Origin of the sequence: Enterobacter sp. Res13-Sevr-PEC09-46 (genome assembly GCF_015672585.1) — a bacterium.
Lineage (GTDB): Bacteria > Pseudomonadota > Gammaproteobacteria > Enterobacterales > Enterobacteriaceae > Enterobacter > Enterobacter hormaechei_C.
Window position 1 is genome coordinate 1 of record NZ_JADABR010000006.1, and the last position, 50,697, is coordinate 50,697.

Sequence of the window (50,697 nt, forward strand, 5' to 3'; positions counted from 1 at the left end):
ATGTCGTGACAGAGTAGCAAGGAGCATAACGTGAACGGAATGACCACCAGAGCCGTATGTTCCCCCTCACCCCAGCCCTCTCCCTCAAGGGAGAGGGGGCCGTCTGTGCAGGCATTATTTTGTGGGGAACTCTCAGCCTCAGGGGGAGAGGGCCGGGGTGAGGGGCATTCACCAGAACAATTCACCACACAAATACAAACCCGCCACATAAAACAACAAATCCGACCACATCCGCCGATTTGCACCAACACGGTGCTGGCGTTATGGTTACTGCCTTTCATATTAAGCCCGACAGATCACCTGCTATGACGTTTTCACTATTCGGCGACAAATTTACCCGCCATTCAGGCATTACCCGCCTGATGGAGGACCTCAACGACGGGCTGCGCACCCCAGGCGCTATCATGCTTGGCGGCGGAAACCCGGCTCAAATTCCGGAGATGAACACCTACTTCCAGACGCTGCTGGCAGAGATGCTGGAAAACGGTAAAGCAACCGATGCGCTATGTAATTACGACGGCCCTCAGGGTAAAACAGAACTACTGACGCTTCTGGCGGCAATGCTGCGGGAAGCGCTGGGTTGGGATATCGAACCACAGAATATTGCACTGACAAACGGCAGTCAGAGCGCGTTTTTCTACTTATTCAATCTGTTCGCCGGACGCCGCGCCGACGGCACCACGAAAAAAGTGCTGTTCCCGCTGGCACCGGAGTATATCGGCTATGCCGATGCCGGCCTCGAAGAAGACCTGTTTGTTTCCGCACGTCCGAATATCGAGTTGCTGCCAGAGGGCCAGTTCAAATATCACGTCGATTTTGAACATCTGCATATCGGTGAAGAGACGGGCATGATCTGCGTATCACGTCCCACCAACCCGACGGGCAACGTGATCACCGACGACGAGCTGATGAAGCTGGATGCGCTGGCGAATCAGTACGGCATCCCGCTGGTGATCGATAACGCCTATGGCGTACCGTTCCCGGGGATCATCTTCAGCGAAGCGCGTCCGCTATGGAACCCGAATATCATCCTCTGCATGAGCCTCTCCAAGCTGGGCCTGCCGGGCAGTCGCTGCGGCATTATCATTGCTAACGAGAAAATCATCACCGCCATTACCAACATGAACGGCATTATTAGCCTTTCTCCTGGCGGCATCGGCCCGGCGATGATGTGCGAGATGATCAGGCGTAACGACCTGCTGCGCCTGTCGAATGAGGTGATTAAGCCGTTTTACTCTCAGCGCGTTCAGGAAACTATTGCCATCCTTCGCCGCTACTTACCGGAAGAACGCTGCCTGATCCATAAACCGGAAGGGGCAATTTTCCTGTGGCTGTGGTTTAAGGATCTGCCCATTACGACAGAGCTGCTTTATCAGCGTCTGAAAAAACGTGGCGTACTGATGGTGCCAGGGGATTACTTCTTCCCGGGGCTGGATAAGCCGTGGCCGCACACGCACCAGTGCATGCGCATGAACTACGTCCCGGACCCGGAAAAAATCGAAGCGGGTGTGAAAATTCTCGCCGAAGAGATTGAGAACGCCTGGCGCGAGGCCGGTTAATAAAACCTCAGGCCAGATTACGCAGCCGTTCCGCGCGTAATCTGGCGGGGTCTATGCAGCGCAGCGCGTGGGTGGGACAGGCTTCGACGCAGGCGGGACCGCCCTCGCGATGCGCGCACAAATCACATTTCAGCGCCTGAACGCGATCTTCCACGACCCGAACCTGCATTGCCCCGAACGGGCACGCCACCATACAGCTTTTGCAGCCGATACAGCGAGCCTGCTCAACGAGCCAGGCTCCCGCAGCACGGTGAATGGCCCCCGTCGGGCAGACATTCGCGCAGGGCGCATCTTCACACTGGTGGCAGCCCACGGCCGTGGTGAAGGTACCCCCCTTAACCACGCGGATCCGTGACGTAAGCGCTTCTGGCGTGGCGCTGCTTTGATGCGACATCATGCACGCCACCTCACAGGTGCGGCACCCGATACATTTTTCTGGATCCGTCAGAATAAATCGGTTCATCAGTTACGCCTCGCGCACGTTAAACCCCAGTTCTTTCGAGATAGCTTCCGCCGTGTCACGCAGCGGTTTTAGCAAGTTTTTCTCACCCACCTGCTTCATGCGCGACGTCGACAGCGAAATGGAGATGGCATAGGGCACGCGCCCGTGAATATCAAAGACCGGCACGGCGATACATGACACCCCCAGCTCGTTCTCTTCTTTATCCATCGCCATACTGTGATCGCGAATTTCCGCCAGCTCATCATACATCGCGCTCAGTTCGGTGATGGTGTTGCGGGTCAAAGGTTGGATCTGTTCCTGGTGGCTTTCCCAGTAGCTCGCCACGTAATCCTGATGACCAAACGCCATATAGATTTTGCCCATCGCAGAACAATAGAGCGGCATATGCTGGCCGATATATGCGCGCGTGCGCAGCATACCGGTTGTCGGCTCAAGCTTATAAATCAGGATCGCGTGATCATCTTCACGGCTGGAGAAGTTGACCGTTTCGCCGGTGGCAATGTTCAGCGCCTCGAGGTGCGGCGCCGCCACGTGAATAATATTGAGCGATGAAAGCGCCTTTTGCCCGACGGCGATAAATTTAGTGGTCAGACGATAGCTCCCTGCCGCCGGTGCCGGCGTCACGTACCCGCACGACTGCAACCCCTGCAATAACCGGTGCACGGTGCTTTTATTCAGCCCCGCCAGTTCTGATAAATGCGCAAGCGGACACCCGTTCGGATAGTTACTGAGGATTTCAATCAGCATCAGGCCGCGAAACAAGCTCTGGCTACCTGCTGGCCTCTCTTTTTCTTGCGTCATTTCGCTCTCTTTTATGCTCATCAAATGGCTCCTGTTTATCGCGCCCTGATGGTAGCGCAAAGTGTGGTTTAGTTCACGATCTCAACAGAAAAAACACAACCATTTGATTTTAATCGATTTTGAAAAACGTGAATGTCGTTGATCTGACAAAATTTGATCGCTATATTTGAAATCAGATTTCGTATAGTGAAATTTAGCGATAAAAAAGCACTCGCACTTGCCCCTAAAAAAACAGGAGAACAGGGATGAAAGTGACCTTCGAAGAGTTGAAAGCGGCGTTCAATCGGGTTCTGCTCGATCGCGGTGTAAAAGCGGATACCGCAGACGCCTGCGCCGAGATGTTCGCCCGCACCACGGAGTCCGGCGTTTATTCACACGGCGTCAACCGCTTCCCGCGATTTATTCAGCAGCTTGACGCAGGCGACATCATCCCTGACGCCCAGCCGAAACGCGTAACGACATTAGGCGCCATCGAACAGTGGGATGCCCAGCGTTCCATCGGCAACCTGACGGCGAAGAAGATGATGGACCGTGCTACCGAGCTGGCGTCCGATCACGGGATCGGCCTGGTGGCGCTGCGTAACGCTAACCACTGGATGCGCGGCGGCAGCTACGGCTGGCAGGCGGCGGAGAAAGGCTATATCGGCATCTGCTGGACCAACTCTATTGCCGTGATGCCCGCGTGGGGATCAAAAGAATGCTGCATCGGCACAAACCCGCTGATCGTCGCTATCCCGTCGAATCCAATCACCATGGTCGATATGTCGATGTCGATGTTCTCCTACGGCATGCTGGAGGTGAATCGCCTGGCCGGACGCGAATTACCGGTCGACGGCGGCTTTGACGATGAAGGCAATCTGACCAGAGAGCCGGGCGTGATTGAGAATAACCGTCGCATTCTGCCCATGGGCTACTGGAAAGGTTCCGGCTTGTCGATTGTGCTCGACATGATCGCCACCCTGCTCTCTGACGGCGCGTCCGTCGCGGAAGTGACCCAGGACAACAGCGACGAATACGGCGTATCGCAGATCTTTATCGCCATCGAAGTGGATCGCCTGATCGACGGTCCAACCCGCGATGCCAAACTACAGCGCATCATGGACTTCATCACCACCGCAGAACGCGCTGATGAAAATGTCGCCGTCCGTCTGCCAGGCCATGAGTTCACACGCCTGCTGGAGGAGAATCGCCGCAACGGCATCACGGTTGACGACAGCGTGTGGGCGAAAATCCAGTCTCTGTAAGGAGTGGGTCATGATATTCGGACATATTGCACAGCCAAATCCATGTCGCCTGCCGCTGGCGATAGAAAAGGCGCTTAATTTTCTGCGTACCACGGATTTCACCACCCTGGCGCCGGGCGTGATCGAAATTGAAGGCCGCAACATTTTTGCCCAGGTTCTCGACCTCACCACAAGGGAACAACACGAGAACCGCCCTGAAGTCCATCGCCGCTATCTGGATATCCAGTTTCTGGCCTGGGGCGAAGAAAAAATCGGTATTGCTATTGATACCGGGAATAACAAAATCAGCGAATCATTGCTGGAGCAACGGGATATTATTTTTTATCACGACAGCGAACATGAGTCATTTATCGAAATGATACCTGGCAGTTACGCCATATTTTTCCCGCAGGATGTTCACCGTCCTGCCTGTATTAAAAACAAGGGATCCGCAATTCGTAAAATTGTGGTGAAAGTGGCCATCAGCGAATTAGATTAATTTTCTGATAAATACAGGAATGCGAAATGACCAACACCGGTTTTATTATTGGTGCGTACCCCTGTGCACCCTCATTTCACCAGAAAGGGGAGCAGGAAGAATACGCCTTCTGGCGGGAACTTTCCGACACGCCAAATATTCGCGGGCTGGAACAACCTTGCCTTGAAAATCTCCATCCGTTTGGTGATGAATGGCTGTTTCGTCATACGCCGGGCGACTGGCAGATCGTTGTCACAGCCGTTATGGAAACCATGCGCCGCCGCGGCAGCAACGGCGCGTTTGGCCTGGCGTCCGCGGACGAAGAACAGCGTAAAGCGTGCATTGAATATTACCGCCATCTGCATCAAAAGATTGATGCCGTTAACACCCGCTTTCCCGGGAAAGTGATCGCTCTGGAAATGCAGGCCGCACCGCAGGCGGGTAATGATTCTGTCGAGCAAGCGACAGAAGCATTCTCCCGCTCGGTACGGGAAATCGCGAGCTGGGACTGGGGCTGCGATCTGGTGCTGGAACACTGTGATGCGATGAATGGCCCGGCGCCGCGTAAAGGGTTCTTGCCCTTAGAGCAGGTGCTGGAGGTAGTGAAAGAGACCGATATCAGCGTCTGTATCAACTGGGCACGTTCGGCCATCGAAGGTCGCAACACCGCCCTTCCGCTGGAACATGTTCAGGCGGCACTCGCTGCCGGGAAGCTGGGGGCGCTGATGTTTTCGGGCACGACCCCTCACGGTGAGTATGGAGAATGGCAGGATCTGCACGCGCCGTTTTCTTCGTTCTGCGCCGACAGTCTCATGTCCACTGAACATGTAAAAACGCTGTTTACTGCGGCGAGCGCCGCAACATTGAAATTCTCCGGTATTAAATTACTGGAAATAAATGCTAATGCTGACGTCAGCCATCGCATCGCTATTTTGCGCGACGGCATTAGCGCTATGAATAAAGCGTCACAATAAAAATAAAGAATACATTTTCCGGTTACCTTCAATGAGATATTAACTATGAATATTTCTTCTAATGCTCTACACGCGGACATTCCGCGCCAGCGCTGGCTAAGGATCATTCCCCCTATTCTTATCGCCTGCATTATTTCCTATATGGACCGCGTAAATATAGCTTTTGCGATGCCCGGCGGTATGGATGAAGAGCTGGGCATTTCCGCCACGATGGCGGGCCTGGCGGGGGGGATCTTTTTTATCGGCTATTTGTTCCTGCAAGTTCCCGGCGGCAAAATTGCCGTGCACGGCAGCGGTAAGAAGTTTATCGGCTGGTCGCTGGTTGCCTGGGCGGTGATCTCGGTTCTGACCGGGCTTGTGACCAACCAGTATCAGCTGCTGGTACTGCGCTTCTTACTCGGCGTGGCGGAAGGTGGGATGCTGCCCGTTGTGCTCACGATGATCAGTAACTGGTTCCCGGATGCCGAGCGCGGCCGCGCCAACGCGATTGTGATCATGTTCGTGCCCATCGCCGGGATCATCACCGCCCCGCTGTCGGGCTGGATTATTACCGCTCTCGACTGGCGCTGGCTGTTCATTATTGAAGGTCTGATGTCCGTTGTTGTGCTGGTGCTGTGGGCGTTCACCGTCTACGACCGACCGCAGGAAGCACGCTGGATCTCTGAGGCCGAGAAAAACTACCTGGTACAAACGCTGGCGGCAGAGCAGCAGGCCATTGCGGGTAAAGAGGTGAAAAACGCCTCGCTCAGCGCGGTGCTGTCTGACAAAACCATGTGGCAGCTGATCGCCCTCAACTTCTTCTACCAGACCGGCATTTACGGTTACACCCTCTGGCTGCCCACCATTCTGAAGGAGCTGACACACACCAGCATCGGCCAGGTGGGAATGCTCGCCATTCTGCCTTACATCGGCGCCATTGCTGGCATGTTCCTGTTCTCTACGCTCTCTGACCGCACCGGCAAGCGCAAGCTGTTTGTCTCCCTGCCATTGATTGGCTTTGCGCTCTGCATGTTCCTCTCCGTGGCGCTGAAAGAGCACACCTGGCTGGCCTATGCCGCACTGGTGGGCTGTGGCTTCTTCCTGCAATCCGCAGCGGGCGTGTTCTGGACCATCCCGGCGCGTCTGTTCAGCGCTGAGATGGCGGGTGGCGCTCGCGGCGTGATCAATGCCCTGGGCAACCTCGGCGGGTTCTGCGGTCCTTATGCGGTAGGCGTACTGATCACCCTGTACAGCAAAGACGCAGGCGTTTACTGCCTGGCAGTTTCGCTGGCGCTGGCATCGCTGCTGGCCCTGCTGTTACCGGCGAAATGCGATGCCGGAGCAGAGCCCAACCCCACGGTGACTCCACATAAACGTGCGGCCTGAGGCCCTCACCTGACCCACTAAACCAAACCGTAGGCCGGGTAAGCGAAGCGCCACCCGGCAATTAAGCGAGAAGAAGATGAGTGAAAAAGAGCCCTTCTGGCTGGGTATCGATTGTGGCGGTACTTATCTGAAAGCCGGTTTATACAACAGCCAGGGCAAAGAAGTCTGTATTGAACGCCGCTCAGTGGCCACGCTCAGCCCACGCGCCGGCTACGCCGAGCGGGATATGCACCAGCTCTGGCAGCACTGCCACAAAACCGTCGCCCTGCTGCTCAAAAATTCAGGCGCTGACGGCGGTCAGATCAAAGGCGTTGGCATTTCAGCCCAGGGCAAGGGGCTGTTTCTGCTCGATAAACAGGATCGCCCCCTGGGTAACGCCATACTCTCCTCCGATCGCCGTGCGCTGGAGATCGTACAACGCTGGCAGCAGGACGGTATACCCGAAAAGCTCTATCCGCATACTCGCCAGACGCTGTGGACGGGGCATCCGGCCTCACTCCTGCGCTGGGTTAAAGAGAACGAGCCTCAGCGGTATCAGCAAATTGGCAGCGTGATGATGGCGCACGATTACCTGCGCTGGTGTCTGACCGGGGTCAAAGGCTGCGAAGAGAGCAACATCTCGGAATCCAATCTCTACAACATGAATACCGGGCAGTACGATCCGCAGCTCACGCGCTGGCTCGGCATCAGCGACATTGACGGTGCCCTGCCGCCTATTATCGGTTCAGCAGAAATTTGCGGGGAAATCACCGCTCAGGCAGCCGCACTGACCGGTCTCACGGCGGGTACTCCCGTCGTTGGTGGACTGTTTGATGTGGTTTCCACCGCGATCTGCGCCGGGCTGCATGACGAACATACGCTGAATGCCGTAATGGGGACCTGGGCCGTAACCAGTGGGATTGCCCACGGCATCCGCGACAACGAGCCTTTCCCCTACGTCTATGGCCGCTACGTCCATCCGCAGCAGTTCATCGTTCATGAAGCCAGCCCCACGTCGTCCGGCAACCTGGAATGGCTGACGGCCCAATGGGGCGATATGTCATTCGATGAGATTAACCACGCCGTGGCCAGCCTGCCAAAAGCTGAAAGCGATGTGTTCTTCCTGCCTTTCCTCTACGGCAGCAACGCCGGGCTGGAGATGACCAGCGGCTTCTATGGCTTGCAGGCGCTGCATACCCGCGCGCACCTCCTCCAGGCGGTTTATGAAGGGGTGGTATTCAGCCACATGACCCACCTCAACCGTATGCTCGAACGCTTTCCCCACGTGCAGGCCTTGCGTGTGACGGGCGGCCCAACCCATTCGGACGTGTGGATGCAGATGCTCGCAGACGTCAGCGGCCTGGCGATTGAACTCCCGCAGGTGGAAGAGACCGGCTGTTCCGGTGCGGCGCTGGCCGCGCTCGTCGGTACAGGCCTTTATCCCGATTTTTACGCCGCTCAGCGCGCCCTCAGGCATGACATCCGGATGATTGAACCTGACATGCGTGCCCATGCCGCCTACCAGCGCAAATATCACCGTTACCAGCTACTGATTTCAGCATTACAGGGCTATCACGCCCGTGTTAAGGAGTACGACCTATGAGCCGACCATTATTGCAGCTGGCGCTCGACCACACCTCGCTTCAGGCCGCGCAGCGCGATGTCGCGACGCTTTCCGATCACGTCGACATCGTCGAAGCCGGCACCATTCTATGCCTGACCGAAGGGCTAAACGCCGTTCGCGCCCTGCGTGCGCAGTGTCCGGATAAAATTATCGTGGCGGACTGGAAAGTCGCCGATGCCGGAGAAACGCTGGCTGAGCAGGCGTTTGGCGCAGGCGCAAACTGGATGACCATCATCTGTGCCGCCCCGCTGGCCACCGTTGAACGTGGCCACGAGGTCGCACTGCGCGGCGGCGGCGAGATCCAGATGGAGCTGTTTGGCAACTGGACGCTGGACGACGCACGCGCGTGGCATCGCATCGGGGTGAAGCAGGCGATTTACCACCGCGGGCGCGACGCACAGGCCAGCGGCCAGCAGTGGGGTGAGGCGGATCTCAGCAAAATGAAGGCGCTGTCCGATATCGGTTTGCAGCTTTCTATAACTGGCGGTATCACCCCCGCTGACCTGTCGCTGTTTAAGCAGATCAACGTCAAAGCCTTCATTGCCGGGCGCGCGCTGGCAGGCGCCGATAATCCGCCGCAGGTGGCACAGGCATTCCATTCGCAAATCCGCGACATCTGGGGAGAGTAACCATGCGTCAGCATCCGTTAGGCATTTACGAAAAAGCGCTGCCAAAAGATCTCTCCTGGCCGGAGCGCCTGGTTCTGGCAAAAAGCTGCGGCTTCGATTTTGTGGAGATGTCGGTGGATGAGACCGACGAGCGTTTATCGCGCCTTGAATGGAGTACCACGCAGCGCGCCTCTCTTGTGGAAGCGATGCTGGAGACCGGCGTGGCCATCCCGTCGATGTGCTTGTCTGCCCATCGTCGCTTCCCGTTTGGCAGCCGCGATGAAATCGTGCGCGAACGCGCCCGCGAGATCATGACCAAAGCCATCCGGCTGGCCCGTGATTTGGGTATTCGCACCATCCAGCTTGCGGGTTATGACGTGTACTACGAGGAACACGATGAGGGCACGCAACAGCGCTTTGCCGAAGGGCTGGCGTGGGCCGTAGAGCAGGCTGCCGCCGCGCAGGTAATGCTGGCGGTAGAGATCATGGACACTGCGTTTATGAACTCCATCAGCAAGTGGAAAAAGTGGGACGACATGCTCGCCTCGCCGTGGTTCAGCGTTTACCCGGACGTCGGCAACCTGAGCGCGTGGGGCAACGACGTCACCGCCGAGCTGACGCTGGGCATTGACCGCATCGCCGCTATCCACCTGAAAGATACCCGGCCCGTTACCGAGCAAAGCCCCGGACAGTTCCGCGATGTGCCGTTTGGCGAGGGCTGCGTCGATTTCGTTGGCGTGTTTAACACGCTGAATCAACTTAATTATCGCGGCGCATTTCTGATTGAAATGTGGACCGAGAAAGCCAAAGAGCCGGTGCTGGAGATCATCCAGGCGCGCCGCTGGATTGAAGCCCGAATGCAGGAAGGAGGCATGACATGTTAGAACAACTCAAAGCCGAGGTGCTGGCGGCAAATCTCGCCCTGCCCGCCCACCAGCTGGTGACGTTCACCTGGGGCAACGTCAGCGCGGTTGACCGTGCCAGCGGCATGATGGTGATCAAACCATCCGGCGTGGAGTACGACGTGATGACCGCAGAAGATATGGTGGTGGTAAATATCGCCACGGGTAAAGTGGTCGAGGGGAGTAAAAAGCCCTCCTCCGACACCCCGACCCATCTCGCGCTGTATCGTCGTTACCCGGAAATTGGCGGCATTGTGCATACCCATTCCCGCCACGCCACCATCTGGTCGCAGGCGGGGCAGGATTTACCCGCGTGGGGCACGACGCACGCGGACTATTTCTACGGTGCGATCCCCTGCACGCGGCTGATGACCCCGGCTGAAATCGCGGGTGAATATGAATACCAGACGGGGGAAGTCATTATCAAAACCTTCGAGGAGCGCGACATAAGCCCGATGCAGGTCCCGGCGGTGCTGGTTCATTCTCACGGCCCGTTTGCCTGGGGCAAAGACGCTGCCGATGCGGTACACAATGCCGTGGTGCTGGAAGAGTGCGCCTATATGGGGCTTTTCTCGCGCCAGCTTGCACCTCAGCTTCCGGTTATGCAGCAGGAATTGCTGGATAAGCATTACCTGCGCAAGCATGGCGCAAATGCCTATTACGGCCAGTGATCATCCGGAATTAATATGCTCTTTACAGTACCGCCGTTTCCAGACGGCGGGCGTTAACCCGGTATGTTTGGAGAATATTTGCCGGAAATAACCCACGTCATTAAAACCGCACCGGGCGGCCACTTCAGTTAATGAGGCCGCATCGTTCAGCAGCAGTTTTTCAGCGGCCCTGACGCGCTGGCGGTGAATTGCCTCCGTCAGGGTTAAATGAAACGTCCGACGAAATACCCGCCCCAGGTAATCTGCGTTGCAGTGCAGTTCTTTTGCCAGCTGCGAAGTGGACAGGGGCAAATGAAAGTGCGTGCGGATAAGCTGCTTGGCCTTCCACGCCATTGCTGCGCCCGCATCATCCGCTTTATCTTCATATCCCGGCGAGAGCGATATCTGCTGCAAAATTAACAGCAAAATTATCTCCAGCGCCTGGCTACGCTGTAATTTTTCCTGCTCGCTTAAAAACTGACGGAATAACGCAATAACATATTGCGGATCCCGCACGCTACAGTGTTGCTCAATCGACAGCGGCGTCGCGCCTGGCAACGCAGGCAAGCGTTCATCCACCTCAAAATGCAGCCAGTAAAATTTGAGATCGCCCGGAAAATCTTCCACGCCGACATGCCGTCGCTTCGGCCAAAGTAATAAACTCTCGCCAGCGTTTACCTCAAACAGCGTATTTTCCTCCTGGATCGTTAATGTCCCTTTTTCGACAAAAATTATCTCCCACGAAGATAATTTTCGTGCGGGATGACGGCCCACGCCCCGGGAGATAAATAACCCGCCATTTTGAACCCTGATCGGAAGTGCTATGGATAATTCAAGCATGGATATTCATTTTTCCGCTTTTATGGTGGCTGATATTGTCTTTATCCCTTGATTATTAATAAATATCAGCAGAACGGCTCGATCAAACTCACAGTTTTACCATCAGGTCGGAATCGTCACCTTTTTATACTTTTCCCTTCCCTTGTTGGTCTGCCCGTTGAATGCAGAATAAATGGGGTACCTTGCACAAATACGATAAAAAAATCGTTTATCGAGGAGTTACCCCATGACTTCCACACCGATTACAGACGCAGAAGTTGCAAAACAGGCAGCCGATGACCGGCTTTCAGTCCGCGAGAAAATTGGCTACGGCCTGGGCGACGCGGGCGGCACGGTAATTACCTGCCTGATCATGAACTTTCTGACCTTTTTCTATACCGATGTATTTGGCCTGACGCCTGCGCTGGTGGGCACGCTGTTTATTGCCCTTCGGGTATTTGACGCGATTTCCGATCCGGTGATGGGCGTGATTGCCGACCGCACGCAGAGCCGCTGGGGGCGTTTTCGTCCCTGGCAGCTGTGGGTCGCGCTTCCCATCGGGATCGTCGGCGTGCTGACCTTCACCGTCCCGGACGCCAGCATGGGCGTGAAAATCGCCTGGGCGTTCGGCACCTATCTGTTGCTTTCAGTGGGCTATACCGCCATCAACGTGCCATATTGCGCGCTGATCAACACCATGACCACCCGCCACAACGAGGTTATATCCTGCCAGTCCTGGCGCTTCGTACTGTGCGGCGTGGCGGGCTTTCTGGTCTCCGTTGGCCTGCCGTGGCTGGTGTCAGAGCTGGGACAGGGCAATACCGCCCGGGGTTATCAGCTGGGCGTCGGCGTGCTGTGCACCATCGCCGTGGTGATGTTCCTGTGCTGCTTCTTCTGGGTGCGCGAGCGCGTCCCGCTTGCGCTGATGGGTAAATTCACCCTGCGCGAGCACCTGGCGGGCCTGCGGAAAAACGATCAGCTGCTGCTGATGCTGGTGATGTCGTTTCTGCTGATCAACGTCTTCAACATTCGCGGCGGCGGATACATGTACTTCATCACCTACGTGCTTCAGGGCAGCACGGCATACACCTCGCTGTTTTTCACCATGGTGACCTTTGCCGCCATTCTGGGCGCGGTGATCGTCAGTCCGCTGTCGCGCCGAATTGATACCGTCAAACTCTACTACTACACCAACCTGATACTCGCTGCGCTTGCGGTGGGAATGTGGTTCCTGCCGGGTGGCCCGGCGCACCAGACGCTCTGGCTGATCGTGATTTTAAGTAACGGCGTGATCCTGGGCTTCACCCTGCCGCTGCACTTCTCGCTAATGGCCTTTGCCGATGACTACGGCGAATGGAAAACCGGCGTGCGCTCATCGGGGATGAACTTCGCCTTCAACCTGTTTTTCATCAAGCTCGCGTGGGCATCCAGCGCCGGGATCATCAGCCTGGTGTTTATTGCCGTGGCCTATCAGCCAGGCGCGGGTAACCAGACGCCCGCCTCATTGCAGGGCATCACCGCCATGGAGACGCTGCTCCCTGCCCTTTTCCACCTGCTGCTGGCGGTCGCTATCCGCTGGTGCAGGCTTAACAATCCCGTGATGTCGCGCATTGCCACCGATTTGCGCCAGCGTCATGTACAGTCCTGAGGAGAACGATATGACCATAATGGAAGCCGACCTGCATCAGCTGAAAATCAACGACCCGTTTCTTGGTCAGTACCAACGGCTGGTCCGCGATGTGGTGATCCCCTACCAGTGGGATGCGCTTAACGATCGCGTGGCGGAGGCCGAACCCAGCCACGCCATCGCCAACTTCCGCATTGCGGCCGGTCTGGAACAGGGGGAGTTCTACGGGATGGTCTTTCAGGACAGCGACGTGGCGAAATGGCTCGAAGCCGTGGCGTGGTCGCTGTGCCAGAAGCCGGATGCTGAACTGGAAAAAACCGCCGACGAGGTGATCGAGCTGGTCGCAGCGGCGCAGTGCGAAGATGGCTATCTCAATACCTATTTCACGGTGAAAGCACCGGCCGAGCGCTGGACCAATCTGGCCGAATGCCACGAACTGTACTGCGCCGGACATATGATTGAAGCGGGCGTGGCGTATTTCCAGGGAACCGGAAAGCGCCGCCTGCTGGACGTGGTGTGCAGGCTGGCGGATCATATCGACAGCGTGTTTGGCCCGGGCGAAAACCAGCTGCACGGCTATCCGGGCCACCCGGAAATCGAGCTGGCGTTGATGCGGCTGTACGACGTCACGCAGGAGCAACGCTATCTCAATCTGGTGAAATACTTTATTGAGGAACGCGGCGCGCAGCCTCACTTCTACGATATCGAATACGAGAAGCGCGGCAGAACGTCATACTGGAACACCTATGGCCCGGCGTGGATGGTCAAGGACAAAGCCTACAGTCAGGCGCATCAGCCGCTTGCCGAACAACAAACGGCCATCGGCCACGCCGTGCGTTTTGTCTATCTGATGGCAGGCATGGCGCATCTGGCGCGCCTGAGCAACGACGAGGGGAAACGTCAGGATTGCCTGCGGCTGTGGAACAACATGGCACAACGCCAGCTGTACATCACCGGCGGGATTGGCTCGCAAAGCAGCGGCGAGGCGTTCAGCAGCGATTACGATCTGCCCAACGATACGGTCTACGCCGAAAGCTGCGCCTCCATCGGCCTGATGATGTATGCCCGCCGGATGCTGGAGATGGAGGCGGACAGCCACTACGCCGACGTGATGGAGCGCGCGCTGTACAACACGGTGCTGGGCGGCATGGCGCTGGACGGTAAGCATTTCTTTTATGTGAATCCGCTGGAAGTGCACCCCAAAACCCTGGCCTTTAACCATATTTATGACCACGTCAAACCGGTGCGCCAGCGCTGGTTCGGCTGTGCCTGTTGCCCGCCGAATATTGCGCGCGTGCTGACCTCGCTGGGGCACTACATTTATACCGTTCACCCGGACGCGCTGTTGATCAACCTGTACGTGGGGAACGACGTGGTCATTCCGGTTGGGGATAACACCCTCCAGCTGCGGATTAGCGGAAACTATCCGTGGCATGAGCAGGTGAAAATCGAGATTACCTCACCAGTTCCGGTGACTCACACGCTGGCCCTGAGGCTGCCGGACTGGTGTGCGGAACCGGCTGTTTCGCTCAATGGTCAGGCCATTACAGGCGAGGTCTCCCGTGGATACTTATACCTCAACCGCAACTGGCAGGAAGGCGACACGCTGACGCTGACGTTACCGATGCCGGTCCACCGCGTGTACGGCAACCCGCAGGTGCGCCAGCAGGCGGGGAAAGTCGCATTGCAGCGTGGACCGCTGGTTTACTGCCTGGAAGAAGCCGATAACGGCGCAAATCTGCATAACCTTTCTTTGCCCCAGGACAGCGCGTTTCGGGTATTTGAAGGCAAAGGCATTTTCGCGCACAAGATGTTGATACAGGCGGAAGGGATCGGGTGTCAGGCGAAGGACACTGATGCCCTGTGGCAGTACGACCACTCGCCGGTAGAACGTCAGCCCCGGACGCTGACCTTTATTCCGTGGTTCAGCTGGGCAAACCGGGGAGAAGGGGAAATGCGGATATGGGTGGATGAAAGCTGAATAACTGCGGCCTGTTGCCCTCACCCCAGCCCTCTCCCACGGGAGAGGGAGTAAAAAGTAGGCCGGGTAAGGCGAAGCCGCCACCCGGCTTTAACCCGGCTCAGGTCACCCCACCCGGAACGGCCTGAGCCCGGAGATTAAAACAGCCCCAGCGGTTTATCGGAGTAGCTGACTAACAGACATTTCGTTTGCTGGTAATGCTCCAGCATCATCTTATGGGTTTCACGCCCGATGCCCGACTGCTTGTAGCCGCCAAACGCCGCATGAGCCGGATAGGCGTGATAGCAGTTTGTCCATACGCGTCCGGCCTGAATGCCGCGGCCCATTTTATAGGCCAGATTACCGTTACGACTCCAGACGCCCGCCCCCAGGCCATACTGCGTGTCGTTGGCGAGCTCCAGCGCCTCGTCCATGGTTTTAAACGTGGTGACGGCCAGCACCGGTCCAAAAATTTCCTCCTGGAAAACGCGCATGTTGTTCTTACCGAACAGGATGGTCGGCTCAAGGTAGTAACCCTCCTGCAAATCGCCGCCCAGCACCTTACGACGACCGCCGGTCAACACATCGGCCCCCTCTTTTTTACCGATATCAATATAGTTGAGGATGGTTTCCAGCTGGCCATGCGATACCTGCGCTCCCATCTGGGTGACGTTATCCAGCGGATTACCGCTGCGAATCGACTCCACGCGCCGGATCGCCCGCTCCATAAAGCGCTCATAAATGGATTCCTGCACCAGCGCGCGGCTCGGACAGGTGCAGACTTCACCCTGGTTGAACGCGAACAGCGCAAACCCTTCCAGCGCTTTGTCGAAGAAGGCGTCCTCTTCATCCATCACGTCGGCAAAGAAGATGTTCGGCGATTTCCCGCCCAGCTCCAGGGTGACCGGAATGATGTTCTGGGTCGCGTACTGCATGATCTGCTGACCCACTTCCGTTGAGCCGGTAAACGCCACTTTGGCAATACGCTTTGAAGTAGCCAGATATTCGCCGATCTCTCCCCCGGCCCCGTTGACCACGTTAATGACCCCCGGCGGCAACAGGTCGCCAATCACCTCCATCAGCAGCAGTACCGAAAGCGGCGTTAAGCGTGCAGGTTTCAGCACCACGCAGTTACCCGCCGCCAGCGCGGGCGCCATTTTCCAGCTCGCCATCAGCAGCGGGAAGTTCCACGGAATAATTTGCCCCACCACGCCGAGCGGCTCGTGGAAGTGATACGCCACGGTATCTTTGTCAACTTCACTTATTCCCCCCTCCTGGGCACGAATGCAGGACGCAAAATAGCGGAAATGGTCAATCGCCAGCGGCACGTCCGCCGCCATGGTTTCCCGGATCGGCTTGCCGTTGTCCCACGTTTCCGCGGTCGCCAGCAGCTCCAGATTCTGCTCCATCCGATCGGCGATTTTGAACAAAATGGCCGCTCTGTCCTGAACGGACGTTTGTCCCCACTTATCTTTCGCCTTATGCGCCGCATCCAGCGCTAAATCGATATCCCGCTTGCCCGAACTGGCAATTTCACACAGCGGCTGGCCGGTAACGGGCGTCAGGTTGGAATAGTACTCACCGTCGACGGGCGCCACCCAGTCGCCGCCGATGAAGTTGTCATAGCGGGGCTTCAGCTTAAGAGGAAAACCATACTCGCCTGGCTGGATACGCGATGAGGGAGGATTGTTTGTCATGACCGTCTCCTTGCAGTAGGTGTACAACAAGGGTAGTTCCGGCTGGTGATTTTCTCGCCAGTCGGTAACGGGTTTACGAGCCGTATCACGGATTACCGTACTTTACGTTTCGTTTCTGCCGCCGGAGCCATACTTAATAGCTCAGGGGCTCATGAGGAACAATGCAATGCAGCTATTTATCGGCTTTGACGTGGGCGGAACCCACATCAAACACGGCGTGATCAACGAAAACGGCGAAGAACTGACATCCGATGAATATGATACGCCTGACGATGAAAGCACCTTCAAACAGAAGTGGAAAGCGGTGGTGGATAAGTACCGCCAGGAGCATGAGATCGTCGGCATCGGCGTGAGTTTTCCGGGCCACATCAATCACCATACCGGCGAAGCGGCCAAGGCCGGGGCGCTGGATTACCTTGACGGCGAAAACCTGTGCGAGCTTTTCGCACAGCTGACCGATCTCCCCGTAACAACCGAAAATGACGCCAACTGCGCGGCGCTGGGCGAACGCTGGCAGGGCGCCGGTAAGGACTATGAGCATTTCGTCTGCATCACCATCGGCACCGGCATCGGCGGCGGTATCGTCATGGAGGGCGATCTCTACCGTGGGTCGCACTACCGGGCGGGTGAGTTTGGCGTGCTGCCCGTTGGCAACAACGGCGAGCCGATGCACGAAGTGGCGTCCGCCAGCGGCCTGATGAAAGCCTGCCGCCGCGCGCTGGCCGTGTCGGAAGATGAGATGCCTGACGGTGAGGAGCTGTTTAGACGCATGGACAGTGACGTGCATCTGCGTGAGGCCATAGAAGAGTGGGCGCATTTCCTCTCGCGGGGCATCTACAGCGTGATCTCCATGTTTGATCCGCAGGCGGTGCTGATTGGCGGCGGCATTAGCGAGCAGGAGAAAATCTATCTCCTGCTGGATAAATACCTACAGCGATTCGAGGAGTGGGAAGCGCTCCGGGTGCCCATCCTTCCCTGCGAGCTGGGTAACCAGGCGGGAAGGCTGGGCGCGGTCTGGCTGGCTAAGCAGAAACAGGCGCGCAGCGCTTAACGTTTACGGAAATAACTGCGCGTCGCGTAGCACATGGTCATTGCCACGACGACGCGTAAACCCGATGCGGTTGAAATACTCCAGGATCTGAATCGCCAGTTTGCGTCCCACGTTCAGCCGATCGCGGAAGTCTGCTGCGCAGGTTGATCCGCGCGCCTGATCCAGCTCCCGGATCAGGTTCGCAAACGCCACGATCCGATCGTTGCGGTAATAACGATCTTTCACGATCGCCACAATCATGCCCTGCTGCGCCGCATGGCGCAGTACCTGACGCATCAGCTGCTCATCGGTATTGGTTTCACGCGCCAGATCGCGCACCCACCACGGTTCATCGCCAAACAGCGCTGCCACTTTTTGCCAGACCGCGTCCTGCTCAGCGGTAAAACCAGCCTTGTGTTCCGGCAGGTGTAGCCAACCGTGATGACTTGCAATCACGCCGCTTTCACGCATGTTTTCAATCAGCAACAACACCAGCGCGTCGTCTTCCATGGGCAACGCCATGCGCCGCAGACGTTCACGGCCCGGGCCGGGCTCATCCTGATGCTGTTCATGGTAGGTCGCCAGCGTGCTCAGCACTTTGCGCTGCCAGCGCGCCGCCACCGGCGCGTTCAGCAGGCTGTTCCCGGCCTGAATAAAACCTGGCTCCTGCGTCAGAAGACGCAATCCTTCGCCGCTGAGCTGGCGCGCCCAGGCGAACGCCGCCAGATCCACCGCACCACGCTCAAGGTGGATATCTAACGCAGACTTATCATCGCGGGCCTGGGCCAGTGCGGCCAGCCACTGTAAATACTCGGGCTTACGCTTGCCGCGACGGGGCGGATCCAGCATGACCACGCGCGCGCCCGCCAGCGTTTCCCGCGCCGAAATATCGCGCAGAACCAGGCGGTCGTTATCCGCCAGCCAGAGCGGGGAGTCGAACACCAGTTCGGCGAGATCGTTTTCCAGCAGCGACACGCGTCCGGTGATGTGGCTGGCCGCGTGGTGGATATGCAGCGGCTGCCACTGGGTCAGCGGATTATGGGTCTGGAGAGAAACGATGATCCGTTCAGAAGGCTCCGGCGGCGCGTCGGCCAGCAGCCAGTCGCCGCGGTTAAGCTGGTCTTTTTCGGCATCACCGGCAATATTCAGCGCGATACGCTGCCCGGCGTGGGCCTGTTCCACCGGCTGGTTTTGCGCGTGAAGCCCGCGCACGCGCATCGGTTTGTTCACGCCCGTCAGCCACAGGGTATCGCCCATGTTCACTTCGCCGCTCAGCGCGGTGCCGGTCACCACCAGCCCAGCCCCTTTCACGGTAAATGCTCTGTCGATCGCCAGACGGAAGCGGTGATGGCTGGCATGTTCACGAGACGGGATCTGCTGCAAATGGTCGCGAAGAGCGTCGATACCGCGGCCTTCTGTCGCCACGGTGACAAACAGTGCGGCATCCCTAAAACCGTATTCACTCAGCGCCGCCAGCACCTCTTCACGCACCTCGTCGATACGCGCCTCATCCACACGGTCCGCTTTGGTGAGGGCGACGGTCAACTGCGGGTTTCCCGTCAGCTGGAGGATCGCCAGATGCTCGCGCGTTTGCGCCATCACCCCGTCATCGCACGCGACCACCAGCAGGGCGTGATCGATCCCGCCCACGCCCGCGAGCATATTGGAAAGAAACTTCTCGTGGCCGGGCACGTCGATAAAGCCCAGCACGCGACCGTCGGGCTGCGGCCAGTAGGCGTAACCCAGGTCAATGGTCATGCCGCGCTTTTTCTCTTCCGGCAGGCGATCGGCATTCACGCCCGTAATGGCCTGCAATAACGTGGTTTTGCCGTGGTCAACGTGACCGGCGGTGGCAATAATCATTTCAACATCATCTCCAGAAACCGCACTTCATCTTCCAGACAGCGTAAATCCAGCCACATGCGCCCGTCACCGATCCGGCCAATCACCGGCGTCGGTAATGCGCGCCAGCGCGCCGACAGCGCCTCAAGCTGGCTTCCGCGTCCGTCGCGCGGGGTGAACGTCAGCGCTTCGCTCGGTAACCTGTCCACCGGCAGCGAGCCGCTGCCAATTTGCGACAGGCAAGGCTCGATACGAACGTCAAACTCAGGGTAATGAGGAGCAACCTGCGGCAGTAGCGCTTCCGCCTGCGCGCGAATGGAGGCCGCATCACGGCTCAGCAAACGCAACGTGGGCAGGCGGTCAGCCAGTTTCTCCGGGTGGAGATAGAGCCGCAGCGTGGCTTCCAGCGCGGCCAGCGTCATTTTATCGGCACGCAGGGCGCGCTTAAGCGGGTGCTGCTGTAGCTGCGCAATCAGCTCGCGCCTGCCAACGATAATCCCCGCCTGCGGCCCGCCCAGCAATTTATCACCGGAGAAACTGACCAGGCTGACGCCCGCGGCAACCATTTCCTGCACCAAGGGCTCTTTCGGCAGACCGTACTGGCGCATATCCACCAGCGACCCGCTGCCGAGATCGGCAATCACCGGCACGTTTAGCTCGCGCCCGATGGCGGCCAGTTCGGCCTCTTCCACCGTTTTGGTGAAACCCTCAATGTGGTAATTGCTGGTATGCACTTTCATCAGCAGGGCGGTGTTTTCATTCACCGCCGCGCGATAATCTTTTGCATGGGTACGGTTGGTTGTGCCCACTTCATGCAGCGTGCAGCCCGCCTGGCGCATGACATCCGGAATACGAAACGCCCCGCCGATCTCCACCAGCTCGCCGCGAGAGACGACAACCTCTTTTCCGCTCGCGGTGGCCGCCAGCATTAACAGCACCGCCGCCGCGTTGTTATTCACAATGCAGGCATCTTCCGCGCCGGTGATCTGGCAGAGAAGATCCGCCAGTGCGCGATCGCGATGCCCACGCCCGGCGCCGTCCAGATCGTACTCCAGCGTCACCGGCGAGCGCATGGCTCGGGTGACGGCCTCTGTTGCCTCTTCGGCCTGCTGTGCCCGGCCCAGATTGGTGTGCAGAACCGTGCCTGTCAGGTTAATAACCGGGCGCAACGCGCTTTGCCCGTGCTTGCTCAGCCTGCGTTCAACTTCCTGCTCCCACGCCACGCACCAGCCGGGTAGCGCGTTCTCAGCCTGAATATGGCGACGCGCATCGTCCTGAAGCTGGCGTAGCATGTCGACCGTTGCAGTATGGCCAAACTGCTCCAGCACCGCAGTGATGCGCGGGTCACGAAGCAGTCGATCGGTAGCGGGGATCTGGCTGTAGAGGGAATGATGAGTAGTCATGAATGCGCCTGGCGAGTAAATATCTTCCCCCCTCCCGACGGGAGAGGGAGTTAACATGTGGGGGGATTGTACCGCCTCCCGCCAGGAAGTGTTATAACCCGCATCAAGCCTTTGGCGGTTCAGTCCGGGCAAAACTTTCGCGCTGGAAGAGCGTCTCCGCCAGTTTGACCAGCAGCGGACGATCCACGCACCAGCCCGGCGAGACGCGGCGGAAATTGAGGTAGCCAATGGCGCAGGCGATGGCGATCGTCGCCAGATTCAGGCTATCGCTCTGAATTTTCCCGTCGCGGATCAGCTGTTCGCACATATCCAGGCTGCGGCTGATTTTTTCGCGCTGGCGTAGCAGTTCATTTTCTGACTGCTGGGCCGCGGGCCTTGCCTGCTCGCGTACGGACGTCAATGCCGCATCCATAATGCCATCCGCCAGGGCTTCAATTTGCTTCATCGCCAGCGCTGCTTTTGGATCCGCCGGCAGCATGGCTGGCGCAACGCCAAGCAGCTCGATGTACTCCGCAATGATCGGGGAATCAAACCAGTAGTCGCCCTCGTCCGTTACCAGCGCCGGGACTTTCCCCAGCGGGTTGTACTGCGCAACGCCGTTCTCTGCGTTGTAGGGCTGTTCATTCACGAATTCAAATTCAATTCCTTTCTCCAGCAGGAGAATCGAAATCTTACGCACGAAAGGACTGGTATAACTGCCGATGAGTTTCATTGCTTATCCTTAATGCCCACAAAGAGGTCAGTATGGATCAAGCCGTGGAAAAAGGCAGGTGTGCGTATCGCATTCCTGCCATGAGGGGATACGGGAGAAATCTGCATAAAAATATTTTGTGAATCAAATCACAATCTGGAAACAAACAGCCAACTTAACATTGTGATATAAATCACAAAACACCGTCCATTTTGGCGCAATTTTGAGCGATGTATTTTTTTCACACACTCGTTATGTGATCGCGATCACTTCATTAATGTCCTCACCCCCTACATTCATGTGATTCAGATCACACAAAATTTCGCTGTCTGGACAGTTGAACGATTCAGTGCCAGATTTCACAGCATCAGAACAGGGCCCGGCTACCTCTGCCGCCGCACATTAACGATAAACCTCGGGCCACAAGCCTAAGCGTAAACATAAGAAGGGGTGTTTTATGTCATCCGATTTCAAGATCAAAGTGCAAAGCTTTGGTCGTTTCCTCAGCAACATGGTGATGCCAAATATCGGCGCGTTTATCGCGTGGGGTATTATCACCGCATTATTTATTCCGACAGGGTGGTTGCCTAACGAAACGCTGGCAAAACTTGTTGGCCCAATGATTACCTATCTCCTGCCACTGCTCATCGGTTATACCGGTGGTCGTCTGGTGGGCGGTGACCGTGGTGGCGTCGTGGGTGCCATCACAACCATGGGTGTTATCGTCGGTGCGGATATGCCGATGTTCCTCGGTGCGATGATTGCCGGTCCTCTCGGCGGCTGGGCGATCAAGAAATTCGACGTCTGGGTTGATGGCAAGATCAAATCCGGCTTCGAAATGCTGGTGAACAACTTCTCTGCGGGCATCATCGGGATGATCCTCGCGATTCTGGCGTTCCTCGGCATTGGCCCGGCGGTTGAAGTGCTGTCCAAGCTGCTGGCGGCGGGCGTTAACTTCATGGTGGCGCACGACATGCTGCCACTGGCGTCTATCTTTGTTGAACCAGCGAAAATCCTGTTCCTGAACAACGCCATCAACCACGGTATCTTCTCACCGCTGGGTATTCAGCAGTCACACGATCTCGGCAAGTCCATCTTCTTCCTGATTGAAGCGAACCCGGGTCCGGGTATGGGCGTTCTGCTGGCATACATGTTCTTTGGTCGCGGCAGCGCGAAACAGTCTGCTGGCGGCGCGGCGATCATTCATTTCCTGGGCGGTATTCACGAAATTTACTTCCCGTATGTGCTGATGAACCCACGTCTGATCCTGGCCGTTATCCTTGGCGGTATGACCGGCGTGTTCACCCTGAGCGTACTGGGCGGTGGTCTGGTGTCTCCTGCTTCTCCAGGCTCTATCCTGGCGGTGCTGGCGATGACCCCGAAAGGCGCCTACTTCGCGAACATCGCGGCGATCTGTGCGGCCATGGCGGTCTCCTTCGTGGCCTCCGCTATCCTGCTGAAAACCAGCAAGGTGAAAGAAGACGACGATATCGAAGCGGCAACCCGTCGTATGCATGACATGAAAGCCGAATCCAAAGGCGCAACGCCGCTGGCGGCGGGTGATGTCTCTAACGACCTGAGCCACGTGCGTAAAATCATCGTGGCCTGTGATGCCGGTATGGGCTCCAGCGCAATGGGTGCGGGCGTACTGCGGAAGAAAGTGCAGGATGCGGGTCTGACCAACATCTCCGTCACCAACAGCGCGATTAACAGCCTGCCGCCGGACGTTGACCTGGTGATCACGCACCGCGATCTGACCGAACGCGCTATGCGTCAGGTACCGCAGGCGCAGCACATTTCCTTGACCAACTTCCTCGACAGCGGCCTGTACGCCAGCCTGACCGAACGCCTGGTGGCGGCGCAGCGCCATGAAGATAACGAAGTGAAAGTGCGTACCAGCCTGCAAGACAGCTTCGACGAGAGCAACGCGCATCTGTTCAAACTGGGCGCTGAAAACATCTTCCTTGGCCGCACGGCGACCAATAAAGAAGAGGCCATTCGCTTCGCCGGTGAGCAGCTGGTGAAAGGCGGCTACGTTCAGCCTGAGTACGTTGAGGCGATGCTGGAACGCGAAAAGCTGACCCCAACCTACCTGGGTGAATCCATCGCGGTTCCACACGGTACGGTGGAAGCCAAAGACCGCGTGCTGAAAACCGGCGTGGTGTTCTGTCAGTATCCTGATGGCGTGCGCTTCGGTGAAGAAGAGGACGACATCGCCCGTCTGGTGATTGGTATCGCCGCTCGCAACAACGAGCATATCCAGGTGATTACCAGCCTGACCAACGCGCTGGATGACGAAACGGTTATTGAGCGTCTGGCCAACACCACCAGCGTTGAAGAAGTTCTGGCCCTGCTGAACAAGTAACAGCGCCTCTTCCCTCTCCCCCCGGGGAGAGGGCTAGGGTGAGGGGAAAACGTTCCTCACCCCAGCCCTCTCGGGTAAAAACATTGATGAAGGTTAACACTATGAAAGCATTACATTTTGGCGCAGGTAATATCGGTCGTGGCTTTATCGGTAAACTGCTGGCAGACGCGGGCATTACCCTGACATTCGCCGATGTGAATCAGGTGGTTCTGGATGCCCTGAATGCCCGTCATAGCTATCAGGTTCACGTGGTGGGTGAAAACGAACAGGTTGAAACGGTCTCTGGCGTCAACGCGGTAAGCAGCATTGGCGACGACGTGATTGACCTCATCGCGAGCGTTGATCTGGTCACCACAGCCGTCGGTCCGGTGGTGCTTGAGCGTATCGCCCCGGCGGTTGCGAAAGGCCTGGCGAAACGTAAAGCACAGGGTGTTGAAACGCCGCTGAACATCATCGCCTGTGAAAACATGGTGCGCGGCACCACGCAGCTGAAAGGCCACGTTATGGCAGCCGTGGCTGACGAAGATAAAGCCTGGGTTGAAGCGCACGTGGGTTTTGTGGATTCCGCCGTTGACCGCATCGTTCCGCCGTCAGCATCCGCCACCAACGACCCGCTGGAAGTGACCGTGGAAACCTTCAGCGAGTGGATCGTTGATAAAACCCAGTTTAAGGGCGCGCTGCCGACCATTCCGGGAATGGAATTAACCGATAACCTGATGGCATTTGTCGAACGTAAACTCTTCACGCTGAACACCGGGCATGCTATAACCGCGTACCTCGGAAAATTGGCCGGTCATCAGACGATTCGTGACGCGATCCTCGATGAGAACATCCGTGCGGTGGTCAAAGGGGCAATGGAAGAGAGCGGCGCGGTGCTGATCAAACGCTACGGTTTTGATGCTGATAAACACGCGGCATACATCCAGAAAATCCTCGGTCGTTTTGAAAACCCGTATCTGAAAGATGACGTTGAGCGCGTGGGTCGTCAGCCGCTGCGTAAACTGAGCGCGGGCGACCGCCTGATTAAACCGCTGCTGGGCACGCTGGAATACGGCCTGCCGCACGCTAACCTGGTGAAGGGCATCGCTGCCGCTATGCACTACCGCAGCGAGCAGGACCCGCAGGCGATTGAGCTGGCTCAGCTGATTGATGACAAAGGCGCGCAGGCTGCGCTGGCGCAGATCTCCGGTCTGGATGCCAACAGTGACGTAGTTGCGGAGGCGGTCAGCGCATACAACGCAACCAAATGATGCAGAGTCCGGCGCAGGTTAGCCTGCGCCCGAATAACAGATTGTCAGATATGCAGGCAATAATGGAACAAACCCAGGCCTTTGAAAATCGTGTGCTTGAGCGTCTGAATGCTGGCAAAACCGTACGGAGTTTCCTGATTGCCGCCGTCGAGCTGTTAACCGAGGCGGTGAACATTCTGGTGCTTCAGGTGTTTCGCAAAGACGACTACGCGGTAAAGTATGCTGTAGAACCGTTACTGGACGGAGACGGACCGCTGGGCGATTTATCGGTACGGCTGAAGCTGATTTACGGTCTTGGCGTGCTGAACCGCCAGGAGTATGAAGACGCCGAGCTGTTAATGGCGCTGCGCGAAGAGCTCAATCATGACGGTAATGAGTACACCTTTACCGATGATGAGATACTGGGGCCCTTCGGCGAACTGCACTGCGTATCCGCGCTCCCTCCCGCACCTCAGTTTGATAACAGCGACCCTGATCTGTACGCGATGCAAAAGCTGCGTTATCAACAGGTTGTGCGCTCCACCATGGTGCTTTCCCTGACTGAGCTGATTTCTAAAATCAGCTTAAAAAAAGCGTTTCAGAAGTAAGCCCGCACACATTGGTGTATCCTTCCCTGTAAATTCCCCGTTTTCAGAGTTATTTGTCATGAAAGAAGTCGAAAAGAACGAAATTAAACGCCTGAGCGACCGTCTGGATCTGATCCGCCATCAGATGGCTGGCCTCTCCCTGGTCGATTCCGCCGAGAAATATGCCGAGCTGGAAAAAGAGTCCGTGAAGCTGGAGGCGGAAATTGAACGCCTGCGCGAAGTGAAAGGCCAGAAGCTGAGTAAAGAAGCGCAGAAGCTGATGAACATGCCGCATCGCCGCGCGATCACCAAAAAAGAGCAGGCCGACATGGGCAAGCTGAAGAAAAGCGTCCGTGGCCTGGTAGTGGTGCACCCGATGACTGAGCTTGGTCGCGAAATGGGCCTGAAAGAGATGACGGGTTTTTGTAAGACCGCGTTCTGATCGTCCTCCCCTGCCGCTGCGGCAGGGGAAACTCAGTTGTAAATCAGGTTAAACGTCGCCATCGCATCCGCTTTTCCCGCCGTCACGTTCTCTTCCGTCTGAAGGTAATGCGCATCAAACCAGAAGGTTTGCGTCTGGTTATCCCCCACTTGCCCAAATGCTGACACCTGTGGGGTGTTCCACGGTACCACCTGCCCCTGAACCGAACCGGTATTGTCACCGTAAAGCAGTTCGATCCCGACACCGCTGGCGCTATCCTCCTGCTTCGTCAATGCCAGCGCCCGATCGTTGCCCGGCGTGGTATCGCCAAAGAAACCCATCTTCACTGCCGTGTTATTTTCGCAGGTCACCGGAATGCTGAAGCGTCCGCCTCCGGCGCGGGAGCCTATGCCATGAAATTCACGCTGGCTCACGCTCCCCATGGGAACAAGAATGCTGCGAGAGCCCACTGAACAGCTGGTACGCCTGACGGTGAAGCTGGCGAGATGGATCTGTACCGGTGTCGCCACGTTGGTGGCGCTGGCTTGATTTTCTCCCGCCTGCAATATCAGCGATCCGACATTTTGCTCCTGGGAATTGGCGTTATCGTCAGGCATGGCGCTGGTCGTTGGAATTTTGTAAAACACCACCCAGAACTGCATTTTATACATTGAGGCGCTGGCAAAGGCGGGGTTTTGCGATGCGTCGCAAATGCGCCGGGACTCATTGCCATTCACCTGACTTGTGCCGTCAATATAGCGTACCGCATCGGCGCCGCAGTACTGCTGTTCCCGGAACCCCAGTGCGTAGCCGATGCCGTCGATCTGAGTTTTATAGACGTGACGTGACGCACCGTCTTCACCAACCACGGTGCCGACGGGGTTATCCACGTCGACAAAGCCGATACTACGCCAGGCGTCATTCCCGCCATCACAGCTGTAGAAATCCGCCCCGGTAGACTGTATCGGCGCAGATATCGGCGTCCAGTCCGCCGTGCCGGGCGCATACCCTATGGCGTAGGGCACCTGAACGACCCACTGATCGCGCGTGGTGCGGCAAGATGAGGTCTGAGCATGGGCATGAAAACTCAGCATGCCAAAAAGCGAAAGAAGGCTCAGGTAGAAAAACCAGTGAATAAAACGACGCATGATATTCCTCTAATGGCACTCAACGGATAGCGTGGCGATACCGGGGGCCATATGAGCTTTCCCCAGTCTGAAAGGTGTCTGGCATTGCTGCTGCTCCCCGTCCTGATACCAGGTGACGCGCAGGGTGCCGCGCTCGGGTACCCCGCTCAGGTAGGCCTGACCGCCGTCAGCGACCATGCTTCGGTTTGCAGAATGGCGGTTCTGCTCCACCACTTCAGCCTGCGCGCCAAACGGCAACGGTTCGCCGTGGTAGCGCAGGGAAAACAGAACGCGATAACCAATGTGGGTTTTGTAATTGGCCAGCACCACCGCGCCGCTGGTGGGAATGAGCGTCAGACCGCTCTGCTCAACGTCGACGTTCTCACCCAGCGTCGCCGTATCAAGACTGACGGTATTTTTGCGGTACGCCGAGAGCGTTGGCATGACCGCATAGCCGCGGCTGTCGGTATGGATCCCGTTGTAGCCCTCCGGCTCAACGTTCGCCGCGCCGGGCACGCGTAGCAGGGCGACGGTATCGCCCAGCGGCTGGCTAAGCGTGACACCATACTGCGTGGCGATAACGCCTCCGGCGAGTCCGAGGCTCGCGGTGCTACCGCTTCGGCTGTGGTCATAACCGAGGCTGACGTTGCCGTAGCCACCGTTGTATTGCAGCGCCAGGCTGGTACTGTCGGCTTGTCCCTCGCTGGCCTTACTCTGCTGAACGCTGTAATTAAGGTTGCGATTCGCCAGCGCACTGCCGTTGAGTGACACCTGCTGAGTGGTCATCCCACGATTGTTGTGGTTGATGAAGTAACTGACCGAGCTGTCCGGTAACCAGTGACCAAGCGGAACATTGACGTTAAACGACACGGTACGATCGGGATGCTGCTCAAGCGCTGAGTCGGTGTAGTCATACCCCGCGCCCCAGGTAATGCCTCGCCAGCTGGTGTACCAGCCAATGTGGATGGTTTTATCCTGCCCGGACGTATGCCAGTAATCCTGCATCCATGCCGAGACGCTGAGGCTGCCGAACTGACCCAGCGTCTGTGAGAAGGTGACCTGCGAGCGGCTACGGCGATTATTGAGTTGCAGCTGTTGGCTGTCAGACTGATTCAGTTCACTGAATTCATAGTAATTGCGCGAGGCATAGCGATAACTCGCCAGGTTGAAGGCGGTGCCGGTAGCGCTGAAATCTTTCTGATACTGAATGCGCCACGCCTGCCCCATCGCGCTTTTGCCATTGGGTAAACGGCTTTTTGCCAGCGTATCGTCAATGCCCAGCGAGCCAAATGCGCCAAACCCTCTGCCTACGCCAATTGCACCGGCCTGATAGTTGCTCGCCGTACGAAAGCCGCCATACACCGTCATCCTCGAGAGCAGGCCGTAGAAGAAAGCGCCTTCAACAAACTCAGGTGAACGCGCATCGCCGGAGCCGGAGTGAAATCGTCCGGCGTTGAGGCTGTATTTCAGGCTGCCCAGGCGTCGCATAAACGGCACCGCAGAATAGGGTTGGGTAAAGACGCGCGTTGAGCCGTCACTTTCCGTGACCGTCACCTGTAGATCGCCACTTTGTGCGCCGGGGAACAGATCGTTAATGATAAATGGCCCGGCGGCCACCCAGGTTTCATAGATCACATAGCCATTTTGCGAAACGGAGACTTTAGCGAAGCTGTGTGCGACGCCGCGGATGGTTGGTGCGAAGCCGCGCTGGCTGTCGGGCAACATGCTTTCGCTTGATGTAAGCTGTACCCCGCGAAACGCCACGCTATCGAAGACGTCGCCTGCGGTCCAGGCATCGCCGATCCGTAGCTGGCTGTTAAGACGGCGAATATCCCGGGTCAGCCAGCTACTTTGCGACTGAAAATGGTCGCCGCCCGCGTCGCTGTGGCTCCAGGCGGAGGTGTTGCGCAACCGCCACGCCCCCAGATTGATACCGTTACGCAGGCTCAGATAGCTGGATGTCGTGACGCCACGCTGATGATGTGCCTGGCCGCCCGACAGACTGTAATCAGTAAAGGCCGCCGGGATACCATCGTCCCACTGCGACTGCGGCACGTAGCCACGGCTGCGGTGTTTCATCGCCGCCTGCGGCAGGCTGAGAAAGAGACGCTGCTGGTTGAAATCATAGGAGGTTCGCGCTGCCGGAATGAAATCCGCGAGGTGCGTGAACGTTTCTCCCTCCCGCAACCGTGAGAATGCAGGAATGGCCCTGACATTTACCCCAAGCGCTTCCAGCAGCGATACGCTAAAAACGGGTTGCAGGCTGCCTTTCTCATTGACGAAGGTGATCTCCTGATGCCGCTCCTCGCGTCCGTTAATCTCCAGCGTCACGAGCCAGGTGCCTGGCATCTGCCCGCCCTTTTCAGAGAAATAGTGCAGATCCGCCGTTTTCTGTTCGGTAGAGGAAAGCTCCAGCGCGGCGGGATCAAAGTAATCCTCGGCCATCCCCGCGCGGCTGAAGCTAAGCAGCAACACCGAAAGCGGCGCGTAACGAAACAGGCGAAAAGACATGGTCTTAAAGAGGCTGGGTGTGGGTGGCGGTGATGGCACCAAAATCATTAATAGCCGACCAGCTTACGCCCCCGGAGGCGGACACAGGCCATTCGCGGATTTCCCCTGGACCGATCATGCCCGGCTGCTCAATTTTATGCCCGCCAACGGACAGTCGATAAAAAGAGACGTAGTATGGCGTCGGGTTGGCGGCCTTAAGCCCTTTTCCCGTCCGCGAAAACGTTATTTTCTGCCAGGCAGTGGCAGCGTCCCCTTTAAGGTTGTCCGGGCGGTAGAAAATTTTAAATTTCGATTTAACGTTAACTTGTAATTCGTTGCTGCTCTCTTTTGGCTTTGGCGCAATCGCTTTAATATCGAGCCAGAATACAGATTCACGATCTGTGGGCAGCGGAGCGCCGGTATATTGAATACGCAGCGTGTTGGTCTGCTCCGGATCAAGTCTGAACAGAGGTGGTGTAACAATAAATGGCGCAGCGTTATTTTTATCCTGCCCATCACCTTCAACCCACGACTGAATAAGATAGGGAACCGCACTTTCCATATTAGAAACAGAAAATGCCACCTCCTTGCTGTGTTGTGGGTATACGATCCGTGTTCCCCCCATTACAACGCCAGCGGAAACTGACGCAGAACTAACCATTAATGCAGTGAGCATAATATACGATAAACGTTTCATCATTATTATCTCTGGAGGTGGCTGAGAGTGAAATCAGTTATAAACCATCAGGAAGTTGGAAACGGCATTGACGTCGCCCGCGTTAATTTCCGAACCGTCTTTGTCGAGAGAGGCATAAAACGTTAATTCAGCATTGCCTTCAGCATCCGGTGCGGTTGTTTCAGATACCGTACCCGGTTTAATCGCGGTGCTGCGATCGCTGTTATAAAGCTTCACGCCGACGCCCGTCGCCATACCTTCGCCTGGCGTAACCTGTAGCAGTGTGTCATTCACCGTATCTTTGGTTCCGTCAAAAAGTACCGCAACCGATTCAACCGTCTCCGGGCAGTTCTCTACGTTGATTTTGAACTCACGCGGCGTCGTTTCGCTGTGATCGTCAAAGTAGCTTTTCGCCCACGCGCCGAGGTCTACCGTTTTGCTTTTTGACGCAGGGGTAATATCACAGGAAATAAGGGTGATTTTCCCGGTAAAGTTGATCACGCCGCCTGTGCTCTGCGAGCCAGCGCCTGTATCCAGGGAAGCATTAACGCCAGAATCACTGCTTGCCAGTACTGATTGAGAAGATAACAGCAGCCCCGCCGCGGCAATCGCCAGCGCCACATTTTTGATTTTCATTTGGAACACTTTCCCCTCTGTAAATTAAACAGATATAGACTTGTTGTACCAGGTACAATAACCGCTATAAGGATTTAAAAACGCCACCAAAAGGGTTTTAGCAGAATGGGTGACGCGACCTTATAGAATAAAGCAGGGTCCATCCCATGGTGATAATCCGTATATTTTCAGAAGGCCATACACAGATATCCTACAACTGAGGAAATGACTTCTGGCCGAAAATAACACTGAATACGTTGTGGTTAGTAATAAATTTAATATCTTCTGTAACGTTGCTTCTGAATAAATAGTAAATCATATGCCTTTTAACGTCTACGTATTGAAAAGCAGTACGCCGCGTCTGTAAACACTCTGGAATTAACACTCAGCTAACAAATTTAACCCCTTTCGATTGCCCTGATAATTATTAATTTGCTTTTAATACCGTAACTAAATTACAAGAGAGCCAACTGATCATTGTTTGATCAATTTATTTCAGAATATTATTAGCCAAAAAATGTCACTTCAGCAAAAAATTCTTGCCCTTTATCCTGAAAAATCACGGTTAAACAGGATATTTCTTTATCGATCAGCAATTGATCGTTTGTAATACACTGTTAAAATCTATATGTGAAATTTACCTTAATTAAAATTTTTTGCTACAGCTTAGATTTCGCATTTTTAACCAAAAAAAATTTTATTTATAGGAAATAAATCACTCTGCTCACATATATACAGCTTTTCAAAAACACAAATAAAGCAAACAAACCTCATTCAATTCACGTAATATTATCACCTCCCCATTTTATTCAACATCTTTTACGCGCCGTATCTGCTCAAAAGGCGAAAGTAATGCCCTCCACCTGACTACCGCTCCCAACGCACACGGTGAGTTGATTTTGCGGGTTTGGTCCTACCAATCATGCGCAAAGCTATCCATCGTTCACAGTTTTGATGCTCCACTTCACAAAACCATTGCCGAATAGCAACACTTGGTTAACCATTTATTGCCATTAACCCTACATCACAATATTGGATGGACCACTTTTACACTAAGTGTGACGCTGAGATGAGCAGAGACTCACCCGACGAACACCTGTGTGGTCCTCAGGAGACCTGCATGAGCCTCTGGCAACAAAACTACGATCCGGCCGGGAATATCTGGCTGTCGAGCCTGATCGCATCGCTACCGATCCTGTTCTTCTTCTTTGCGCTAATTAAGCTCAAGCTGAAGGGCTACCTTGCCGCAACGTACACCGTTGCCATCGCCCTGCTGGTGGCGCTGTTCTTCTATAAAATGCCGGTCGATCGCGCGCTGGCCTCCGTGGTGTATGGTTTCTTCTACGGCCTGTGGCCGATTGCGTGGATCATCATCGCCGCCGTCTTTGTCTACAAAATCTCGGTCAAAACCGGGCAGTTCGACATTATTCGCTCGTCGATTCTCTCTATTACACCGGACCAGCGTTTACAGATGCTGATTGTCGGTTTCTCCTTCGGGGCGTTCCTTGAAGGGGCGGCAGGATTTGGCGCGCCGGTGGCGATCACCGCCGCTCTGCTGGTCGGGCTGGGCTTTAACCCGCTGTATGCCGCTGGCCTGTGCCTGATTGTGAACACCGCCCCGGTGGCGTTTGGCGCGATGGGCATTCCGATTCTGGTGGCGGGCCAGGTGACCGGGCTGGACAGCTTCGAGATCGGCCAGATGGTGGGTCGCCAGCTGCCGTTCCTGACCATTATCGTGCTGTTCTGGATCATGGCGATTATGGACGGCTGGCGCGGCGTGAAGGAGACCTGGCCTGCGGTGATGGTAGCGGGCGGTTCGTTCGCCATTGCCCAGTATCTCAGCTCCAACTTCCTCGGCCCGGAACTGCCGGACATCATCTCTTCCCTGGTGTCGCTGGTCTGCCTGACGCTGTTCCTGAAACGCTGGCAGCCGGTACGTATCTTCCGCTTTGCTGACATGGGCGCATCGCACGTGGATCAGACGCTGGCGCGCACCGGCTATACCGCCGGACAGATTGTGCGCGCATGGTCACCGTTCCTGTTCCTGACCGCCACCGTGACGCTGTGGAGCATTCCGCCTTTTAAAGCCCTGTTCGCCCCGGGCGGCGCGCTGTACGACATGGTGATTAATATCTCCGTGCCGTTCCTCGACAAAATGGTCGCCCGTATGCCGCCGGTGGTGCACGACGCCACGCCATATGCGGCAGTGTTTAAGTTCGACTGGTTCTCAGCCACCGGCACGGCCATCCTGTTTGCCGCTATCCTTTCCGTAGTGTGGCTGCGCATGAAGCCTGCCGCCGCGGTGCAGACCTTTGCGGCGACGATTAAAGAGCTGATGCTGCCGATTTACTCCATCGGCATGGTGCTGGCGTTCGCGTTTATTTCGAACTACTCCGGCCTGTCGTCGACGCTGGCGTTAGCGCTGGCGCATACCGGCCACGCGTTTACCTTCTTCTCGCCGTTCCTCGGCTGGCTGGGGGTGTTCCTGACTGGTTCAGATACGTCATCTAACGCCCTGTTTGCCGCCCTACAGGCCACGGCCGCGCAGCAGATTGGCGTCTCGGACGTGCTGCTGGTCGCCGCGAACACCACCGGCGGCGTGACCGGGAAGATGATCTCGCCGCAGTCCATCGCCATTGCCTGTGCCGCGGTGGGGCTGGTAGGCAAAGAGTCGGACCTGTTCCGCTTTACCGTGAAACACAGCCTGATATTTACCTGCATGGTGGGCGTGATCACCACATTGCAGGCCTATGTCTTAACCTGGATGATTCCATGATAGTGATGCCCAGACGCCTGTCCGACGTGATTGCCACTCGCGTACGGGCGCTGATAGAAGAACAACAGCTGGAAGCGGGCATGAGATTGCCCGCCGAGCGTCAGCTTGCCGCTCAGCTTGGCGTGTCGCGCAACTCACTGCGCGAGGCGCTGGCGACGCTGGTTAGTGAAGGGGTGCTGCTGAGCCGTCGCGGCGGCGGCACCTTCGTGCGCTGGCAGCATGACGACTGGTCCGAACAAAACATCGTGCAGCCGCTGAAGACGCTGATGGAAAACGACCCGGACTACAGCTTCGACATCCTCGAAGCGCGTCACGCCATCGAAACCAGTACAGCGTGGCACGCGGCGATGCGGGCAACCGACGCCGACAAAGAGAAGCTCAAAGCCTGTTTTGAGGCCACGCAAAGCAGCGACCCGGACATCGCCTCCCAGGCGGACGTGCGGTTCCATCTGGCGATTGCCGAGGCCTCGCACAACGTGGTACTGCTGCAAACCATGCGCGGGTTCTTCGACCTGCTGCAATCCTCCGTGAAGCAGAGCCGCCAGCGCATGTATCTGGTCCCGCCGGTGTTTGCTCAACTGACCGAACAGCACGAGGCGGTGCTCAACGCCATTCTGGCCGGTGATGCCGAGGCCGCGCGCAAGGCGATGATGGCGCATCTCGGCTTCGTGCATACCACCATTAAACGATTCGATGAAGATCAGGCCCGACAGGCGCGTATTACCCGTCTGCCTGGCGAGAGTGATATTTCCAGGGAGAACAAAGCATGATTATTTCAGCAGCCAGTGATTATCGCGCCGCGGCGCAGCGCATTTTGCCCCCGTTCCTGTTCCACTACATTGACGGCGGGGCGTATGCCGAATACACCCTGCGCCGCAACGTGGAAGACCTGTCGGAGGTGGCCCTGCGCCAGCGCGTGCTGAAGAATATGTCTGACCTGAGCCTTGAGACGAAGCTGTTTAACGAAACGCTCTCCATGCCGGTAGCGCTCGCACCTGTCGGTTTATGCGGCATGTATGCCCGTCGCGGTGAAGTGCAGGCCGCCGCCGCCGCAGATGCCAAAGGCATTCCGTTTACCCTTTCCACCGTGTCCGTCTGCCCGATTGAAGAAGTCGCCCCGACCATCAAGCGCCCGATGTGGTTCCAGCTGTACGTCCTGCGCGATCGCGGTTTTATGCGCAACGCACTGGAGCGCGCCAAAGCGGCGGGCTGCTCAACGCTGGTCTTTACCGTCGACATGCCGACCCCCGGCGCGCGCTACCGCGACGCCCACTCCGGCATGAGCGGCCCTAACGCGGCCCTGCGCCGTTACTGGCAGGCGGTGACGCACCCGCAGTGGGCGTGGGATGTCGGGCTGAACGGCCGTCCGCACGATCTGGGCAATATTTCGGCCTACCTGGGTAAACCGACCGGGCTGGAGGATTACATCGGCTGGCTGGCGAACAATTTCGATCCGTCGATCTCATGGAAAGACCTGGAGTGGATCCGCGAATTCTGGGACGGCCCGATGGTGATCAAAGGGATCCTCGACCCGGAAGATGCCCGCGACGCGGTACGTTTTGGCGCCGATGGGATCGTGGTCTCTAACCATGGTGGCCGCCAGCTTGACGGGGTGCTCTCCTCCGCCCGCGCCCTGCCGGCCATTGCCGATGCGGTGAAAGGCGATATTGCGATCCTGGCCGACAGCGGCATCCGTAACGGGCTGGACGTGGTGCGCATGATTGCGCTGGGCGCGGACAGCGTGCTGCTGGGCCGTGCTTACCTGTACGCGCTGGCCACCAGCGGCCAGGCGGGCGTGGCGAATCTGCTGAACCTGATCGAGAAAGAGATGAAGGTGGCGATGACGCTGACCGGGGCGAAGTCGATTAGCGAAATCAGCAAAGACTCGCTGGTGCAGGAGCTCAGTAAGCTGCCTGCGGCGCTGGCCCCTCTTTCTCAGGGAAACGCGGCCTGATCTCCCCCGGTTAGCCTTCCCTTCTTCCGCGCCCGACTTCCCCCTCGGGCGCTTTTTTTGTCGAAAATAACACCTGCTTAACATTCTGGATAAGAAAATTTGACATCCACCTGCCGTCCGCAATTGTATAGACAAGCAAATACAAGAACACAAAAACAACATCAGATCGGAGTGGAGCGTATGGCGTATTCAGGTAAGGTGGATATTCAGCAGGTGATCGATGAAAGTCCTTTTTCAGGGTTTCACTGGCTTCTAATTGTGCTGGGCTTTCTGGTGCTGGCGATTGATGGGTTTGATACCGCAGCGATGGGTTACATTGCGCCTACGCTGTCGACGGAGTGGGGAATACATAAACAGGATCTGGGGCCGGTGCTGAGTGCGGCGCTGCTGGGGCTGTCGCTGGGTGCCCTGATTGCAGGTCCGGTATCGGACCGGATGGGACGCAAGCGCGTGCTGGTCTTTTCGTGTCTGTTCTTCGGCCTGGCGAGCCTGGGCACGGCCTGGGCGCAAAGTCTGAATACCCTGACGCTATGGCGATTTCTGACCGGTCTCGGGCTGGGTGCCGCGATGCCTAACGCCATCACGCTGATCTCCGAATTTGCCCCCCAGCGCTGCCGCGCCATGGCAATTAACACCATGTACTGCGGCTTCCCTCTGGGTGCGGCGGGCGGCGGAGCAATCTCGTCCTGGCTTATCCCTCACCATGGCTGGCGAAGCGTGCTGCTGACCGGCGCGATTGCGCCGCTGATTTTAACGGTGCTGCTGGCGCTGCTGTTGCCGGAGTCGGTGAAGTTTCTGGTGCAGCGCGGGAAAGACGTCGCCCAGGTTCGCCGCATCGCCAGCCGGTTCGCCCGCAGCACGCTGGATAGCGTCACGGGCTTTTTCCTCGCGGAGGAGAAAGTCGCGTCGAAAAAAGGCAGCGTGTCGCAGCTGTTTTCCATGCCCTGGCTGCCCGGCACCCTGATGCTGTGGGTCACCTATTTTATGGGGCTGGTGATTTATTACGTCCTGCTGAGCTGGATGCCAACGCTGATGCAGGGGATGGGATATGCGCTGGCGGAATCCGCCTGGCTTACCTCGCTGTTCACCTTCGGCGGCACCGCTGGCATTTTGCTCGCGGGCTGGATGATGGATCGCTGGGAAGCGCACAAGGTGGTCGCGTGTGGTTTCGTGCTGACGATGGGCCTGATTCTTTTACTCGGCATTGAGCATAACCATATCGCCCTGTTTGGCGGGTTAATTTTCCTGATGGGGATCGCGATGAACGGCGCGCAGTCGGGCATGCAGACCCTGGCCGCCACCTTTTACCCTACCGAGTGCCGTGCGACGGGTATCGCCTGGATGCAGGGGATCGGCCGCTTCGGCGGCGTGGCGGGCACCATGACCAGCGCCCAGCTTCTTTCCATGCAGTGGCAGGCGGACAGTATTTTAATGATCCTCAGCGTACCTGCTCTCGTGGCTGCGGCGGCAACCGTCTACAAAATGCTGTATAGCCGCGCGCAGGAGCCGGGCGTCGCCTAGTCCATCTCTTTTCTGCTATTCTGCCCCCGCAATTAAGGGGGCAGCATGCTTAACATCGTCTTATTCGAACCAGAAATTCCGCCGAACACCGGTAATATTATCCGCCTGTGCGCCAACACCGGTTTTCGTCTGCACATCATTGAGCCGATGGGCTTTACGTGGGACGACAAACGTCTGCGCCGCGCGGGGCTGGACTACCATGAGTTTACCGCCGTCGTTCGTCATCACGATTACGCCGCGTTTCTGGGATCCGAAAAACCACAGCGCATGTTCGCCCTGACCACCAAAGGTACGCCAGCGCACAGCGCCGTACGCTATCAGGACGGGGATTATCTGATGTTTGGTCCGGAAACCCGCGGCCTGCCGGCCACCATTCTGGATGCCCTGCCCGCTGAGCAGAAAATTCGTATTCCGATGATGCCGGACAGCCGCAGCATGAACCTGTCGAATGCGGTGTCGGTGGTGGTGTATGAGGCGTGGCGCCAGCTGGGTTATCCCGGCGCGATATTGCGTAGCTAAAACAGTTCGGGTGGCTTACGCCACCCGATTCGTCGTGTTTAGCCTGCTACCGCGATACGTTTCATATCGGTCATGTAGCCACGCAGTTTCTGGCCCACTTTCTCGATTTCGTGGCTGCGAATCGCTTCGTTGACGTCACGCAGCTGCGCGTTATCAACCGCTCCTTCCGCAATCGCCTGGCCCAGATCGCCCGCTTGCAGGGTGGTCATGAACTCTTTCAGCAGCGGTACGCAGGCGTAAGAGAACAGGTAGTTACCGTACTCGGCGGTATCGGAGATCACCACGTTCATCTCATACAGACGTTTACGGGCGATGGTGTTTGCGATCAGCGGCAGCTCGTGCAGCGATTCGTAGTACGCAGATTCTTCAATGATGCCCGAATCCACCATGGTTTCGAACGCCAGCTCAACGCCCGCTTTCACCATCGCGATCATCAGGACGCCTTTATCGAAGTACTCCTGCTCGGTGATCTTGCCGTCATACTGTGGTGCGGTTTCGAACGCGGTTTTACCGGTCTCTTCGCGCCAGGTCAGCAGTTTCTTATCGTCATTGGCCCAGTCCGCCATCATGCCGGAAGAGAACTCGCCTGAGATGATGTCGTCCATGTGTTTCTGGAACAGCGGCGCCATGATGGTTTTCAGCTGTTCAGAGAGTGCGAACGCGCGCAGTTTTGCCGGGTTGGACAGACGGTCCATCATCAGCGTAATGCCGCCCTGCTTCAGCGCTTCGGTGATGGTTTCCCAGCCGAACTGAATCAGTTTTTCCGCGTATGCCGGGTCGGTGCCTTCTTCCACCAGCTTGTCGAAGCACAGCAGAGAGCCAGCCTGGAGCATGCCGCACAGGATGGTCTGCTCGCCCATCAGGTCAGATTTCACTTCCGCAACGAAGGAAGATTCCAGCACGCCCGCACGATGACCGCCGGTGGCCGCTGCCCAGGCTTTGGCAATCGCCATGCCTTCGCCTTTCGGATCGTTTTCCGGGTGAACGGCGATCAGCGTCGGTACGCCGAAGCCACGTTTGTACTCTTCGCGCACTTCGGTGCCCGGGCACTTCGGTGCCACCATCACTACGGTGATGTCTTTACGGATCTGCTCGCCCACTTCAACGATGTTGAAGCCGTGGGAGTAACCCAGCGCGGCGCCGTCTTTCATCAGCGGCTGTACGGAACGCACAACGTCAGAGTGCTGCTTGTCTGGCGTCAGGTTAACCACCAGATCCGCCTGCGGGATCAGCTCTTCGTAGGTGCCCACTTTGAAGCCATTTTCGGTCGCTTTACGCCAGGACGCGCGCTTCTCAGCAATCGCTTCTTTACGCAGGGCGTAGGAGATATCCAGCCCGGAGTCACGCATGTTCAGGCCCTGGTTCAGACCCTGTGCGCCACAGCCGACAATGACCACTTTTTTACCCTGAAGGTAGCTCGCGCCATCAGCAAATTCATCGCGCGCCATGAAGCGGCATTTGCCCAGCTGCGCCAGCTGCTGGCGCAAGTTCAGTGTATTAAAGTAGTTAGCCATGGGTGATACCTCGTGATGTTGTGTGTCTTATTGTTCGGTTCGCGTTTCAGCGAGAATGTACCCACATTACAACAGGAAATTTATTGCGGAAATTGATATATTCACAACGTCACATTGCAATTTATGCAATGTAAAAAGAGGGAGTGGAATCGGTGGATTTACGCGATCTGAAAATGTTCCTGCACCTGGCGGAAAGCCGTCACTTTGGCCGTAGCGCCCGGGCGATGCACGTCAGCCCCTCCACGCTGTCGCGCCAGATCCAGCGCCTTGAGGAAGACCTCGGCCAGCCGCTGTTCGTGCGCGATAACCGCACCGTCACCCTCACGGAAGCAGGTGAAGAGCTGCGCATCTTTGCTCAGCAGACGTTATTACAGTACCAGCAGCTGCGACACACCATCGACCAGCAAGGGCCGTCGCTTTCCGGCGAGCTGCATATTTTCTGTTCCGTGACCGCTGCCTACAGCCATCTTCCCCCCATTCTTGACCGCTTCCGCGCGGAACATCCGTCGGTTGAAATTAAGCTCACCACCGGCGATGCCGCCGACGCGATGGAAAAAGTGGTTACGGGCGAAGCGGATCTGGCGATTGCCGGAAAACCTGAAACGCTGCCGGGGGCGGTGGCGTTCTCGATGCTGGAGAATCTGGCGGTAGTGCTGATTGCCCCGGCGCTGCCCTGCCCGGTGCGCAACCAGGTTTCGGTGGAGAAACCGGACTGGTCCACGGTGCCGTTTATCATGGCCGATCAGGGGCCGGTGCGCCGCCGCATTGAGCTGTGGTTCCGCCGCCAGAAGATCAGTAACCCGTCGATTTACGCCACGGTCGGCGGCCATGAGGCGATGGTATCGATGGTGGCGCTCGGCTGCGGCGTAGCGCTGCTACCGGAAGTGGTGCTGGAAAACAGCCCAGAGCCGGTGCGCAATCGCGTGATGATTTTAGAACGCAGTGACGAGAAAACGCCGTTCGAGCTAGGCGTGTGCGCACAAAAAAAGCGGCTGCATGAGCCGCTTATTGATGCGTTCTGGACGATATTGCCGAACCACTAAAGCCGGGTGGCGCTGCGCTTACCCGGCCTACACGCAGTTCAACCCTTAGAACGTAGGCCTGATAAGCGCAGCGCCATCAGGCATTTTCCCGAACAACCTAACCCGCCAGGAAGAAACGGAACGCCGGGTTGTGGGTTTCGTCATGGCACTCATAGCCCAGCTCGTTCAGGCGCGTTTCGAAATCCGGCTCGTGCTCGCCCAGCTCGAACGCCGCCAGTACGCGGCCATAGTCGGTGCCGTGGCTGCGGTAGTGGAACAGAGAGATGTTCCAGTGCGTGCCCAACGTGTGCAGGAACTTGAGCAGCGCGCCCGGCGATTCCGGGAACTCGAAGCTGAACAGGCGTTCCTTCAGCGGCTTGGATGGACGGCCGCCGACCATGTAACGCACGTGCAGCTTCGCCATCTCGTCGTCGGAGAGATCGACCACGCTGTAACCGCCGTCATGCAGCAGGCTGAGGATCTCTTTGCGCTCCTCCACGCCACGGCTCAGACGCACGCCGACAAAAATGCACGCATCTTTGGCATCGGCAAAGCGGTAGTTGAACTCCGTTACCGAACGACCGCCCAGCAGCTGACAGAACTTCAGGAAGCTGCCCTTCTCTTCCGGAATGGTCACCGCCAGCAGCGCTTCACGCTGCTCACCCAGCTCACAGCGCTCGGAAACGTAGCGCAGACCGTGGAAGTTCACGTTGGCACCGGAAAGCACGTGCGCCAGACGCTCGCCGCGAATATTGTGCTGGGCGATGTATTTTTTCATTCCCGCCAGCGCCAGCGCGCCGGATGGTTCCGCCACCGCACGCACATCCTCGAAGAGATCTTTCATCGCCGCGCAGATAGCGTCGCTGTCGACGGTGACGATATCGTCGAGATACTCCTGGCACAGGCGGAACGTTTCGTCGCCAATGCGCTTCACCGCCACGCCCTCGGCGAACAGCCCGACGCGCGGCAGATCTACCGGATGTCCGGCGTCCAGCGCCGCCTTCAGGCAGGCAGAGTCTTCCGCTTCAACCGCAATCACTTTGATCTGCGGCATCAGCTGTTTGATCAGCACCGCCACACCTGCGGCTAAGCCGCCGCCGCCCACCGGGACGAAAACGCGGTCGAGATGGGCGTCCTGCTGCAACAGTTCCAGCGCCAGCGTACCCTGCCCGGCAATCACCATCGGGTGATCGAACGGCGGCACCCAGGTGAAGCCCTGCTGCTGCGCCAGCTCAATCGCTTTGGCTTTGGCTTCGTCAAAGTTAGCGCCGTGAAGCAGCACTTCTCCGCCGAACCCGCGCACCGCGTCGACCTTGATATCTGCGGTGGCGACCGGCATCACGATCAGCGCCTTCAGCCCCAGACGCGCCGAGGAGAACGCCACGCCCTGCGCGTGATTGCCCGCCGAGGCGGTAATCACCCCGCGCGCTTTCTGCTCGTCCGTCAGCCCGGCCATCATCGCGTAGGCGCCGCGCAGCTTGAAGCTGTGCACCGGCTGCCTGTCTTCACGCTTCACCAGAATGACGTTGTCGAGACGCGAAGAGATTTTGTCCATTTTTTGCAGGGGCGTGACCTGCACCGCTTCATAGACCGGCGCGCGTAGTACCGCTCTCAGGTATTCCGCCCCCTCCGGGGCGGCGGATAAGGGTTGTGACTCGGCCATCATTAGCCCCCCAGTTTAGATTTATCGCGCACCGCGCCTTTATCTGCACTGGTGGCAAGACTCGCGTAAGCGCGCAGGGCGAAGGAGACTTCACGCTGACGATCTTTCGGCGTCCAGGCTTTGTCGCCGCGGGCTTCCTGCGCCTCACGACGGGCCGCAATCTCCTGGTCACTCAGCTTCAGCTGAATGCCGCGGTTCGGAATGTCGATTTCGATCAGGTCGCCATCTTCGATGATCGCGATATTGCCGCCGCTTGCCGCTTCTGGCGAGACGTGGCCAATGGAGAGGCCTGACGTGCCGCCAGAGAAACGACCATCGGTGATCAGCGCGCAGGCTTTGCCGAGGCCCATCGATTTCAGGAAGGTGGTCGGGTAGAGCATCTCCTGCATGCCCGGACCGCCTTTCGGCCCTTCGTAGCGAATGACCACCACGTCGCCTTCCACCACTTTGCCGCCGAGGATAGCGTCTACCGCTTCGTCCTGGCTTTCATACACTTTTGCCGGGCCGGTAAATTTCAGGATGCTGTCGTCCACGCCTGCGGTTTTCACAATGCAGCCATTTTCCGCGAAGTTACCGTACAGCACGGCCAGACCGCCGTCTTTGCTGTAGGCATGTTCCAGCGAGCGAATGCAGCCTTCGGCGCGATCGTCATCCAGCGTGTCCCAGCGGCAATCCTGCGAGAACGCCTGGGTGGTACGGATGCCCGCCGGACCGGCGCGATACATGTTTTTCACCGCGTCGTCTTTGGTCAGCATCACGTCGTACTGCTCCAGCGACTCCGGCAGCGTCAGGCCGAGCACGTTTTTCACGTCGCGGTTCAGCAGCCCGGCGCGATCCAGCTCGCCGAGAATACCAATCACGCCACCCGCACGGTGGACATCTTCCATGTGGTACTTCTGGGTACTCGGCGCGACTTTACACAGCTGCGGCACTTTGCGGGAGAGCTTGTCGATGTCGCTCATGGTGAAGTCGATTTCAGCTTCCTGCGCGGCGGCCAGCAGGTGCAGAACGGTGTTGGTGGAACCGCCCATGGCGATATCCAGCGTCATGGCGTTTTCGAACGCCGCTTTGCTGGCGATGTTACGCGGCAGCGCGCTGGCGTCGTCCTGCTCGTAGTAGCGTTTGGTCAGCTCAACGATGCGCTTGCCCGCGTTAAGGAACAGCTGCTTACGGTCGGCGTGGGTCGCCAGCAGCGAGCCGTTGCCCGGCTGAGACAGGCCCAGCGCTTCGGTCAGGCAGTTCATGGAGTTGGCGGTGAACATCCCGGAACAGGAGCCGCAGGTCGGGCACGCGGAGCGTTCCACCTGGTCGCTCTGCTCGTCAGAGACTTTCGGGTCCGCGCCCTGGATCATCGCATCGACCAGGTCGAGCTTGATGATTTTGTCGGAGAGCTTGGTTTTCCCCGCTTCCATTGGGCCACCGGAGACGAAGATCACCGGGATGTTCAGGCGCAGGGAAGCCATCAGCATCCCCGGGGTGATTTTGTCGCAGTTGGAGATACAGACCATCGCATCGGCGCAGTGGGCATTAACCATGTACTCCACCGAGTCGGCGATCAGCTCGCGCGACGGCAGTGAATAGAGCATTCCCCCGTGGCCCATTGCGATACCGTCATCCACCGCAATGGTGTTGAACTCTTTCGCCACGCCGCCGGAGGCTTCGATTTGCTCGGCAACCAGCTTGCCGAGATCGCGCAGGTGCACGTGGCCCGGTACAAACTGGGTGAAGGAGTTCACCACGGCGATAATTGGCTTGCCGAAATCGGCGTCGGTCATTCCGGTGGCGCGCCACAGTGCGCGGGCACCCGCCATATTACGGCCGTGGGTGGTGGTGGCTGAACGATACTTAGGCATGCTTTATTTACTCCCGTCTGACTATTTAATGGGACGGTGCGTGCCGTCCCAAATTTATATTTAGTGATTAACCTGATCCAACCAGCCGTATTTGTCTTCTGTTTCGCCGGTGAACAGGCCGAAGAAGGCTTGCTGAATGCGTTTGGTGACCGAGCCACAGCGGCCTTCGCCCACCTGAATGCCATCGACGCTACGCACCGGCGTAATTTCAGCCGCGGTACCGGACATGAACACTTCGTCAGCCAGGTACAGGGATTCGCGGGACAGTACCTGCTCGCGCACTTCGATACCCAGATCTTTTGCCAGCTTGATGATGGCGTCGCGGGTGATGCCCGGCAGCGCGGACGAAGTGAATGGCGGGGTGAACAGAATGCCGTCTTTCACTTCAAACAGGTTTTCACCCGCGCCTTCGGAGATGTAGCCATTCACATCCAGCGCGATACCTTCCTGATAGCCGTGACGGCGCGCTTCGCTGCCGACCAGCAGTGAGGAAAGGTAGTTACCGCCCGCTTTAGCCGCAGTCGGGATAGTGTTTGGCGCCACGCGGTTCCAGGAAGAAACCATTGCGTCGATCCCCTGATCCAGCGCTTCCGCGCCCAGGTAGGCGCCCCACGGGAACGCGGCAATGATCACATCGGTGTTATAGCCAGCGGGCGGGTTGACGCCCATGCCGACATCACCCACGAAGACCAGCGGACGAATATAGGCGCTGGTCAGTTTGTTCTGGCGAATCACCTCGCGGCAGGCTTCCATCAGCTCATCAACGCTTTGGGAGACCGGGAAACGATAAATTTTGGCTGAGTCATGCAGACGCTGCATGTGTTCGCGATGGCGGAACACCACTGGCCCTTTGTGAGAGTCGTAGCAACGGATCCCTTCAAACACGGAGGTGCCGTAGTGCAGCGCGTGGGACATCACGTGAACTTTCGCGTCTTCCCAGCGAACCATCTCACCATTGAACCAAATGTAATCAGCTTTTTTTGTCGTCATTTTTTCGTCCTGTCACGCTTAAGCGCGGATTTGTTGTGATGTGGTTGTGCTCTGGCAGATGGCAACATGGGCAACGTCTACCAGTTTTGATAACTGACTAAACAGTAAGTCGACCGGCCGCGGGCTGGCAACGGTTAATTCGATACTGATGTTCTGCGCGTCGGTGGCCGTTTCCATATTCATAGAGCAAATCTGAAAGCCACGGTGGCGAACCACGCGCAATACGCGTTCTAACGTTTCCGGGTTGAAGCGAGCCTGCACGGCGACCTGATGTTGCATCATGATAATTTCTCCAGCATTTGTGAGTTACTGGCACCGGGCGGTACCAACGGCCAGACGTTCTCAAGCTCGTCGATTGAGACATGAAGCAGGTATGGCCCTTCGCTTGACAGCATGGTGTCGAGTGCCGCTTCAACCTGGTCTTTACGGGTGATGTGCTGGCCAGGAATGCCGAAGGCGCTGGCCAGGGTGAGGAAATCGGGGTTATCGGTCAGGGTCGTTTCGCTGTAACGCTCCTGGAAGAACAGCTGCTGCCACTGGCGAACCATGCCTAAACGCTGGTTATCGAGCAAGACGATCTTCAGCGGTAACTGCTTACGCTTCACGGTGCCGAGCTCCTGGACGTTCATCATGAAGGAGCCGTCACCGGAGATACAGATAACGGTATCGTTCGGGCGGGCAACCTGCGCGCCCACGGCAGCGGGCAGGCCGAAGCCCATCGTCCCTAACCCGCTCGAGGTGATAAAGTTCTCCGGGCGGGTGTAGGTCATGTGCTGGGCTGACCACATCTGATGCTGGCCGACATCCGTCGTTACCACGCTGTCTGCGGGTTTACGGTCTGACAGCTGTTTCAACAGCAGCGGCGCATAGATGGCGTCGCCTGGGTGATCGTAACGCCACGCGTGTTCAGTACGCATATCAGCGGTGTGCTGACGCCATGGGGTGATATCCAGCGGCTGCTCCAGCGCCGGTAACAGCGCGTTAAGATCGCCCTGCAACGCGACATGCGCCTGACGCAGTTTGTTCATCTCCGCCGGGTCGATGTCCATATGGATCACTTTGGCGTTCGGCGCGAAGGTGTTCAGCTTGCCGGTAACGCGGTCGTCAAAACGTGCGCCGACGGCGATAAGCAAGTCGCATTCCTGCACCGCCAGGTTTGCCGCTTTGGTACCATGCATCCCCAGCATGCCGAGGTAGTACGGGTAATCTGCCTCTACCGCACCGAGACCTTTCAGCGTGCAGGTGGCGGGCATTTGCGTGGTCGCAATGAACGCGCGAAGCGCCGGAACAGCCTGCGCCATGCCCACGCCGCCGCCTACGTACAGCATCGGTTGTTTGGCCTGCGCCATCATCTGACGCGCCTCTTCCACCTCTGCATGCGGGAACGCATTATCGCTTTCCACGGTAGAGAAATGCGGCTCCAGATCGCCGAGTGCAACCTGGATATCTTTCGGGATATCAACCAGAACCGGGCCAGGACGGCCAGAGCTGGCAACCTCGAACGCTTCGGCCATCACACGCGGCAGCTCTTCGAGAGACTGAACGAGGAAGCTGTGTTTGGTGCAGGCCAGCGATAAACCGAGCACATCCACTTCCTGGAAGGCATCGGTGCCGATGAACGGAGAGGCCACCTGGCCGGTGATCGCCACCACGGGTACGGAGTCGAGCAGCGCGTCAGCCAGGCCGGTGATCAGGTTCGTTGCGCCCGGACCGGAGGTGGCCATACAGACGCCGGTTTTACCGGTCGCACGGGCATAACCGATGGCGGCCATCGCTGCGCCCTGCTCGTGTCGGCACAACAGGTGTTCCACGCCGCCGTCATACAGTGCATCGTAAATCGGCATAATTGCGCCACCCGGATAACCGAATACGGTTTCGACTCCCTGCGCGCGCAACGCATGTACTACCCATTGTGCCCCATTCATAGTTAGTTCCCCGTCATAAATCTGGAGAAACAGAATTTTGTGCTAGTCGTCATTCTCTGCTCCTCATTTAAGTTTTTTAGTCATAAAAAAACCCCCGGACCTTTCGGTGCGGGGGTCTTAGTTCGTTAAGGCTTGATTTCTAAGCCTTTCCTCGTCCAAGTGCAGCCCCGCACGGTGGGATAATAATCACCACCACGCTAATCACGACCAGGCTAATCACTCGTAGAAGGGCTGTCATTTTCAGTTCTTTTGCATCTTGTTCGAAGGAATACCTAAAGAGTTACCACAGATATTTCATCTGACACAAGATTTTTTTATGACCTATATCTGTAGCATGCGAACTATTTATTTCAAAATCGTTGTTTTATATAGGGAAAAAATAGAAATGAAGATTTTTCATTTTTTTGTCCTGTTTCATCAGGCAAGGCGCGCATGATCTCTTTTCTGCGAGGCCGATTCCACCGACATGTAAGGATTACATTTTGCCGCTAAAAGGCTGGAACGAGCGCCGTAATTCAGTGAATTAGTGCTAAACAGGAAAAAATGATGCTGGCATAGTCACCGCCAAGGAGGGCTTATGTCACTGTCAGTTGTTTATACACGCGCGGCCATCGGCGTGAAGGCACCGCTTATTTCTGTAGAGGTTCATTTAAGTAATGGACTGCCCGGACTGACGCTGGTCGGCTTACCAGAAACGACCGTTAAAGAGGCGAGGGATCGCGTGCGCAGCGCAATTATTAATAGCGGTTATGCTTTTCCGGCGAAGAAGATCACCATTAACCTTGCGCCCGCCGATTTGCCAAAGGAGGGAGGGCGATATGATTTACCTATTGCTATAGCGCTTCTCGCGGCTTCTGAACAGCTCAACACGCCAGGGCTAAGCTCGTGCGAGTTCGTGGGTGAATTAGCGCTTACAGGCGCGTTAAGAGGCGTTCCCGGAGCAATCTCGGGTGCGCTTGAAGCCATACGCGCGGGAAGACAAATCATTGTGGCCAATGAAAATGCCTCTGAAGTTAGCCTTATTGCCGAAAAGGGGTGTCTTGTCGCGGGACATTTGCAGGAGGTTTGCGCCTGGCTGGAAGGCCGACACGAGCTTGCCGAGCCGCAGGAGAATGACGAGGTGGCGCCAGATTCGCCCGAGGATCTCAGCGATATTATGGGTCAGGAACAGGGTAAACGGGCGTTAGAGATAACGGCCGCGGGTGGGCATAACCTGTTACTGATAGGTCCGCCAGGCACGGGGAAAACGATGCTGGCGAGCAGATTGAGCGGTCTGTTGCCACCCCTCAATAATCACGAAGCGCTGGAAAGCGCCGCGATATTTAGCCTGGTCAGTTCTACGTCGCTGCATAAACAGTGGCGCCGCCGTCCTTTCCGCTCTCCACATCACAGTGCGTCTCTTACCGCGATGGTGGGCGGGGGTTCGATCCCCGGTCCGGGTGAAATCTCACTGGCGCACAACGGCATTCTCTTCCTGGATGAATTGCCAGAGTTTGAACGCCGCGTGCTGGATGCATTGCGGGAGCCGATTGAATCCGGCGAAATCCATCTGTCTCGTACACGGGCCAAAATAAGCTACCCTGCGCAGTTTCAGCTGGTCGCCGCGATGAACCCTAGCCCTACGGGTCATTATCAGGGCAACCATAACCGCTGTACGCCAGAGCAGACGCTGCGCTATCTGAGTAAGCTGTCCGGCCCCTTCCTCGACCGTTTTGATTTATCTCTCGAGATCCCCCTGCCCCCACCCGGTCTGCTGAGGCAAACCGGTATCAAAGGCGAAAGCTCAGCAGCTGTGCGTGAACGGGTTATTGCGGCGCAGGCGCGGCAGTATGCTCGTCAAAACAGGCTGAATGCCCGGCTGGATAACAGCGGGATCCGACAGTTTTGTTCTCTCAACGCTGAAGATGCAGGCTGGCTGGAAGAGGCACTGACGCGGTTTGGGCTATCCATTCGCGCGTGGCAGCGTTTGTTGAAAGTTGCGCGCACGGTCGCCGACGTGGAGGGCTGCCCCGGAATAGAGAGGCGGCATTTGCAGGAGGCATTAAGTTACCGTGCGATCGATCGGCTGCTGTTGCATCTGCAAAAAATGCTGGCGTAAAAAAAGGGGCCGTAGCCCCTTCTCTTCTTAATCGTCAGACTCGGTGTAGTCTTCTGCACCTTCCATCTGCGGCTTGCCGCCAGACAGCGTATGGAAACGCTTAGGACGCTTAATGCGAGCCATATACTTGATCCATACACGTTCTGCATCAGACTGCGGCTCACGCTCACCACGGCAAACAGAGACAAACTGTTTTTCATCTTCGGTTGCCGGTTCACGTTTACCCAGATCCAGCTCGTTAAAGGCATAACCATGGCGCTCAAGAAGTTGAGCTTCTTTGATAGTGAAATCGCCGTGACGAGAGAACCCGCGCGGATAATGTTTATTGTCGAAAAAACGATTAGTCGTCGTAAAGCTTTCCGCCATCCTACACGCTCCTAATTCTTTGGCCGAGCTATTTATGGCGCGGAGTATTAGTTACGCTTGACAGAGTGTAAAACAAAACATTTAAATCATAACGACAAATAATTTTGTGGAGAAAGATGTGGATACGGAATTGCTAAAAACTTTCCTTGAAGTGAGCAGAACGCGACACTTTGGGCGAGCAGCTGAAGCCCTCTACCTGACGCAGTCAGCAGTCAGTTTTCGTATTCGACAGCTGGAAAATCAACTGGGTGTGAACCTTTTTACCCGCCATCGCAACAATATTCGTTTAACTCCGGCTGGTGAAAAGCTGTTGCCTTATGCAGAAACCCTGATGAATACCTGGCAGGCAGCGCGAAAGGAGGTTGCGCACACCTCCCGGCATAATGAATTCTCGATCGGTGCCAGCGCATCGCTATGGGAATGCATGCTCAGCCAATGGCTTATGCGGCTATATCGCACACACAACCATCTGCAATTTGAGGCGAGGATTGCGCAACGTCAGTCGCTGGTTAAGCAACTCCACGAGCGGCAGCTTGATCTGCTGATTACCACAGAAGCCCCCAAGATGGACGAATTTAGCAGCCAGATTGTTGGACAATTTAGCCTGGCGCTCTATGCATCGGAGCCTGCAATGATGAAGGCCGACCTGAATTATTTACGCCTGGAATGGGGGCCTGATTTTCAGCAACACGAGACGGGGTTAATTGCCAGCGATGATATCCCGCAGCTCACGACAAGCTCAGCGGAGATCGCATGCCAGCATCTTCCCGCATTGAAAGGCTGTACCTGGTTACCTGTTCGCTGGGCGGATAATAATCCTACACTCCATGTTGTCACCGATTCGACAACGCTCTCCAGACCGCTGTATGCCATTTGGCTGCAAAACAGCGATAAGCAGTCGCAGATAAAAGATCTGTTAAAAACCAGCATACTGGATTAACGCAAAAGCCTGCGGAAACGCAGGCTGCTTATTCTTCAGGAAGGTGTTGAGCTGTTTTGCAGGCAAAAAAAAATCCTTTGCCGAAGCAAAGGATTCTATATGGCAGGGGCGGAGAGACTCGAACTCGCGACACCCGGTTTTGGAGACCGGTGCTCTACCAACTGAGCTACGCCCCTAAAGTTTTTGCCATTAAGCCTGCCGGAAGGGCAGGCTTAATGTCTTAATAAGTGGCGGAACGGACGGGACTCGAACCCGCGACCCCCTGCGTGACAGGCAGGTATTCTAACCGACTGAACTACCGCTCCACCGAATACTTCTGTAACCACCGGATTAATGCACCGGCTTACTACT

General features: G+C 56.9%; 44 protein-coding genes and 2 tRNA genes. 24 read left to right on the forward strand and 22 right to left on the reverse strand.

Features of this window, described 5'->3' with window-relative positions; translation table 11 throughout:
* The first annotated feature begins 305 nt into the window (after nucleotides 1–305).
* Nucleotides 306–1,559, forward strand: a complete 1,254-nt coding sequence (gene avtA / locus IMQ56_RS04510) for a valine--pyruvate transaminase (RefSeq protein ID WP_045907581.1) — start codon at nucleotides 306–308, stop codon at nucleotides 1,557–1,559.
* 7 nt (nucleotides 1,560–1,566) lie between these two features.
* Here the strand turns inward: avtA and IMQ56_RS04515 are convergent, their stop codons facing one another.
* Both IMQ56_RS04515 and yiaJ read right to left on the reverse strand, forming a co-directional pair.
* Nucleotides 1,567–2,022, reverse strand: coding sequence for a 4Fe-4S dicluster domain-containing protein (locus tag IMQ56_RS04515; protein WP_023295598.1), 456 nt, complete (start codon nucleotides 2,020–2,022; stop codon nucleotides 1,567–1,569).
* Between the two features lie 3 nt (nucleotides 2,023–2,025).
* Nucleotides 2,026–2,844 carry an IclR family transcriptional regulator YiaJ gene (gene yiaJ / locus IMQ56_RS04520; RefSeq protein ID WP_015572751.1) on the reverse strand — a complete coding sequence of 273 codons (819 nt, stop codon included), beginning with the start codon at nucleotides 2,842–2,844 and terminating at the stop codon, nucleotides 2,026–2,028.
* 224 nt (nucleotides 2,845–3,068) lie between these two features.
* Between yiaJ and yiaK the strand changes: the two genes are divergently transcribed.
* The 8 genes from yiaK to araD all read left to right on the forward strand — a co-directional run bounded on the left by yiaK (nucleotide 3,069) and on the right by araD (nucleotide 10,647).
* Nucleotides 3,069–4,067 carry a 3-dehydro-L-gulonate 2-dehydrogenase gene (gene yiaK, locus IMQ56_RS04525; RefSeq protein ID WP_196063925.1) on the forward strand — a complete coding sequence of 333 codons (999 nt, stop codon included), beginning with the start codon at nucleotides 3,069–3,071 and terminating at the stop codon, nucleotides 4,065–4,067.
* Between the two features lie 10 nt (nucleotides 4,068–4,077).
* Nucleotides 4,078–4,545, forward strand: coding sequence for a YhcH/YjgK/YiaL family protein (locus IMQ56_RS04530; protein WP_023304610.1), 468 nt, complete (start codon nucleotides 4,078–4,080; stop codon nucleotides 4,543–4,545).
* A 26-nt stretch (nucleotides 4,546–4,571) separates the two neighbouring features.
* The gene (locus tag IMQ56_RS04535) at nucleotides 4,572–5,498 is read left to right on the forward strand and encodes a DUF4862 family protein (protein ID WP_015572754.1); all 927 of its coding nucleotides are present in this window, start codon (nucleotides 4,572–4,574) and stop codon (nucleotides 5,496–5,498) included.
* A gap of 45 nt (nucleotides 5,499–5,543) precedes the next feature.
* The gene (locus tag IMQ56_RS04540; protein ID WP_017693796.1) at nucleotides 5,544–6,863 is read left to right on the forward strand and encodes an MFS transporter; all 1,320 of its coding nucleotides are present in this window, start codon (nucleotides 5,544–5,546) and stop codon (nucleotides 6,861–6,863) included.
* A gap of 76 nt (nucleotides 6,864–6,939) precedes the next feature.
* Nucleotides 6,940–8,445 carry an FGGY-family carbohydrate kinase gene (locus IMQ56_RS04545; protein WP_015572756.1) on the forward strand — a complete coding sequence of 502 codons (1,506 nt, stop codon included), beginning with the start codon at nucleotides 6,940–6,942 and terminating at the stop codon, nucleotides 8,443–8,445.
* The gene (gene ulaD / locus IMQ56_RS04550; RefSeq protein WP_017693795.1) at nucleotides 8,442–9,095 is read left to right on the forward strand and encodes a 3-keto-L-gulonate-6-phosphate decarboxylase UlaD; all 654 of its coding nucleotides are present in this window, start codon (nucleotides 8,442–8,444) and stop codon (nucleotides 9,093–9,095) included. The genes IMQ56_RS04545 and ulaD overlap by 4 nt, the downstream gene beginning before the upstream one ends.
* Before the next feature lie 2 nt (nucleotides 9,096–9,097).
* Entirely contained in the window at nucleotides 9,098–9,958 is an 861-nt protein-coding gene (locus tag IMQ56_RS04555; RefSeq protein WP_017693794.1) for an L-ribulose-5-phosphate 3-epimerase, read from the forward strand.
* A complete protein-coding gene (gene araD, locus IMQ56_RS04560; protein ID WP_023304611.1) occupies nucleotides 9,952–10,647 on the forward strand; it encodes an L-ribulose-5-phosphate 4-epimerase in 696 nt (231 codons plus the stop codon). The genes IMQ56_RS04555 and araD overlap by 7 nt, the downstream gene beginning before the upstream one ends.
* Here the strand turns inward: araD and IMQ56_RS04565 are convergent, their stop codons facing one another.
* Nucleotides 10,648–11,466, reverse strand: coding sequence for a helix-turn-helix domain-containing protein (locus IMQ56_RS04565; protein ID WP_045616099.1), 819 nt, complete (start codon nucleotides 11,464–11,466; stop codon nucleotides 10,648–10,650).
* Between the two features lie 226 nt (nucleotides 11,467–11,692).
* On the opposite strand from IMQ56_RS04565, the gene IMQ56_RS04570 reads away from it, so the two are divergent.
* Nucleotides 11,693–13,093 carry an MFS transporter gene (locus tag IMQ56_RS04570; protein WP_017693791.1) on the forward strand — a complete coding sequence of 467 codons (1,401 nt, stop codon included), beginning with the start codon at nucleotides 11,693–11,695 and terminating at the stop codon, nucleotides 13,091–13,093.
* Between the two features lie 10 nt (nucleotides 13,094–13,103).
* Nucleotides 13,104–15,053: a glycoside hydrolase family 127 protein gene (locus tag IMQ56_RS04575; protein WP_196063926.1), complete on the forward strand. Its 1,950-nt coding sequence runs from the start codon at nucleotides 13,104–13,106 to the stop codon at nucleotides 15,051–15,053.
* A gap of 137 nt (nucleotides 15,054–15,190) precedes the next feature.
* Here the strand turns inward: IMQ56_RS04575 and aldB are convergent, their stop codons facing one another.
* On the reverse strand, nucleotides 15,191–16,729 hold the full coding sequence (gene aldB / locus IMQ56_RS04580) for an aldehyde dehydrogenase AldB (RefSeq protein WP_006808612.1): 1,539 nt from the start codon (nucleotides 16,727–16,729) through the stop codon (nucleotides 15,191–15,193).
* A gap of 166 nt (nucleotides 16,730–16,895) precedes the next feature.
* Between aldB and IMQ56_RS04585 the strand changes: the two genes are divergently transcribed.
* Nucleotides 16,896–17,780, forward strand: coding sequence for an ROK family protein (locus IMQ56_RS04585; protein WP_015572761.1), 885 nt, complete (start codon nucleotides 16,896–16,898; stop codon nucleotides 17,778–17,780).
* A 3-nt stretch (nucleotides 17,781–17,783) separates the two neighbouring features.
* Here the strand turns inward: IMQ56_RS04585 and selB are convergent, their stop codons facing one another.
* From selB to IMQ56_RS04600, 3 genes are all read right to left on the reverse strand, one after another.
* Nucleotides 17,784–19,622, reverse strand: a complete 1,839-nt coding sequence (selB, locus tag IMQ56_RS04590) for a selenocysteine-specific translation elongation factor (RefSeq protein ID WP_196063927.1) — start codon at nucleotides 19,620–19,622, stop codon at nucleotides 17,784–17,786.
* Complete coding sequence (gene selA / locus IMQ56_RS04595; protein WP_134690995.1) at nucleotides 19,619–21,004, reverse strand: L-seryl-tRNA(Sec) selenium transferase; 1,386 nt, start codon at nucleotides 21,002–21,004, stop codon at nucleotides 19,619–19,621. The genes selB and selA overlap by 4 nt, the downstream gene beginning before the upstream one ends.
* 103 nt (nucleotides 21,005–21,107) lie before the next feature.
* The gene (locus tag IMQ56_RS04600; RefSeq protein ID WP_015572763.1) at nucleotides 21,108–21,716 is read right to left on the reverse strand and encodes a glutathione S-transferase; all 609 of its coding nucleotides are present in this window, start codon (nucleotides 21,714–21,716) and stop codon (nucleotides 21,108–21,110) included.
* Nucleotides 21,717–22,152: 436 nt separating this feature from the next.
* Here IMQ56_RS04600 and IMQ56_RS04605 point away from each other — a divergent pair, with 436 nt between their 5' ends.
* The 4 genes from IMQ56_RS04605 (at nucleotide 22,153) to IMQ56_RS04620 (ending at nucleotide 26,318) form a co-directional block, all read left to right on the forward strand.
* A complete protein-coding gene (locus IMQ56_RS04605; protein WP_015572764.1) occupies nucleotides 22,153–24,060 on the forward strand; it encodes a PTS mannitol transporter subunit IICBA in 1,908 nt (635 codons plus the stop codon).
* A 101-nt stretch (nucleotides 24,061–24,161) separates the two neighbouring features.
* Nucleotides 24,162–25,310, forward strand: a complete 1,149-nt coding sequence (mtlD, locus tag IMQ56_RS04610; protein ID WP_045907570.1) for a mannitol-1-phosphate 5-dehydrogenase — start codon at nucleotides 24,162–24,164, stop codon at nucleotides 25,308–25,310.
* Complete coding sequence (mtlR, locus tag IMQ56_RS04615) at nucleotides 25,307–25,897, forward strand: mannitol operon repressor MtlR (protein WP_032651946.1); 591 nt, start codon at nucleotides 25,307–25,309, stop codon at nucleotides 25,895–25,897. The genes mtlD and mtlR overlap by 4 nt, the downstream gene beginning before the upstream one ends.
* Nucleotides 25,898–25,955: 58 nt before the next feature.
* Nucleotides 25,956–26,318 carry a YibL family ribosome-associated protein gene (locus IMQ56_RS04620; RefSeq protein ID WP_015572767.1) on the forward strand — a complete coding sequence of 121 codons (363 nt, stop codon included), beginning with the start codon at nucleotides 25,956–25,958 and terminating at the stop codon, nucleotides 26,316–26,318.
* A 32-nt stretch (nucleotides 26,319–26,350) separates the two neighbouring features.
* On the opposite strand, the gene IMQ56_RS04625 is transcribed toward IMQ56_RS04620, so the two are convergent.
* The 4 genes from IMQ56_RS04625 to IMQ56_RS04640 are packed head-to-tail and all read right to left on the reverse strand — an operon-like array spanning nucleotide 26,351 to nucleotide 31,226.
* Nucleotides 26,351–27,445 carry a fimbrial protein gene (locus IMQ56_RS04625; RefSeq protein ID WP_015572768.1) on the reverse strand — a complete coding sequence of 365 codons (1,095 nt, stop codon included), beginning with the start codon at nucleotides 27,443–27,445 and terminating at the stop codon, nucleotides 26,351–26,353.
* A gap of 9 nt (nucleotides 27,446–27,454) precedes the next feature.
* Nucleotides 27,455–29,935, reverse strand: coding sequence for a fimbria/pilus outer membrane usher protein (locus IMQ56_RS04630; RefSeq protein WP_063136885.1), 2,481 nt, complete (start codon nucleotides 29,933–29,935; stop codon nucleotides 27,455–27,457).
* 4 nt (nucleotides 29,936–29,939) lie between these two features.
* The gene (locus IMQ56_RS04635) at nucleotides 29,940–30,614 is read right to left on the reverse strand and encodes a molecular chaperone (protein ID WP_023295610.1); all 675 of its coding nucleotides are present in this window, start codon (nucleotides 30,612–30,614) and stop codon (nucleotides 29,940–29,942) included.
* A gap of 30 nt (nucleotides 30,615–30,644) precedes the next feature.
* On the reverse strand, nucleotides 30,645–31,226 hold the full coding sequence (locus tag IMQ56_RS04640; protein WP_015572771.1) for a fimbrial protein: 582 nt from the start codon (nucleotides 31,224–31,226) through the stop codon (nucleotides 30,645–30,647).
* Between the two features lie 1,099 nt (nucleotides 31,227–32,325).
* Between IMQ56_RS04640 and lldP the strand changes: the two genes are divergently transcribed.
* From lldP to trmL, 5 genes are all read left to right on the forward strand, one after another.
* Complete coding sequence (gene lldP, locus IMQ56_RS04645; protein WP_003860175.1) at nucleotides 32,326–33,981, forward strand: L-lactate permease; 1,656 nt, start codon at nucleotides 32,326–32,328, stop codon at nucleotides 33,979–33,981.
* Nucleotides 33,978–34,751 (forward strand): transcriptional regulator LldR, encoded by a 774-nt coding sequence (lldR, locus tag IMQ56_RS04650; RefSeq protein WP_045344794.1) that lies wholly within the window; start codon nucleotides 33,978–33,980, stop codon nucleotides 34,749–34,751. Before lldP ends, lldR begins: the two co-directional genes overlap by 4 nt.
* On the forward strand, nucleotides 34,748–35,935 hold the full coding sequence (gene lldD / locus IMQ56_RS04655; protein ID WP_006808631.1) for a quinone-dependent L-lactate dehydrogenase: 1,188 nt from the start codon (nucleotides 34,748–34,750) through the stop codon (nucleotides 35,933–35,935). Before lldR ends, lldD begins: the two co-directional genes overlap by 4 nt.
* Nucleotides 35,936–36,115: 180 nt before the next feature.
* On the forward strand, nucleotides 36,116–37,456 hold the full coding sequence (locus IMQ56_RS04660; protein WP_032651952.1) for an aromatic acid/H+ symport family MFS transporter: 1,341 nt from the start codon (nucleotides 36,116–36,118) through the stop codon (nucleotides 37,454–37,456).
* A gap of 45 nt (nucleotides 37,457–37,501) precedes the next feature.
* A complete protein-coding gene (trmL, locus tag IMQ56_RS04665) occupies nucleotides 37,502–37,975 on the forward strand; it encodes a tRNA (uridine(34)/cytosine(34)/5-carboxymethylaminomethyluridine(34)-2'-O)-methyltransferase TrmL (RefSeq protein ID WP_017693778.1) in 474 nt (157 codons plus the stop codon).
* A 38-nt stretch (nucleotides 37,976–38,013) separates the two neighbouring features.
* Here the strand turns inward: trmL and ilvC are convergent, their stop codons facing one another.
* Nucleotides 38,014–39,489: a ketol-acid reductoisomerase gene (gene ilvC, locus IMQ56_RS04670; protein ID WP_006808634.1), complete on the reverse strand. Its 1,476-nt coding sequence runs from the start codon at nucleotides 39,487–39,489 to the stop codon at nucleotides 38,014–38,016.
* 152 nt (nucleotides 39,490–39,641) lie between these two features.
* Between ilvC and ilvY the strand changes: the two genes are divergently transcribed.
* Nucleotides 39,642–40,532: an HTH-type transcriptional activator IlvY gene (gene ilvY / locus IMQ56_RS04675; protein WP_017693777.1), complete on the forward strand. Its 891-nt coding sequence runs from the start codon at nucleotides 39,642–39,644 to the stop codon at nucleotides 40,530–40,532.
* A gap of 97 nt (nucleotides 40,533–40,629) precedes the next feature.
* On the opposite strand, the gene ilvA is transcribed toward ilvY, so the two are convergent.
* The 7 genes from ilvA to ilvL form a co-directional block, all read right to left on the reverse strand.
* A complete protein-coding gene (gene ilvA, locus IMQ56_RS04680; protein WP_086524719.1) occupies nucleotides 40,630–42,174 on the reverse strand; it encodes a threonine ammonia-lyase, biosynthetic in 1,545 nt (514 codons plus the stop codon).
* Nucleotides 42,175–42,176: 2 nt separating this feature from the next.
* The gene (gene ilvD / locus IMQ56_RS04685; RefSeq protein WP_008501574.1) at nucleotides 42,177–44,027 is read right to left on the reverse strand and encodes a dihydroxy-acid dehydratase; all 1,851 of its coding nucleotides are present in this window, start codon (nucleotides 44,025–44,027) and stop codon (nucleotides 42,177–42,179) included.
* Between the two features lie 60 nt (nucleotides 44,028–44,087).
* Nucleotides 44,088–45,017: a branched-chain-amino-acid transaminase gene (ilvE, locus tag IMQ56_RS04690; RefSeq protein WP_015572775.1), complete on the reverse strand. Its 930-nt coding sequence runs from the start codon at nucleotides 45,015–45,017 to the stop codon at nucleotides 44,088–44,090.
* An 18-nt stretch (nucleotides 45,018–45,035) separates the two neighbouring features.
* Entirely contained in the window at nucleotides 45,036–45,299 is a 264-nt protein-coding gene (ilvM, locus tag IMQ56_RS04695) for an acetolactate synthase 2 small subunit (RefSeq protein ID WP_003860184.1), read from the reverse strand.
* On the reverse strand, nucleotides 45,296–46,942 hold the full coding sequence (ilvG, locus tag IMQ56_RS04700) for an acetolactate synthase 2 catalytic subunit (protein ID WP_040118233.1): 1,647 nt from the start codon (nucleotides 46,940–46,942) through the stop codon (nucleotides 45,296–45,298). The genes ilvM and ilvG overlap by 4 nt, the downstream gene beginning before the upstream one ends.
* A gap of 2 nt (nucleotides 46,943–46,944) precedes the next feature.
* A complete protein-coding gene (ilvX, locus tag IMQ56_RS04705) occupies nucleotides 46,945–46,995 on the reverse strand; it encodes a peptide IlvX (RefSeq protein WP_166792073.1) in 51 nt (16 codons plus the stop codon).
* Between the two features lie 86 nt (nucleotides 46,996–47,081).
* The gene (ilvL, locus tag IMQ56_RS04710) at nucleotides 47,082–47,180 is read right to left on the reverse strand and encodes an ilv operon leader peptide (RefSeq protein ID WP_001311244.1); all 99 of its coding nucleotides are present in this window, start codon (nucleotides 47,178–47,180) and stop codon (nucleotides 47,082–47,084) included.
* 339 nt (nucleotides 47,181–47,519) lie between these two features.
* On the opposite strand from ilvL, the gene IMQ56_RS04715 reads away from it, so the two are divergent.
* A complete protein-coding gene (locus IMQ56_RS04715) occupies nucleotides 47,520–49,040 on the forward strand; it encodes a YifB family Mg chelatase-like AAA ATPase (RefSeq protein WP_048219332.1) in 1,521 nt (506 codons plus the stop codon).
* Between the two features lie 27 nt (nucleotides 49,041–49,067).
* Here IMQ56_RS04715 and IMQ56_RS04720 read toward each other — a convergent pair whose 3' ends face one another.
* Entirely contained in the window at nucleotides 49,068–49,406 is a 339-nt protein-coding gene (locus tag IMQ56_RS04720) for a DUF413 domain-containing protein (protein WP_006808641.1), read from the reverse strand.
* A gap of 118 nt (nucleotides 49,407–49,524) precedes the next feature.
* Between IMQ56_RS04720 and hdfR the strand changes: the two genes are divergently transcribed.
* Nucleotides 49,525–50,346 (forward strand): HTH-type transcriptional regulator HdfR, encoded by an 822-nt coding sequence (gene hdfR, locus IMQ56_RS04725; protein WP_023304628.1) that lies wholly within the window; start codon nucleotides 49,525–49,527, stop codon nucleotides 50,344–50,346.
* A gap of 100 nt (nucleotides 50,347–50,446) precedes the next feature.
* Here the strand turns inward: hdfR and IMQ56_RS04730 are convergent.
* A tRNA-Trp gene (locus IMQ56_RS04730) sits at nucleotides 50,447–50,522 on the reverse strand.
* Nucleotides 50,523–50,574: 52 nt separating this feature from the next.
* Nucleotides 50,575–50,651: transfer RNA gene (locus IMQ56_RS04735), tRNA-Asp, on the reverse strand.
* Nucleotides 50,652–50,697 lie beyond the last annotated feature (46 nt).

Coding starts and splice junctions, on each gene's coding strand:
- avtA (WP_045907581.1), top strand. CDS start 306: ATGACGTTTTCACTATTCGGCGACAAATTTACCCGCCATTCAGGCATT.
- IMQ56_RS04515 (WP_023295598.1), bottom strand. CDS start 2,022: ATGAACCGATTTATTCTGACGGATCCAGAAAAATGTATCGGGTGCCGC.
- yiaJ (WP_015572751.1), bottom strand. CDS start 2,844: ATGAGCATAAAAGAGAGCGAAATGACGCAAGAAAAAGAGAGGCCAGCA.
- yiaK (WP_196063925.1), top strand. CDS start 3,069: ATGAAAGTGACCTTCGAAGAGTTGAAAGCGGCGTTCAATCGGGTTCTG.
- IMQ56_RS04530 (WP_023304610.1), top strand. CDS start 4,078: ATGATATTCGGACATATTGCACAGCCAAATCCATGTCGCCTGCCGCTG.
- IMQ56_RS04535 (WP_015572754.1), top strand. CDS start 4,572: ATGACCAACACCGGTTTTATTATTGGTGCGTACCCCTGTGCACCCTCA.
- IMQ56_RS04540 (WP_017693796.1), top strand. CDS start 5,544: ATGAATATTTCTTCTAATGCTCTACACGCGGACATTCCGCGCCAGCGC.
- IMQ56_RS04545 (WP_015572756.1), top strand. CDS start 6,940: ATGAGTGAAAAAGAGCCCTTCTGGCTGGGTATCGATTGTGGCGGTACT.
- ulaD (WP_017693795.1), top strand. CDS start 8,442: ATGAGCCGACCATTATTGCAGCTGGCGCTCGACCACACCTCGCTTCAG.
- IMQ56_RS04555 (WP_017693794.1), top strand. CDS start 9,098: ATGCGTCAGCATCCGTTAGGCATTTACGAAAAAGCGCTGCCAAAAGAT.
- araD (WP_023304611.1), top strand. CDS start 9,952: ATGTTAGAACAACTCAAAGCCGAGGTGCTGGCGGCAAATCTCGCCCTG.
- IMQ56_RS04565 (WP_045616099.1), bottom strand. CDS start 11,466: ATGCTTGAATTATCCATAGCACTTCCGATCAGGGTTCAAAATGGCGGG.
- IMQ56_RS04570 (WP_017693791.1), top strand. CDS start 11,693: ATGACTTCCACACCGATTACAGACGCAGAAGTTGCAAAACAGGCAGCC.
- IMQ56_RS04575 (WP_196063926.1), top strand. CDS start 13,104: ATGACCATAATGGAAGCCGACCTGCATCAGCTGAAAATCAACGACCCG.
- aldB (WP_006808612.1), bottom strand. CDS start 16,729: ATGACAAACAATCCTCCCTCATCGCGTATCCAGCCAGGCGAGTATGGT.
- IMQ56_RS04585 (WP_015572761.1), top strand. CDS start 16,896: ATGCAGCTATTTATCGGCTTTGACGTGGGCGGAACCCACATCAAACAC.
- selB (WP_196063927.1), bottom strand. CDS start 19,622: ATGATTATTGCCACCGCCGGTCACGTTGACCACGGCAAAACCACGTTA.
- selA (WP_134690995.1), bottom strand. CDS start 21,004: ATGACTACTCATCATTCCCTCTACAGCCAGATCCCCGCTACCGATCGA.
- IMQ56_RS04600 (WP_015572763.1), bottom strand. CDS start 21,716: ATGAAACTCATCGGCAGTTATACCAGTCCTTTCGTGCGTAAGATTTCG.
- IMQ56_RS04605 (WP_015572764.1), top strand. CDS start 22,153: ATGTCATCCGATTTCAAGATCAAAGTGCAAAGCTTTGGTCGTTTCCTC.
- mtlD (WP_045907570.1), top strand. CDS start 24,162: ATGAAAGCATTACATTTTGGCGCAGGTAATATCGGTCGTGGCTTTATC.
- mtlR (WP_032651946.1), top strand. CDS start 25,307: ATGATGCAGAGTCCGGCGCAGGTTAGCCTGCGCCCGAATAACAGATTG.
- IMQ56_RS04620 (WP_015572767.1), top strand. CDS start 25,956: ATGAAAGAAGTCGAAAAGAACGAAATTAAACGCCTGAGCGACCGTCTG.
- IMQ56_RS04625 (WP_015572768.1), bottom strand. CDS start 27,445: ATGCGTCGTTTTATTCACTGGTTTTTCTACCTGAGCCTTCTTTCGCTT.
- IMQ56_RS04630 (WP_063136885.1), bottom strand. CDS start 29,935: ATGTCTTTTCGCCTGTTTCGTTACGCGCCGCTTTCGGTGTTGCTGCTT.
- IMQ56_RS04635 (WP_023295610.1), bottom strand. CDS start 30,614: ATGATGAAACGTTTATCGTATATTATGCTCACTGCATTAATGGTTAGT.
- IMQ56_RS04640 (WP_015572771.1), bottom strand. CDS start 31,226: ATGAAAATCAAAAATGTGGCGCTGGCGATTGCCGCGGCGGGGCTGCTG.
- lldP (WP_003860175.1), top strand. CDS start 32,326: ATGAGCCTCTGGCAACAAAACTACGATCCGGCCGGGAATATCTGGCTG.
- lldR (WP_045344794.1), top strand. CDS start 33,978: ATGATAGTGATGCCCAGACGCCTGTCCGACGTGATTGCCACTCGCGTA.
- lldD (WP_006808631.1), top strand. CDS start 34,748: ATGATTATTTCAGCAGCCAGTGATTATCGCGCCGCGGCGCAGCGCATT.
- IMQ56_RS04660 (WP_032651952.1), top strand. CDS start 36,116: ATGGCGTATTCAGGTAAGGTGGATATTCAGCAGGTGATCGATGAAAGT.
- trmL (WP_017693778.1), top strand. CDS start 37,502: ATGCTTAACATCGTCTTATTCGAACCAGAAATTCCGCCGAACACCGGT.
- ilvC (WP_006808634.1), bottom strand. CDS start 39,489: ATGGCTAACTACTTTAATACACTGAACTTGCGCCAGCAGCTGGCGCAG.
- ilvA (WP_086524719.1), bottom strand. CDS start 42,174: ATGGCCGAGTCACAACCCTTATCCGCCGCCCCGGAGGGGGCGGAATAC.
- ilvD (WP_008501574.1), bottom strand. CDS start 44,027: ATGCCTAAGTATCGTTCAGCCACCACCACCCACGGCCGTAATATGGCG.
- ilvE (WP_015572775.1), bottom strand. CDS start 45,017: ATGACGACAAAAAAAGCTGATTACATTTGGTTCAATGGTGAGATGGTT.
- ilvM (WP_003860184.1), bottom strand. CDS start 45,299: ATGATGCAACATCAGGTCGCCGTGCAGGCTCGCTTCAACCCGGAAACG.
- ilvG (WP_040118233.1), bottom strand. CDS start 46,942: ATGAATGGGGCACAATGGGTAGTACATGCGTTGCGCGCGCAGGGAGTC.
- ilvL (WP_001311244.1), bottom strand. CDS start 47,180: ATGACAGCCCTTCTACGAGTGATTAGCCTGGTCGTGATTAGCGTGGTG.
- IMQ56_RS04715 (WP_048219332.1), top strand. CDS start 47,520: ATGTCACTGTCAGTTGTTTATACACGCGCGGCCATCGGCGTGAAGGCA.
- IMQ56_RS04720 (WP_006808641.1), bottom strand. CDS start 49,406: ATGGCGGAAAGCTTTACGACGACTAATCGTTTTTTCGACAATAAACAT.